This window comes from Methanoregula sp., assembly GCF_035543475.1.
Classification (GTDB): domain Archaea; phylum Halobacteriota; class Methanomicrobia; order Methanomicrobiales; family Methanospirillaceae; genus Methanoregula.
In genome coordinates this window covers 1-57,671 of sequence record NZ_DATKKA010000008.1, presented here as the reverse complement: position 1 = coordinate 57,671, position 57,671 = coordinate 1, and the positions used below count along the sequence as shown (strand labels likewise).

Annotated in this window: 56 protein-coding genes and 1 pseudogene (1 of these 57 running past the window's edge); 34 read left to right on the top strand and 23 right to left on the bottom strand. The window is 55.5% G+C overall.

Annotation, left to right across the window (positions count from 1 at the left end):
- Together VMS83_RS03705 and VMS83_RS03700 are read left to right on the top strand one after the other, a co-directional pair.
- Positions 1-739, top strand: partial view of a DNA-3-methyladenine glycosylase family protein gene (locus tag VMS83_RS03705; RefSeq protein WP_325409993.1) — the 3' portion only. 122 nt of this gene lie to the left of the window's left edge; only the last 739 of its 861 coding nucleotides appear in the window; its start codon lies off the left edge, out of view; the stop codon is at positions 737-739.
- Positions 740-803: 64 nt separating this feature from the next.
- Positions 804-1,757: a DMT family transporter gene (locus VMS83_RS03700; protein WP_325409991.1), complete on the top strand. Its 954-nt coding sequence runs from the start codon at positions 804-806 to the stop codon at positions 1,755-1,757.
- A 47-nt stretch (positions 1,758-1,804) separates the two neighbouring features.
- Here VMS83_RS03700 and VMS83_RS03695 read toward each other — a convergent pair whose 3' ends face one another.
- Positions 1,805-3,031 (bottom strand): adenosylhomocysteinase, encoded by a 1,227-nt coding sequence (locus VMS83_RS03695; protein ID WP_325409989.1) that lies wholly within the window; start codon positions 3,029-3,031, stop codon positions 1,805-1,807.
- Between the two features lie 145 nt (positions 3,032-3,176).
- On the opposite strand from VMS83_RS03695, the gene hisF reads away from it, so the two are divergent.
- The gene (hisF, locus tag VMS83_RS03690; RefSeq protein WP_325409987.1) at positions 3,177-3,983 is read left to right on the top strand and encodes an imidazole glycerol phosphate synthase subunit HisF; all 807 of its coding nucleotides are present in this window, start codon (positions 3,177-3,179) and stop codon (positions 3,981-3,983) included.
- Here the strand turns inward: hisF and pheT are convergent.
- Genes pheT through endA form a run of 4 tightly spaced genes read right to left on the bottom strand, consistent with a single transcriptional unit; the run spans position 3,952 to position 9,597 of the window.
- Positions 3,952-5,580, bottom strand: a complete 1,629-nt coding sequence (gene pheT, locus VMS83_RS03685; protein WP_325409985.1) for a phenylalanine--tRNA ligase subunit beta — start codon at positions 5,578-5,580, stop codon at positions 3,952-3,954. The two genes, hisF and pheT, sit on opposite strands and share 32 nt — an antisense overlap.
- A 1-nt stretch (position 5,581) precedes the next feature.
- Complete coding sequence (locus tag VMS83_RS03680; RefSeq protein ID WP_325409983.1) at positions 5,582-7,300, bottom strand: phenylalanine--tRNA ligase subunit alpha; 1,719 nt, start codon at positions 7,298-7,300, stop codon at positions 5,582-5,584.
- A gap of 6 nt (positions 7,301-7,306) precedes the next feature.
- A complete protein-coding gene (locus VMS83_RS03675) occupies positions 7,307-8,563 on the bottom strand; it encodes a tryptophan--tRNA ligase (RefSeq protein WP_325409980.1) in 1,257 nt (418 codons plus the stop codon).
- Between the two features lie 23 nt (positions 8,564-8,586).
- Complete coding sequence (gene endA / locus VMS83_RS03670) at positions 8,587-9,597, bottom strand: tRNA-intron lyase (RefSeq protein WP_325409978.1); 1,011 nt, start codon at positions 9,595-9,597, stop codon at positions 8,587-8,589.
- Positions 9,598-9,877: 280 nt separating this feature from the next.
- Between endA and VMS83_RS03665 the strand changes: the two genes are divergently transcribed.
- Genes VMS83_RS03665 through VMS83_RS03640 form a run of 6 tightly spaced genes read left to right on the top strand, consistent with a single transcriptional unit; the run spans position 9,878 to position 17,145 of the window.
- Positions 9,878-10,519: a 4Fe-4S single cluster domain-containing protein gene (locus VMS83_RS03665; RefSeq protein ID WP_325409976.1), complete on the top strand. Its 642-nt coding sequence runs from the start codon at positions 9,878-9,880 to the stop codon at positions 10,517-10,519.
- On the top strand, positions 10,482-10,922 hold the full coding sequence (locus VMS83_RS03660) for a DUF1257 domain-containing protein (RefSeq protein WP_325409974.1): 441 nt from the start codon (positions 10,482-10,484) through the stop codon (positions 10,920-10,922). The genes VMS83_RS03665 and VMS83_RS03660 overlap by 38 nt, the downstream gene beginning before the upstream one ends.
- 2 nt (positions 10,923-10,924) lie before the next feature.
- A complete protein-coding gene (locus VMS83_RS03655) occupies positions 10,925-12,484 on the top strand; it encodes an AAA family ATPase (protein ID WP_325409973.1) in 1,560 nt (519 codons plus the stop codon).
- 6 nt (positions 12,485-12,490) lie between these two features.
- Positions 12,491-15,295, top strand: a complete 2,805-nt coding sequence (locus tag VMS83_RS03650; RefSeq protein ID WP_325409971.1) for a WD40 repeat domain-containing protein — start codon at positions 12,491-12,493, stop codon at positions 15,293-15,295.
- 5 nt (positions 15,296-15,300) lie between these two features.
- The gene (locus VMS83_RS03645; protein ID WP_325409969.1) at positions 15,301-16,923 is read left to right on the top strand and encodes a hypothetical protein; all 1,623 of its coding nucleotides are present in this window, start codon (positions 15,301-15,303) and stop codon (positions 16,921-16,923) included.
- 18 nt (positions 16,924-16,941) lie between these two features.
- Positions 16,942-17,145 (top strand): DUF2997 domain-containing protein, encoded by a 204-nt coding sequence (locus tag VMS83_RS03640; RefSeq protein ID WP_325409967.1) that lies wholly within the window; start codon positions 16,942-16,944, stop codon positions 17,143-17,145.
- 4 nt (positions 17,146-17,149) lie between these two features.
- Here the strand turns inward: VMS83_RS03640 and VMS83_RS03635 are convergent, their stop codons facing one another.
- Positions 17,150-17,995 carry a deoxyribonuclease IV gene (locus tag VMS83_RS03635; protein WP_325409965.1) on the bottom strand — a complete coding sequence of 282 codons (846 nt, stop codon included), beginning with the start codon at positions 17,993-17,995 and terminating at the stop codon, positions 17,150-17,152.
- Positions 17,996-18,221: 226 nt separating this feature from the next.
- Between VMS83_RS03635 and VMS83_RS03630 the strand changes: the two genes are divergently transcribed.
- Both VMS83_RS03630 and VMS83_RS03625 read left to right on the top strand, forming a co-directional pair.
- Complete coding sequence (locus VMS83_RS03630; RefSeq protein ID WP_325409962.1) at positions 18,222-18,965, top strand: ribonuclease Z; 744 nt, start codon at positions 18,222-18,224, stop codon at positions 18,963-18,965.
- Positions 18,966-19,165: 200 nt separating this feature from the next.
- Positions 19,166-20,608, top strand: a complete 1,443-nt coding sequence (locus VMS83_RS03625; protein ID WP_325409959.1) for an amino acid permease — start codon at positions 19,166-19,168, stop codon at positions 20,606-20,608.
- A gap of 46 nt (positions 20,609-20,654) precedes the next feature.
- On the opposite strand, the gene VMS83_RS03620 is transcribed toward VMS83_RS03625, so the two are convergent.
- Positions 20,655-21,227, bottom strand: a complete 573-nt coding sequence (locus tag VMS83_RS03620) for a flavodoxin family protein (RefSeq protein WP_325409957.1) — start codon at positions 21,225-21,227, stop codon at positions 20,655-20,657.
- Between the two features lie 190 nt (positions 21,228-21,417).
- Between VMS83_RS03620 and VMS83_RS03615 the strand changes: the two genes are divergently transcribed.
- Together VMS83_RS03615 and VMS83_RS03610 are read left to right on the top strand one after the other, a co-directional pair.
- Positions 21,418-23,016: a DEAD/DEAH box helicase gene (locus tag VMS83_RS03615; RefSeq protein ID WP_325409955.1), complete on the top strand. Its 1,599-nt coding sequence runs from the start codon at positions 21,418-21,420 to the stop codon at positions 23,014-23,016.
- Positions 23,017-23,191: 175 nt separating this feature from the next.
- Entirely contained in the window at positions 23,192-23,692 is a 501-nt protein-coding gene (locus VMS83_RS03610) for a hypothetical protein (protein ID WP_325409953.1), read from the top strand.
- Positions 23,693-23,728: 36 nt separating this feature from the next.
- Here VMS83_RS03610 and VMS83_RS03605 read toward each other — a convergent pair whose 3' ends face one another.
- A complete protein-coding gene (locus tag VMS83_RS03605; RefSeq protein WP_325409951.1) occupies positions 23,729-24,196 on the bottom strand; it encodes a Holliday junction resolvase-like protein in 468 nt (155 codons plus the stop codon).
- Positions 24,197-24,499: 303 nt separating this feature from the next.
- Between VMS83_RS03605 and VMS83_RS03600 the strand changes: the two genes are divergently transcribed.
- From VMS83_RS03600 to VMS83_RS03590, 3 genes are all read left to right on the top strand, one after another.
- The gene (locus VMS83_RS03600) at positions 24,500-24,964 is read left to right on the top strand and encodes a hypothetical protein (RefSeq protein ID WP_325409949.1); all 465 of its coding nucleotides are present in this window, start codon (positions 24,500-24,502) and stop codon (positions 24,962-24,964) included.
- 231 nt (positions 24,965-25,195) lie between these two features.
- On the top strand, positions 25,196-25,480 hold the full coding sequence (locus tag VMS83_RS03595; RefSeq protein ID WP_325409947.1) for a hypothetical protein: 285 nt from the start codon (positions 25,196-25,198) through the stop codon (positions 25,478-25,480).
- Positions 25,481-25,781: 301 nt separating this feature from the next.
- Positions 25,782-26,510 carry a YkgJ family cysteine cluster protein gene (locus VMS83_RS03590; protein WP_325409945.1) on the top strand — a complete coding sequence of 243 codons (729 nt, stop codon included), beginning with the start codon at positions 25,782-25,784 and terminating at the stop codon, positions 26,508-26,510.
- Between the two features lie 77 nt (positions 26,511-26,587).
- Here the strand turns inward: VMS83_RS03590 and VMS83_RS03585 are convergent, their stop codons facing one another.
- From VMS83_RS03585 to VMS83_RS03565, 5 genes are all read right to left on the bottom strand, one after another.
- Positions 26,588-28,714 (bottom strand): SpoIIE family protein phosphatase, encoded by a 2,127-nt coding sequence (locus VMS83_RS03585; RefSeq protein WP_325409943.1) that lies wholly within the window; start codon positions 28,712-28,714, stop codon positions 26,588-26,590.
- A 153-nt stretch (positions 28,715-28,867) separates the two neighbouring features.
- Positions 28,868-29,722: a DUF6159 family protein gene (locus VMS83_RS03580; RefSeq protein WP_325409941.1), complete on the bottom strand. Its 855-nt coding sequence runs from the start codon at positions 29,720-29,722 to the stop codon at positions 28,868-28,870.
- 209 nt (positions 29,723-29,931) lie between these two features.
- Complete coding sequence (locus tag VMS83_RS03575) at positions 29,932-30,825, bottom strand: alpha/beta hydrolase (RefSeq protein WP_325409939.1); 894 nt, start codon at positions 30,823-30,825, stop codon at positions 29,932-29,934.
- Complete coding sequence (locus VMS83_RS03570; RefSeq protein ID WP_325409937.1) at positions 30,822-33,500, bottom strand: PAS domain S-box protein; 2,679 nt, start codon at positions 33,498-33,500, stop codon at positions 30,822-30,824. The genes VMS83_RS03575 and VMS83_RS03570 overlap by 4 nt, the downstream gene beginning before the upstream one ends.
- 240 nt (positions 33,501-33,740) lie before the next feature.
- Positions 33,741-34,562, bottom strand: coding sequence for an N-formylglutamate amidohydrolase (locus tag VMS83_RS03565; protein ID WP_325409935.1), 822 nt, complete (start codon positions 34,560-34,562; stop codon positions 33,741-33,743).
- A 644-nt stretch (positions 34,563-35,206) separates the two neighbouring features.
- On the opposite strand from VMS83_RS03565, the gene VMS83_RS03560 reads away from it, so the two are divergent.
- The 5 genes from VMS83_RS03560 (at position 35,207) to VMS83_RS03540 (ending at position 40,575) form a co-directional block, all read left to right on the top strand.
- A complete protein-coding gene (locus VMS83_RS03560; RefSeq protein WP_325409933.1) occupies positions 35,207-36,493 on the top strand; it encodes a PKD domain-containing protein in 1,287 nt (428 codons plus the stop codon).
- 203 nt (positions 36,494-36,696) lie between these two features.
- Positions 36,697-37,371 carry a vWA domain-containing protein gene (locus tag VMS83_RS03555; RefSeq protein ID WP_325409931.1) on the top strand — a complete coding sequence of 225 codons (675 nt, stop codon included), beginning with the start codon at positions 36,697-36,699 and terminating at the stop codon, positions 37,369-37,371.
- Complete coding sequence (locus tag VMS83_RS03550) at positions 37,368-38,132, top strand: PP2C family serine/threonine-protein phosphatase (RefSeq protein ID WP_325409929.1); 765 nt, start codon at positions 37,368-37,370, stop codon at positions 38,130-38,132. The genes VMS83_RS03555 and VMS83_RS03550 overlap by 4 nt, the downstream gene beginning before the upstream one ends.
- A 13-nt stretch (positions 38,133-38,145) precedes the next feature.
- On the top strand, positions 38,146-40,137 hold the full coding sequence (locus VMS83_RS03545; protein ID WP_325409927.1) for a hypothetical protein: 1,992 nt from the start codon (positions 38,146-38,148) through the stop codon (positions 40,135-40,137).
- Between the two features lie 105 nt (positions 40,138-40,242).
- Positions 40,243-40,575, top strand: coding sequence for a hypothetical protein (locus tag VMS83_RS03540; RefSeq protein WP_325409925.1), 333 nt, complete (start codon positions 40,243-40,245; stop codon positions 40,573-40,575).
- 148 nt (positions 40,576-40,723) lie between these two features.
- Here VMS83_RS03540 and VMS83_RS03535 read toward each other — a convergent pair whose 3' ends face one another.
- Both VMS83_RS03535 and VMS83_RS03530 read right to left on the bottom strand, forming a co-directional pair.
- Entirely contained in the window at positions 40,724-41,503 is a 780-nt protein-coding gene (locus VMS83_RS03535; protein ID WP_325409923.1) for an ABC transporter permease, read from the bottom strand.
- Entirely contained in the window at positions 41,490-42,446 is a 957-nt protein-coding gene (locus VMS83_RS03530; protein ID WP_325409921.1) for an ATP-binding cassette domain-containing protein, read from the bottom strand. Before VMS83_RS03530 ends, VMS83_RS03535 begins: the two co-directional genes overlap by 14 nt.
- A gap of 140 nt (positions 42,447-42,586) precedes the next feature.
- Between VMS83_RS03530 and VMS83_RS03525 the strand changes: the two genes are divergently transcribed.
- Positions 42,587-43,336 (top strand): hypothetical protein, encoded by a 750-nt coding sequence (locus tag VMS83_RS03525; protein ID WP_325409919.1) that lies wholly within the window; start codon positions 42,587-42,589, stop codon positions 43,334-43,336.
- 110 nt (positions 43,337-43,446) lie between these two features.
- On the opposite strand, the gene VMS83_RS03520 is transcribed toward VMS83_RS03525, so the two are convergent.
- A complete protein-coding gene (locus VMS83_RS03520; protein ID WP_325409917.1) occupies positions 43,447-43,695 on the bottom strand; it encodes a hypothetical protein in 249 nt (82 codons plus the stop codon).
- Positions 43,696-43,862: 167 nt separating this feature from the next.
- On the opposite strand from VMS83_RS03520, the gene VMS83_RS03515 reads away from it, so the two are divergent.
- Positions 43,863-44,396 carry a hypothetical protein gene (locus VMS83_RS03515; protein ID WP_325409915.1) on the top strand — a complete coding sequence of 178 codons (534 nt, stop codon included), beginning with the start codon at positions 43,863-43,865 and terminating at the stop codon, positions 44,394-44,396.
- Positions 44,397-44,429: 33 nt separating this feature from the next.
- Here VMS83_RS03515 and VMS83_RS03510 read toward each other — a convergent pair whose 3' ends face one another.
- From VMS83_RS03510 to VMS83_RS03490, 5 genes are all read right to left on the bottom strand, one after another.
- Complete coding sequence (locus VMS83_RS03510) at positions 44,430-45,239, bottom strand: acetyltransferase (RefSeq protein WP_325409913.1); 810 nt, start codon at positions 45,237-45,239, stop codon at positions 44,430-44,432.
- A gap of 56 nt (positions 45,240-45,295) precedes the next feature.
- A complete protein-coding gene (locus VMS83_RS03505) occupies positions 45,296-45,784 on the bottom strand; it encodes a cytidine deaminase (RefSeq protein ID WP_325409912.1) in 489 nt (162 codons plus the stop codon).
- 57 nt (positions 45,785-45,841) lie between these two features.
- The gene (locus VMS83_RS03500; protein WP_325409911.1) at positions 45,842-46,135 is read right to left on the bottom strand and encodes a DUF1294 domain-containing protein; all 294 of its coding nucleotides are present in this window, start codon (positions 46,133-46,135) and stop codon (positions 45,842-45,844) included.
- 89 nt (positions 46,136-46,224) lie between these two features.
- A complete protein-coding gene (locus VMS83_RS03495) occupies positions 46,225-46,785 on the bottom strand; it encodes a YeeE/YedE thiosulfate transporter family protein (protein ID WP_325409910.1) in 561 nt (186 codons plus the stop codon).
- 6 nt (positions 46,786-46,791) lie between these two features.
- The gene (locus tag VMS83_RS03490; RefSeq protein WP_325409909.1) at positions 46,792-47,316 is read right to left on the bottom strand and encodes a YeeE/YedE thiosulfate transporter family protein; all 525 of its coding nucleotides are present in this window, start codon (positions 47,314-47,316) and stop codon (positions 46,792-46,794) included.
- 162 nt (positions 47,317-47,478) lie between these two features.
- On the opposite strand from VMS83_RS03490, the gene VMS83_RS03485 reads away from it, so the two are divergent.
- The 5 genes from VMS83_RS03485 (at position 47,479) to VMS83_RS03465 (ending at position 50,855) form a co-directional block, all read left to right on the top strand.
- The gene (locus VMS83_RS03485; RefSeq protein ID WP_325409908.1) at positions 47,479-48,693 is read left to right on the top strand and encodes an Nre family DNA repair protein; all 1,215 of its coding nucleotides are present in this window, start codon (positions 47,479-47,481) and stop codon (positions 48,691-48,693) included.
- 27 nt (positions 48,694-48,720) lie between these two features.
- Positions 48,721-49,821 (top strand): DNA polymerase IV, encoded by a 1,101-nt coding sequence (gene dinB, locus VMS83_RS03480; protein WP_325409907.1) that lies wholly within the window; start codon positions 48,721-48,723, stop codon positions 49,819-49,821.
- A 67-nt stretch (positions 49,822-49,888) separates the two neighbouring features.
- Positions 49,889-50,254, top strand: a complete 366-nt coding sequence (eif1A, locus tag VMS83_RS03475; RefSeq protein ID WP_325410019.1) for a translation initiation factor eIF-1A — start codon at positions 49,889-49,891, stop codon at positions 50,252-50,254.
- A 106-nt stretch (positions 50,255-50,360) separates the two neighbouring features.
- The gene (locus VMS83_RS03470) at positions 50,361-50,540 is read left to right on the top strand and encodes a hypothetical protein (protein WP_325409906.1); all 180 of its coding nucleotides are present in this window, start codon (positions 50,361-50,363) and stop codon (positions 50,538-50,540) included.
- Between the two features lie 138 nt (positions 50,541-50,678).
- Positions 50,679-50,855 (top strand): CxxC-x17-CxxC domain-containing protein, encoded by a 177-nt coding sequence (locus tag VMS83_RS03465; RefSeq protein ID WP_325409905.1) that lies wholly within the window; start codon positions 50,679-50,681, stop codon positions 50,853-50,855.
- Positions 50,856-51,010: 155 nt separating this feature from the next.
- Here VMS83_RS03465 and VMS83_RS03460 read toward each other — a convergent pair whose 3' ends face one another.
- Entirely contained in the window at positions 51,011-51,496 is a 486-nt protein-coding gene (locus tag VMS83_RS03460) for a TspO/MBR family protein (RefSeq protein WP_325409904.1), read from the bottom strand.
- Between the two features lie 644 nt (positions 51,497-52,140).
- Positions 52,141-53,208, bottom strand: coding sequence for a hypothetical protein (locus VMS83_RS03455; protein WP_325409903.1), 1,068 nt, complete (start codon positions 53,206-53,208; stop codon positions 52,141-52,143).
- A 171-nt stretch (positions 53,209-53,379) separates the two neighbouring features.
- Between VMS83_RS03455 and VMS83_RS03450 the strand changes: the two genes are divergently transcribed.
- The 6 genes and pseudogenes from VMS83_RS03450 to VMS83_RS03425 all read left to right on the top strand — a co-directional run.
- The gene (locus tag VMS83_RS03450) at positions 53,380-53,607 is read left to right on the top strand and encodes a hypothetical protein (protein ID WP_325409902.1); all 228 of its coding nucleotides are present in this window, start codon (positions 53,380-53,382) and stop codon (positions 53,605-53,607) included.
- A gap of 148 nt (positions 53,608-53,755) precedes the next feature.
- The gene (locus VMS83_RS03445; protein ID WP_325409901.1) at positions 53,756-54,388 is read left to right on the top strand and encodes a LysE family translocator; all 633 of its coding nucleotides are present in this window, start codon (positions 53,756-53,758) and stop codon (positions 54,386-54,388) included.
- Between the two features lie 178 nt (positions 54,389-54,566).
- Positions 54,567-55,010, top strand: a complete 444-nt coding sequence (locus VMS83_RS03440; protein WP_325409900.1) for a MarR family transcriptional regulator — start codon at positions 54,567-54,569, stop codon at positions 55,008-55,010.
- 6 nt (positions 55,011-55,016) lie between these two features.
- Entirely contained in the window at positions 55,017-56,141 is a 1,125-nt protein-coding gene (locus VMS83_RS03435; RefSeq protein ID WP_325409899.1) for an ATP-binding cassette domain-containing protein, read from the top strand.
- A 5-nt stretch (positions 56,142-56,146) separates the two neighbouring features.
- A complete protein-coding gene (locus VMS83_RS03430; RefSeq protein WP_325410017.1) occupies positions 56,147-57,241 on the top strand; it encodes an ABC transporter permease in 1,095 nt (364 codons plus the stop codon).
- 196 nt (positions 57,242-57,437) lie between these two features.
- A pseudogene (locus VMS83_RS03425) lies at positions 57,438-57,671 on the top strand (hypothetical protein); the annotation flags it as partial.

Here is a 57,671-nt window from a genome sequence, read left to right as displayed (position 1 = left end):
GGTGATCCGTTGCCGGCAAAACGGTCTCACCCTCTCTTTTACCGGTGCAGGCGAACCTTTTATCCGGCACTATTTCTCTCTCGATCTCGACCTTCCGGCCATTCTCGAATCCATTGATCGTGACCCGTTCATCCACGAAGCGATCGAACAATGCCGGGGCCTGCGCCTTGTGCGGCAAGCTCCATGGGAGTGCCTCTGTTCGTATATCTGCGCCACCAATACCAACATCCCTGCAGTCCGGCGCCGGGTAGCGACCCTTGCAGAGCAGTTCGGGGAAAGGATCGAAGAGAAAGACACTCCCTCCTTCTCTTTTCCCGATCCAATCCGGATCGCATGCACCGGAACTGCATCTTCCCTGAGGGAATGCAGGCTCGGCTACCGGATGCCGTATGTGTTTAAATCAGCCTGCGATGCCGCTGCACAGACCACATGGACAGATGCCCTTGCCGTGCTGCCGTACGAAGAGGCCCGTCATGAGATGATGAAGTTTGCCGGTATCGGTCCCAAGGCCGCAGACTGCGTCCTGCTCTTTGCCTTCCAGAAATACGAGGCATTTCCGGTCGATGTCTGGATCCGCCGGATCATGCGGGAGCACTACCTCCCGGCACTCCCGCAGGATACAACCCTGACGGGAAAAGAGTACAATGCCATACGAACCTTTGCCCGGAAGCGTTTCGGTGCGTACTGCGGGATTGCGCAGGAATATATCTATGCGGCACGGGAAGGTTCAAAGAGATAGATCGTCCTATAGATCAGAAAACCCGGGACATTTCGCCCGTGCAACCTCCTGAACTCCTGATACCATGGTCTGCCTCCCCTTTCGTGCCATTCCAAAGCCGGTAATTGCGATTGCGGGTGCCACCCTCCTTTTTGGGACGGCAACACCGCTATTGAAAATCCTTGTCGACGGGATGGCACCCCTTGTTCTCCTTGCCCTCCTTGCCCTCGGATCCGGGGTCGGGCTCCTCTGCTGGCGGATAGCCGGTGGTTCCCGCCCCACGAACCTCCGGCCCCCTGTATCTCAGCGAGAGCGGTATCTCCTGGCAGGAACCGTAATCGTGGGTGGTTTCGTGGCACCCGTGACCCAGTGCTTTGCCCTCACCGTTACCCCGGCAGCGACCGCTGCTCTCCTCCTTAACTTCGAGATTGTTGCGACCGTAATGCTCGCATTCCGGGTCTTCCATGAACCCGCCGATAAAATGACCGGATTTTCCCTCCTCCTCATCTTTGCCGGCAGCATCCTTCTTGCATGGAGCGGTGAGAGCGCCCTTGGCATCTCGCTGGGAGCTTTCGGGATCATCCTTTCGGGATTTTTCTGGGGCATAGACAACAACTGCATGGCGCATATCACGGCCTACTCTCCGGACCTGATCGGGCTGTACAAGGTGATCTTTGGCGGAAGCATTGCGGCGGCCTTCGTGATCGTGCTCGGGGAGCCCCTGCCGGGAGTGAACCTGATCGCCCTTGCGCTCCTTACCGGGTTCTTCTCCTTCGGGTTCGGGCTCATCCTCTTTATCGTGGCCCTGCGTGACATGGGTGCGGCACGGGCAGGAGCGATCTATGCCGCAGCCCCGTTCATCGGCTGTATTGCCTCGCTCTTTATCTTTTCCGACACCCTAGGCAGCCAGTTCTGGCTTGCCCTTCCCCTCTTTACCGCGGGGGCGCTGCTCGTGATTCGGGAACAATGGAAACTGGGGTGTCCCTCCACTACGAATGGCCCGACAAAAAAAGATCTGCAGAAAAAAGAATCCCTCTAGGCCTGATGCTGGTAACAATCGCGAAAAAAATACTGATGTAAGGGAAATTACGTCCCGATATCCCAGCTGCACTGGTATTTTTTCTGGGCAGCACTCATCTCATCGATGGAGAGACCCAGCGATGCCAGCTTGAGCCGGGCAACCTGCTCATCGATCTCCTGCGGGACTTCGTACACGCCGCCCTTAAGGGACTCGCCGTGTTCTGCGATGTACCGCGTACAGAGCGCCTGGAGGGCAAAACTCAGGTCCATGACCTCAATGGGATGACCCATGCCTTTGGGGGTTGCGAGGTTCACGAGCCGGCCCTCGGCAAGCACGTGGACCGGTTTTCCCTTGAGGACATAGGTGATGATCCCGTCGCGCTCGATCGTCGAGTCTGCGTGTTTGGCAAGCCATGCAATATCGATCTCGACATTGAAATGGCCGGCATTTGCAAGGATTGCTCCGTTCTTGAGTTTCCCAAAGTGGTTCTTCCCGATTACACTGGTGTTCCCAGTGGTCGTGACAAAGATGTCACCGATCTCCGCAGCCTGGTCCATGGTCATGACATGGTACCCGTCCATGTGCGCCTCAAGGGCCCGGCGGGGGTCGATCTCGGTGACCACGACTTTTGCACCCAGGCCATGGGCCTTCTGGGCAAGGCCCCGGCCGCAGTAGCCGTAGCCGGCGACAACAAAGTATTTCCCGGCAATGAGCGTGTTCGTGGTGATCATGATCGAGGAGAGCGCACTCTCCCCGGTCCCGTGGACATTGTCAAAGAACCGCTTCATGGGAGTGTCGTTCACCGCAACGACGGGGAACTCCAGTTTCTTCTCGGCTGCCATTGCCCGGAGCCGGTGGATACCGGTCGTTGTCTCCTCGCAGCCGCCGATCACTTTCTTGAGCAGTTCACGGCGTTTGGTATGGAGGTAGTGGATGAGGTCCATCCCGTCGTCAATGGTAATCGACGGGGCAGCATCGAGCACCTGCTCGATGGCCGCATAGTACTCCTCGACTGTGCACCCGCGCTTTGCATAGCAGCGGACGTTTTTTACCTCGTTTAACCCCGCAGAGACATCGTCCTGCGTGGAAAGCGGGTTGCAGCCGGTGATGTAGACCTTTGCACCGCCCGCGGCAAGCGTCTGGACAAGGTTTGCCGTCTTGGCCTCGACATGGAGGGCCATGCCGATCGTCATGCCCTTGAAGGGCTTGTCCTTCTCAAACTGTTTTTTTATCGAGGCAAGTACGGGCATGTACTGTGCCGCCCAATCGATCTTCAGTTTTCCGGTACTCATGAAAACACCTGTGCGGTCCCGGCCTCGCGGCAGGTACCGCCCTATCACGTACCCTGTATATAATGCGACAATGGCACATAAACTTCCCCGCAAAATCCGAATGGCAGATAGGTAGATAGGGATCAGCGGAGAAACCGGAAATGACATGGTGCTCACGAGACGGATCATCCCCTGCCTTGACCTAAAGGACGGCCGGGTGGTAAAAGGGACAAATTTCCTTGGGCTCCGGGACGCCGGGGACCCGGTAGAACTTGCCGGGCGTTACAACGAGCAAGGAGCAGACGAGGTTGTCTTCCTCGATATCACCGCATCAAAAGAGAAACGGGGCATCATCATCGATCTTATCCAGCGGGCGGCGGACCAGCTCTTCCTCCCGTTGACGGTCGGGGGCGGCCTGCGAACACTCGACGATATCCAGCAGATCCTCCGGGCCGGCGCGGACAAGGTGAGCCTGAACACGAGTGCCGTTCATGACCCGTCGATTATCACCAAAGGCGCGGAATCGTTCGGGACGCAGTGCATCGTGGTTGCCATGGACGTGCGGCGGAACTTTACCCCGAACCCGGAGGCCGTGCCGGTGATATTGTGTGACGGCAGTACCTGCTGGTACGAGGTGGTCATTTACGGCGGCAGCAAGCCGACCGGGATCGATGCGGTGCGCTGGGCAAAGGAAGCCGAGGAACGGGGAGCCGGCGAGATCCTCTTAACCAGCATGGAGACCGACGGCACCAAGAACGGTTTCGATATCGCAGTCACGCGGGCGATCTCGGAAGTGGCCAACATCCCGGTGATCGCAAGCGGCGGGGTCGGGACGCTTGAACATTTTTACGACGGGTTTACCAAAGGGAAGGCTGATGCCTGCCTTGCGGCGAGCGTCTTTCATTACGGTGAGTTGAGTGTCCGCGATGTAAAAGAGTACCTTAAAGGGAAGGGTATCCCGGTACGGCTCTGAGATCGAGCTCGAATGCGGCCACCGGCTGTTCCAGTTCAAACGCGGTGAGCACGGCTGGATGGATCTCGCCAAACACCCCTGCTTTTTTCCCGCTGACAAGGATATCCGCCCGCCTTCCCTCGATGAAGGCGGCATCGTCCGACACTTCTGCGCTATAGGGAATCCCGAGCTCGCGGAGCACTGCGTCTGCGTGGGCGTAGGCTTCCGAGAAATCAGCGCCGGCATGGGTGCTGACAAACGCAAGACGCTGGGTGGTGCGGAGATCGGCGATCACATCGCCGGTGGCAAAGAGCCGCTGCGGGAGTTCCCGGTGCCGGTTGACCTGGAGCATCTCCAGAAGGAGCGGCAGGATATCGGTCCTGACCACGGTGTACTCCTCACTGATCGGGTGCATGAGATGGAGGGTGGCAGGGGCACCCGGGCGCTGCATCCGGTCGCAGAGCGCCCGTTCATTCGTCAGCGTGAAGGGCATCATCTCCAGGTACCCGAGTCCCGCAAGGATCGCCCGCGCCTGGCCGGCAATCCGGTTTGCCGGGTGCTCCCTTCCGATGGAGAAGGTGGGCGGCACCTCAACAGCAAAGTTCTCGTACCCGTAGGCAATCGCGACATCCTCGAAGAGATCCCAGTCGTGCATGATGTCCGCCCGGTAGCAGGGCACCTGCACCCGGACCTGATCCGGCCCGACCGGCTCTGCACCAAACCTCATCTTTTCCAGCAGTTCAGCCATCTGCGGTGCGGTCAGATCAACCCCGATGAGATCGGAACATTCCCGGACGCTGACCGTGCGCACTGCAGGAGCCAGCTCGGGGAAGGGAGCGCCATTGATCTCCACGCTTTCAATTGTGGCCCCGGCTTCTGCCATCGCGGTACAGATGATGTTTGCCGCCACATTGACCGCCCGCTGGTCGGTGCCGGTAACATCGAGGAGGATATTCTTTGTCGCGGTCGTCACCCGGGTCCGCTCGCCGTTGATGATCGGCGGGAACGAACAGACGTGATCCTCATCGTCAACGATCAGGGGGAAGAGCGGGAAGTCTTTTACGATCTTTGCATAGTCCCGCCCTTTCGGGTGCTTTTCGAGGATCTCATCAAGGGTGAGCTCTTCGGTAAAATCGAGCGGGACAAACTTCCTGACCCGCGGTGAGGCGACATAATGGAACGGCGGGATAACCGTATCGAGGTCGTGGATGCCGATGGCAACCTTGCTCCGCCCCCGTCCCACTGCCCAGTGCAGGGCTTCCTGGAGCGCCATCACCGAGAGGATGGACTCGTCATCGAAGGCAACATTCCGGATGACCGCAGAGGCAAGGCAGGGCCGGATCGCCGCGAGCTTCGAATCGATGGTGAAGCGAATCCCGGAAGGTTTCACCGCATAGCGTGGCAAGCCGGTCTCAATTCCCAGGAATCCCCGCATGGCCCTTGCCGCGCCTTCGACCGAGAAGAGATCGGGGCGGTTGGGGAAGAACTCAACGTCGGCGTGGTCCTCCTCCAGGCGTTCGACCTCGGATCCGATCATCGGGAGGCGTTTGAGGATCGTCTCCCGGTCGGCACCGGTCAGCCGTTCGAGGTACTTGTAGGAGAGGCTGATGATCGCCATATTACGCCTTCCTCCCCGCTGCGGCGGGGGCATGCACAGGGCTGTTCCGGATCCATTCAAGATCGCTCTGGTACAGCTGCCGCAGGTCCCTGAGGCCCAGCCGGAGCATGGCCACCCGGCTCACGCCAAGTCCCCACGCGAGCACCGGGCACTTCACACCCCACGGGTCGGTGACTTCCTGCCGGAAGACCCCTGCCCCGCCCATCTCCACCCAGCCAAGGCCGTCAACCCAGATCTCGGGCTCGACCGATGGTTCCGTGTACGGGAAGAACCCGGGCCGGAACCGGACATCGGAAAAGCCCATGCGCAAATAGAACTCTTTCAGGAAACCAAGCAGGTGCCGGAAGGTAACATCCTTGTCCATCACGATCCCTTCGAGCTGCTCGAACTCAGGGGTATGGGTGGGGTCGATCGCCTCGCGGCGGTACACCCTCCCGATGCAGAATGCCTTGACCGGCGGTTCCGGGTGGGCAGCGAGGTACTGGATCGAGAGGCTGGTTGTGTGGGTACGGAGCACGCACTGCTTTGCTTTTCCGGGGTTCCACTTCCCGCCCCAGCCGGTAGACGAGGTGTTGCCGCCATGCTCATGCATGTCGCGGAGACACTCCCATCCCTCGGGGAGTGGTGCTTCTTCTTTGAGATAGAAGGTGTCCTGCATCTCCCGGGCCGGATGGTCCTGGGGCTGGAAGAGGGCATCGAAGTTCCAGAACGCGCTCTGGACGATCTCCCCGTGCATCTCGGTAAAGCCCATCTCAAGAAGGATCTGGCGCATCTCGTCGATAAGCCGCTGGTACGGGTGGGACTTACCGGGATACACGGTCTTCGGGAGTTTCTTCACATCGTATCTGCGCAGGCTCGCGGTCTTCCATGCGCCGGAGAGGATCTGGTCCCGGGTAAGGGTGCCGATCTCTTCCCGGAGGTCAAGGCCCTGATTTACACGGAGAGTACCTTCAGGAGTGATTGAGAGGGAATAATAGACGGTTTCAGACTCCCGAACGATTCCCCGTTTGACAAATTCTTTAAAAATATCTTGGAAACGATCATGGCTAATTGGGTATGAATGCGTTCTCACCATCGTACCGCGCTGATTGACGGTGATATGACTTTGTTTTTTATTATTCTGAGTTGACGATACTAACTTGATAGTACCATCCTCGTCCTCGATTAATTCGTGTTTGATCTCTTTGGAATCGTTTAAAGAAAAATTGGATACATTTTTGTCTTTGATATTTTCCTTATCATCTTGGTCATAATCCTCTCCAATTTTTAAAGAAGGCTCAATGTGCAATTTGCCAGTTTCATCAAAAAGAAGAAGAACGTTATTTACTTTTTCTGTCGAAGCATTCGGCATTTTAATGACAGAAGTTCCTTCGACCTTTACGAGACCTTTCTTTCGTAACTGACCAAATCCAATCTTAAATGCATCCTTTTTCTTTTCTTGGAGATCCGCAAGCGTTGTACCTGTTTTGATTTCATTGAGAATCTGCGTCTCGGGAAGCTGTTTAGCTTTGCGGTATTTTATCCCCTCTTCCGTCAAAGAGGGAGTTTTCTCAACAATCCGCTCAACCTTCGAAAGTCCCTTGTCCTCAGCAAGATGCCCCCACTGCACCACCGCTTCCGGGGTTGCATCCAGAAGAGACGCAAGATGCTCCGCATCGGCCTTTTTCTCCTTTGCCAGCACAGCAAGCAGCCGTTTCTCGTTTAAGGTCAGTTCCGCCATCGCCACTCACACCTCGATCGTCTCTGCTGCTACGTCCATCTTCTCCCGGAAGTCCTTTAAAAACGCCACGACGCGCTCTGCGGTCTCCTTCTTGCACTGCCCGCAGGTGATCTCCCCCGATCTGCACTTCCGGTGAAGTTCCGCCAGTTTTGCATCGTCGGTAATCATATGGAACATGTTGAGCAGGTAGAGCGTGCACTTCTCCGGTTCGCCACCGAGCCGCCGCTGCTCCTCAAGCGTCATCCTGCCGCCGGTCAGGGCGCTCATCACTTTTTTTCGCACCGCCGCCTCAGGCTCATAGAACGAGATGAAACTCTCGGGAATGCTTGACGACATCTTCCCGCCGGTCAGGCCGGGCAGGAACACATGGTAGGTGGAGGAGGGGGTGTAAAACGCATAGCCCCCGCAGGCCCGCTCGATCTCCCGGACCTTTGCGCTCACGTCGGCACAGGCAGCGCCTTTGATGTCCACGTGACCTTCGTATTTCTTCGCGTGCGGAAATGCTTTCTTCACCGCCTCGAGCGCCGCATCGGGAGCATTCTTCGAGCGCACGCTGATATGCCCTTCGCGTTCCTCAACGGTAAACATCCGGAACTTGTGGGCGATCCCCCTTGTGAGCCGGATATGGGGATCCTGATCAATTCCCACGGGGACAAGTGTCGGCGCCGGTTCCCGCTCGACCTGAGGGTACAGGATATCGGCGACCTGGGTGATTACGCTGTCCGCGTGGGCAAGTGCTGTCTCCGGAGAAAAACCGTAGATCGCAGTGAGTTCAGAGAAGTTTACCTTGGTTGCCGCCTCGAAAGCGAGATCCTTGAGCCGTTCGTTTTTGCTCTGGAAATAAGTCTCCCCTTCAAAGCCCAGGGCGTACAGGCAGGAGAGGTATTCCTTCCCGTATTCCCTGCATTTCTCCCATGACAGGCCTCTCACCGCGTAGGCTTCCCGGTCAGCAATTGTCACGTACCCGTTTGCACCCTGCTGCACGTGCCAGACGATCTCCCGCATCAGCATCAGGTGCCCGAGGTGCGGGTGGCCGCTGGGCATGAACCCGGTCAAAAGATGGAACGGCGTATGGTTCCGGATTGCTCGTGCAATCGGGAGATAATCGCGCTGGCCGACCACGATCCCCCGGCGCATGAAGTACGGGACCTCGGGAAGTTCCGCGAGGACCGGTGCAATCGGGTCGATGCCGAACTCGGCAAACGTTTTCTCGACATCAAGCGTTGGGGTGCTCGACCACGGGTTGATCTGCGGCTCTGTCATGGTGGAAACGCTTCTTTTACGAATTATAACTTTATCCGCGCAAATTCGACGAACTGGATACCGGTAGTATGTACACAGCCAAACAACATCTTCTTTTTGACGCTGTGTGCCATCCTGACCGACCGTGAAATAACGCTCATGGGCATGACCGCTTCTTTTTCGATAGCATGCACCAGCAGATCGGAGTGCACGTTTTTACCACAGTAGACCCTGAAGTGGTGGCCGAACTTATACCCGGTCCGGGGCGTGAAATCATGCCGGCGCAGCTCTGTGTAGACCTTGTCCTTTGTGGCCAGTTCCAGGTCTGACTGCGAAGCCCAGGCGAAATATTCAGCGTTGCTGATGAGCACCCCGTCTTTTTTTGCCTGAAGAATCCCTCTCTCCATGAGATAGAGGAGTTCAACCGGCGCTAACATGAGCCGTTCGTCATCGAACCTTTTGCCGAACCCGGCTCGTTCAAGATCCGATTGCGGGGGCACCCGGATTATGGCGGATTTCCCCACGAGGAGTGCTTCTGCTTTTGCAACCTGTGGTGCAGGGACAGCAGCATCGGCAAGCTTCTGGATCTTGATCTCGTAATAGGTGAGCTCTTCTTCATCATCCACGACCGCGAGCACATACTGCTTGCGCATGTTCCTTGACGTGACCACCTCTTCGATCAGCCGGGCAAACCGGACCGGGTCCCGCTCCGAGAGCACCCGGACCAGGTAGAGCGATTCCCCGGTCCCGGGTTTTTCCCCGCGGCGGAATACGCGGAAATCATGGGGGCCGGTCTGGACCACGTACCCGCGTTCCCGCAGGTCACGGTACACAAGGAAGCTGCGCAGGAAATTGCTCTGTTCGGCAAACTCGGCAAGGAGTGTATCGAATGTATAGCCCGGAACTTCCAGTTTCTGGCGATGGACAAGGTAGAGGGCCTCCTGAGGCGCAAGGTGCAGCCCATCGCCTTCCGGGCGCCCGTACCCGCTCTGGTCGTAAAGTATCCGCCCGTCCTTTCCGGTCAGCACCGAGGTGCCGTCAAATATCGCCTTCACTGCAGGATCTATTGTTACCGAAGGGTTATAAGAAGCGCGGGGACGATGCCCCGCGCGCCACTCTTCGCCCCTTGGGGAATTCTTATGAATTACAAAATCCGGAACAATACCTATTAAAAGGCAAAAATCAAACTTGTAGAGTCAGATTGTATCTCATAAGTATGCTGATTGCACGTCCCCGAGAGTGATACTCATCCCGGGAAGATTTGGGTAATACTATTAGGTACATCGATCACCCTCACCGGAATCATTTCAGCAGCCAATATCTCAATGGCGAAAAATGATGGTGCCTCATACCAGCGACCACGGATGCCGACGCAAAAGCGGACTCAACCTTGCGGGTTTTCTCGCAAGGTCAGCCGTAAACGGCCCTGGCATCCGGGCCGTTATTTGGGTGCAGGGATGCCCGATCCGCTGCAAAGGGTGTTTCAACCCGGCGTTTTTGTCCTTTTCTCCTGCTATGGTGCTCTCGCCGGATGAAGTGGCCGACCGGATCTGTGCCCTGAAAGGTATTGATGGAGTCACATTCTCCGGTGGAGAACCCTTTGCACAGGCTGATGCCCTTTCGGTTGTCGGAGAACAGGTCCGGAACATGGGATATACCATTGTGACTTATACGGGATACACCTACGAGCACCTGCTCTCCGCCAGAGATCCTGCCTGGAACCGGCTCCTTGGCGTTACCGATCTCCTTATCGCCGGCCCGTACATCAGCGTCCTTTCCTGTTCTTCACCCTTCATCGGGTCATCCAACCAGCAGCTCATCTCCCTGACCGGGAGAATACGGCAGGATCCCTGTCACGGGCAGGCAGAAGGAGAGGTTATCGAATTTTCCATCGACCCATGCGGTACGACCACGATTACGGGATTTCCCAAGAACTACCGTGCAGGTCAGACCGCTGTCCGCTGCAGGGAGGGATGAGATCATTTCGCATTTCAGCCGTATCAGGACCACATTCCGGCACCGTGAAGTACTGATCCAGTGCATGCAGGATCTTGGGTATACTGTTGAGGTCAATACGACCATCAGGGGCTACCACGGGGAACACAATGTGGATATTGCTGCAAAAAAATCCACGGGATACGGCCTTGGTTTTGTCATGAACCCTGCAGGTACGTACGATCTCATCGGAGACTGGTGGGGGGTGTCGGGAAAAAGTGAGAGGAAGATCGCTCTCGAACTGAAACACCAGGCAGATACTCTCCAGAAAGAATACGCAAAAAAAATCGTGCTCGAACAAACCGCTGCGGACGGGTTTGACCTGGTCTCAGAGACAGAAGAGACTGACGGGACCGTACGGATTGTCGTCAGGAGGTGGAGGTAGCCGTGCACCGTGCGGAACCCGATTTCTCGCGCAGGCTGGATGTCTCGCTCCGGGCGCGGGTCACCCTGATCGTGGTAATCACACCGGAAGAAGAGCGGGTAGTGTCCCAGATCCAGGAGGTATGCGAGAGATGGGATCCTCCCCGGCAGTGCGTTGCGTGGGACAGCGTGGACGGCTTTTCTGTTATCGCCGGAAATAAAAATTTCATGAACCAGTCCAAGGATCCTCTTACGGCGCTCGATGATATTATCAAGACCAGCGAGGATGCGGTCATTGTTCTCAAGGACTTTCACGAGTACTGGAACAACCCGCAGGTAAAACGGCGGATCCGGAACTTCTCCCAGGCATTCCGGTACAACCGCCGCACAATCGTGATCCTGACCCCCGCCCCACGTGTACCGGATGAGATCCGTGACGAAGCCGTTATCGTGCATTTCCCGCCACCGACAGCTGCCGAGCTTTCCGCTGATCTCGACAAACTCCTTGGCACAAGCGGAATTTCCTGTTCGCTCTCTCCGGCAGGCCGCGAGAAGATCATCCAGGCCGCCCTTGGCATGACCCTGAACCAGGCACGCCGGGCCTTCTCGAAGGCGATCGTCACCCGGGGTTCCCTTGATGACCGGGATATCGATGCGATCATTGCTGACAAGAAAGATATCCTGAGTGCCTCGGATGCGCTGGAATTCTACAGTTATACCGAGGCCATGGAGAACGTCGGGGGTCTTGTGGTCCTTAAGGACTGGCTACGCCTGCGCGAACGTGCCTTCACCCAGGATGCGCGTGACTACGGGCTCCCGGCCCCCAAAGGCATCGCGTTAATCGGGATTCCAGGCACCGGGAAAAGCCTGACCGCCAAAATGATCGCCGATCTCTGGCACCTGCCCCTCCTCAGACTTGATGTGGGAGCACTCTTTGGCAGCCTTGTTGGTGAATCTGAAGAACGAACCCGTCGTGCGCTTTCGCTTGCCGAGACCATCAGCCCGTGCATCCTCTGGGTGGACGAGATCGAGAAAGCATTCGCCTTCGGCAGCGGGGACGCCGGGACAAGCCAGCGGGTCTTTGCCCACCTCCTCACCTGGATGCAGGACAAGACCGCCCCCTGTTTTGTGGTGGCGACCGCCAACAACATTGCCGCACTCCCGCCGGAACTATTGCGGAAAGGCCGTTTCGACGAGATCTTTTTCCTGGACCTGCCCACCTTCGAAGAGCGGCGCGAGATCTTTACCGTGCACCTCAAGAAGCGCAAGTGCCTCCCCATAGAGTTTGATCTCGATATTCTTGCCCGGAAAAGTGAGGGTTACGTGGGTGCCGAGATCGAGCAGACGATCATCGATGCGATGTACCGGGCATTCAGCGAGAACATGCGCCGGGTTACGACTGCGGATATCCTCCACTGCTTAAAAACGCAGGTCCCCCTCTCCGTTTCGCAGCGGGAGACGGTGGCTGAACTGAGGGGATGGCTAGGAGAAGGGCGTGCACAGTCAGCATCGCGGGCAGCTGCCGCCGGTCTACGGAACGACCGGGCGATCCTGCTGGAAACCTTCGAGACCGGAAGCCCGTGAGCCTCAATGCAGATTCCCTGTACCTTCCCGGTTCTCGGGCCCCTTTTTTTCCGGCGTACAACCGAAAGGATTGCCGCTGCGGTGTTGCAGGGGGACCTTCAGGCTGTCAGCGACCTTGCATCCATTGCCAGGACGGGAGTGGACGCAACTGCCCGGGCAATCGCGCTTCATGCATTGGGTTCCCTGCCCTCGCGGGACGCTATTGAAGTGTTCTGCAACGATGTACTACTCCATGGGGATGAACATCTGGAAAAGGTGGCCATTCACCAGGGATATATGCCCGTGGAACCAGGATCGCAGGCACTCTTTTTGTATATCTCCGGGCAGGAAGAAGCGCTGTGCCACTGCGATCCTGACCCCTCTCACCCAATCCTTGCCCGGGGATACAGAACGGCACCGGACCGGATCAAAGCCCGGGCGCTCCGAAGTTTTTCCGGTGCCCATATGGGCCGGATCCTCGCCCATGCATTGATAGGAACGGATCCGGAACAGGCTGCCATACGATGGTCGTACGGTGAATGGGAGGCTGTTATCTCCGGTCTCACCGATGAAGGAGCATGGGATCTCCTGTGGCAGCTGGTACCCTCAGCGCCCCCTTCATACGCTGTTGCCGCCCTCCGCAATATGAAGACAGCGGGCTGGAGACCAGCTGGAGATGATCGGAGGTCGTTTGAGGATCTCATCCGCATGATCCCGGAAGCATGGGTGTTTCCGATGCCGGAAAAACCCCTTGTCTCAATAAGGAACCAGGACTCTCTGTGCCTGAAACTGGTCTTCTCTCCTGACGGCACCCTTCTTGCCTCCGGAAACAGCGACGGCCGTGTCGAGATTTGGCAGTTATCATCGGGGCGGCCCATCACTTCCCTCACGGCACATACCGGGCCCATTGATTTTCTTGCAATCGTTTTGGATAATACGTACCTGGTTGCAGGTTCTGGCAACGGAATGCTCTCCTGCCGGGACATTTCATCGGGAAACACGATCTGGTCGTATGCAGACAAGAATCGTCATCTCTGCTGTATGGCGGTTACGGGAAACGGGGAGGCGATCCTTGCCGGAGATGATACCGGGAGAATGATCCGTCTTTCCTGCCGGACCGGAAAAGTTTTGCTGGATGTTCCCGGGCACCCCTCCCCGGTCACCGCAATCGCACCTTCCCCCGAAGGAAATTGTATTGCCGTAGGCCATATGGACGGAACCATCTCTTGCAGGGCCGGCACCGAGGGGAGGGAAATGTGGAGTGTACCAGGGACTGGCGACGGGGTGCGGGCTCTTGCATTCTCACAACAGGCCGATCAGATCCTTGTGGTCTATGAACGTTCTTTACCGGCACTGAGGGATGGGATCACCGGAAACATAGTACTGACTTATGCAGGACTTTCCGCGCATCCTGTCTGCCAGGATATGTCGGCAGAAAAATCGCTCCTCCTCATCGGGGGAAAGGATCACATTCTCCGGTTGTGGTGCGGACGGGAGAGGTATGCAGCAGCTGAAATCCCGTTATATAACCGCCTCCCGACGTGCTGCGCTCTCACACCAGACGGTACGCTCGCTGTCATCGGCTGCGATGAGGGAACCATAAACTTCATCAGTGTCCCGGAAGGACGCAGGATTGCAGAATTCCGGGGATATCGGCAGAGGGTCACGGCGTGTGCCATCTCTCCGGCCGGCAACCTTCTTGCATCCGCAGGAGGGGATGGTGAGGTCACCCTCCGAACTATACCCTCCGGTGAGATCTCCCGGACTCTTCGGAGGCCATCCGGTGCAGTCACAGCACTCTCCCATCTCTCCGGCCCGAACGACGCTGGCATTATTGCCGGGACTGCCGGGGGGATGATTCGCATTTTCGCCTGCAATGATGGCACGCCGGTCAGATCCCAGGATATGTACACACCGTCGGTGAGGGCCCTTGCAGCCAGCCCGGACGGGACCTGCCTTGCCTGCGCAGGAAGTGATGCAAGCCTTCGTATCTGGGACTTAAAAAATGGTGGGCTTGCTGCCACATGTGAAACTCCCGCCACCACCGCAAAGTGCCTTGCATTTTTACCGGATTCAGCCGGATTCGTTTCCTGCGGCTGGGACGGCATGATCAGGATCTGGGACACTGCCGGAGGAAAACAATCCGGAACGCTGGCCGGACATTCGAGTGTCATTACCTGCTGCTGCGTTGCCCCAAAGGGTGACCTTCTCGTTACCGGGAGTAATGACACAACCGTCCGGTTGTGGCTGCTGCCTGCCGGCAAGGCGGGTCCTGTCCTCCGTGAGGCAGATAAAGAAGTGAGCGCATGTGCGATCAGCCCCGACGGCAATCTCCTTGCTGCGGCAGGTATAGATCCTGTGATACGGATCTACCATCTGCCGGAGGGGATGCTGGCAGGGACAATTCCACAGATTCCCGGCAAGCCCACGGTTCTGGCTTTCAACGAAAACGGGGAGCTACTTGTTGCGGGGTACGATCACGGGCTCATCGTATTCTATTCTGTACATGAGCGAGTCCTGATCCGGACCTGGTCTGCCCACACAGGCGCCGTTACGGGCCTTGCTCCTGGAAAAGGAAACGATTGTATCGTTACAAGCGGGGCTGATGGGATGATCCACACATTCCGTCTCCCTTTCATGCGGCCCCTGTCGCAAACCACCCTGGACGATCTTGCACTGGCCCGGGAACAGGAACATGAGACGACAAATGATGCCCTGAAAGAACAATGGCAGTTTCTTTCCGCTCTGCTTTCTCTCCGGTTCCAGAATGAGATCGAACTCTGTCCGCTGTACCGTGATGCCGGCATATATGATATCCAGATTGTCGGGTGAGCAGCATGGAAAGGTTCGAACCATCCCACCAGCCAGTTGCCCGTCTTGGCGTCGATTTCGGAGCCGGTTCACTGGTCATTGCCCGTGGGGTAAGAGGTGGCAGCGGGTGCCATACTCTCGGTTTCCCCGGCTGGTCTCAGGAGATGACCCGCCCGGCAGCCGGGGAGCCTGTCCATAGTGTACCGGTGCTGGTTCATTACGATGAAGGGGGCGGTCGGATACTCGGAGACGAAGTGGTCCGCGCCGGTAAGTGCGGTCATCCTGCAACAGCGCGATGGATCCGGAAATACCTGCTGGAGGAAAGCCCGGTACGGATTCCGGTTACCCCGGAGAGCCATATCACGTTCCGCGACGCAGCAACAGATTTCCTGACAACCGTTCTCTCTCGTGCGTCACAGGTCTGTCCCGGGCAGTCTTCAGTAGTCTTTGCTCTTCCCCCGGAGAGCCCCGAATGGTATACCGCATGGCTCGGGAGCATTGCGCAGGCTGCCGGTATCAGGTACTGGCATACAGTTTCCGAACCCGCTGCTATTGTGGCTGGATACGGGCTGATCCCTGAAGGGGAGAAAGACTATCTTATTATTCGCTGGGATGAGACTGACCTTTCAGCGTCTTTTATCCGGTCCGACGATGCATCGGATGAGGGATCTGCCGGGGGCCTGATCGTCACCGGCACGGCATATGACAATACCGGATGCAGCGCGATGGACTTGTGGGTAGCACAGGACATACTTGACCGCAGTCCCGTAAAGTTCACCCGGGGAAAAGAGCAGCGGTTACGCGAGGAGATGGCCGGCAAAATAAAAGAGAGGTACGGACAGCTGGCAGCTGCCGGCGGGGTAACGATGGTGATTGGAGATCCGCTTTCCGGAACAACAACACCTGCCTGTGTCTCCCACGAAGACATCGGCAGGATCCTTCAGGAGCGTGGATTTGGATCGATCCTTGACAGTACGATCGATCGTGCACGGGCAGCAGCCCAGGCCCACGGGAGCGACGAGATGATACCTGCCGCCGTCATGATGGTCGGCCGGGGATGTGCATTTCCCGGAGTCCTGGATCTGATAAAAAAGCGGTATGGGGATCTGCCGGTCTATTCCGATCACCCGTTTGATGCCATTGCCCGGGGTGCTGCATTTTCTCTGCCCCCCGCAAACCGATCGGACCTGATCACACATGATTATGCACTCCGGTACTGGGAGCCGAAAACCCGGGAGCACCGTTACCGGTTCCTCGTTCGCAGCGGGGCACGTTACCCAAGCGCCGGCCAGGTCGCCCGGATCACCATCAGCGCTGCCTACGATGGCCAGACGCGTCTCGGGATACCCCTGTATGAGATCCGCACGCGCCCGGATGCACAGGTACCCTCCCTTGAACTTGTTTCTGACGCAACCGGGGGGATCCGCCTGGCCGGTCCCCCAGAAGATACCGGCACTGAAAACAGACCACTCCTGGCAAATGGCCGCGAACCGGTGCTGCTGCCTGCTGATCCGCCGGCGCTAAAAGGCGAACCGCGGTTCGAACTGACATTCAGGCTTGACGGCGAGAGAAAACTGCTGGTTACGGCCCGGGATCTTGTGACCGGCATACTTGTGAAGAAAGATACCCCGGTGCACCAGCTGAGCTGAGGAGAGGAGGAAATATCTATGGAAATGCAGGAAATGGAGATTATCATCAATAAGGAAGGGAAAGTTCTGGTGAAAGTGAACGGGGCACACGGTGCTTCATGTCTTGAGCTGACCAGGAACCTCGAAAACGCCGCGGGAGTTATTGAGGAGCGGACGCACTTGCCGGCGTACTACGAACCGCAGGTACAGGAAGAACAGGCAGCCCGCATCCGGAGATCCTAAAAAATCAGCGGGCAAGATCGCGTACAGCCCGGATATTGCCCCGGTCATCCCGCCGTTCATCCACCGGTGTCTCGCAGACAAGGGGCAGGCGTGAAAAGACCGGGTTGTGGAGGAGACACCGGAATCCTTCTTCACCAATGAACCCCATCCCGATGTGTTCATGCCGGTCGAGTCCACTCCCACGATCACCTTTTGTGTCATTGAGATGGATGATACGAAGCCGCGAAAGACCCACCTGCTCATCGAACTGTGCAAGGGTAGAGGCCATGCCCTCTTCAGTGCGCAATTCATAACCGGCGGCAAATGCGTGACAGGTGTCAAAACAGACGCCAATCCGCTTGTCCGCCGGAAGCCCTCGGATGATGGCACCTATATGCTCGAAACTGCTCCCAACGCTGTTCTTCTCCCCTGCGGTATTCTCAAGGAGCAGCATAGTCCCTGATTCCGAAGATTCGAGCGCAGCTGTCACTGCTTTGATGACGCGGGCCCTGCCCCCGGCAATGCCGTCCCCGAGGTGGTGGCCGAGGTGAGTCACAAGATAGGGGATACCGAGCCGACCGCACCGGTCGAGCTCTGCCGTGAGCGTCTGGACGGACTTTTCCCAGATCTCGGGCTTGGGCGAGGCAAGGTTCGGGAGATACGGCATATGGTCGACCGGGAGGAGCCCGGTGGTGGCAATCTTTTTTTTATAGAGGTCGCTGTCCTCATCAGAAAGGGGCTTAAATCCCCACCCCCGGGGGTTGCGGGAGAACATCTGGAAGACATCGCAGCCGGCATCCCGAGCCCGGTCAACCGCGAGGTCGAGCGAACCGGCAATGGAGACGTGCACGCCGACTTTTACCTGTACCATGAGTGATCCTGCTCCATATCGGCAATCATCGTACCTGATCAACATTGCAGCGCACCGGTAGATGGAGATTGTGATCGATCCCACAGAAACGGGAACCCGTGGGGGTTGATGGTGGCGCAGCGGTGATGTTACCCTGATGCGCAGCAAACATCGCGAATCCTGAACTCCCGGTTATTCACCTGCCAGATACTGTATCTTGATGAGGAAAGACGGACAAGTTCCGGGTATGCAGGTCACCTTCCTTGGGACGAACGGGTGGTATGATTCAGCAACAGGAAACACGGTCTCAGCCCTGATCTCGGCGCGGGACTTTGATATTATTCTCGACGCGGGGAACGGGATCGCCAAAGTTGACCAGTACCTTACGCAGGAGAAGCCGGTCTTTCTTTTCCTTTCCCATTTTCACCTCGATCATACGGAAGGGCTTCACGTACTTGTGAAGTTCCGTTTTAAAAAGGGCCTGACCATCTGCGGTGGGGCAGGGACAAGGACAAACCTCGCAGGCCTTCTCCGGGAGCCGTACACAGTCCCGCTTGAAGAGGTCCCCTTCCCGACAACGGTGACCGAGCTTGCGGAAGGTGCGACAGAGCTCCCCTTCCGGGTCACCTGCCTGCCCCTCGTCCACCCCGTTCCCTGCATGGGCTACCGGTTCGAGATTGACGGAAAGGTGGTTACCTATTGCACCGACACGGGTGTCTGCGATAACGCGGTAACCCTTGCACGCGATGCCGACCTCCTCATCACGGAATGCGGGTTAAAACCCGGAGAGAAGAGCCCCCTCTGGCCTCACATGAACCCGGAGGATGCGATTGGGGTTGCCCATCGGGCAGGAGCAAAACGGCTCGCGCTGATGCATTTCGGTGCGGAAGTCTACAAGACAATGGAGGAGCGCCGGGCATTAAAGGTACAATTTGAAAAGGACTGCCCGGGACTCGTTGTGTCTGAGGACGGGATGACGATAGAAGTGTGACGGGATACTTATGAGAATAAGATACAGTCTGAAAATCTGTAGGGCCGTAAATTCGGAACGACTTTTTGGAAATACCAGACAGCCTGTGTCAGGTCCGGACGGAGTCACGATCAGCGCGGAACCGGGCTCCTGAAAAACGATCCGCTTATCGCCGGCTCCGTATCCTCTATAAATCATGACACCGATCACTCAGGTGTAGTATGGATCTCTGGGCGCTCCTTACGAAGAACACACAGGCTTTCAGGACCAAGTCCATCGATAAACTCATGGAGTGTACCGGCGGAGAACAGGCACTGAGGAAAGTGCTTTCCCCGCTCGATCTCACCCTCATGGGGATCGGGGCCATCATCGGAACCGGCATCTTCGTTATTACCGGTGTAGTTGCTGCAAACTATTCCGGGCCGGCACTGGTAATCTCGTTCATCATTGCCGGCATAGTCTGCGCATTTGCCGCCCTTGCGTACGCAGAATTTGCCGCGATGGTACCGGTAGCCGGCAGCGCCTATACGTACAGCTATGCCTCCCTCGGTGAGATCTGGGCCTGGATCATCGGGTGGGACCTGATCCTCGAATATGCAGTCTCTATCGCCGCTGTAGCGGTCGGCTGGTCCGGATATATCACCAGCCTCGCGGCAAGTGCCGGGATCATCATTCCCGCCGCTCTGGCAAACCCCCCCGGAACCAATGGGGGGCTTTTCAATATCCCGGCAATGGGAATCATTCTGCTGGTCACGCTCCTGCTCATCATAGGAGTACGGGAAAGCGTCCGGGTCAACACCCTCATCGTTGCAATAAAACTGGGTGTGATCCTTCTTTTCCTGTACCTGGCCTTTGGCCACATCCAGCCGGCCAACTGGGTGCCCTTTATGCCGTTCGGCTGGAACGGAGTTATCACCGGTGCCGCCATTGTCTTTTTTGCCTACATTGGTTTTGATGCGGTCTCGACCGCTGCAGAAGAGGTCAAAAACCCGCAGCGGGATGTTCCCCTCGGCATTCTCACATCCCTTGCCATCGCTACGGTGCTGTATATCTCGGTCTCTGTAGTGCTTACCGGCATCGTTCCCTATACGCTCTTTGCCGGGACCAGTGCCCCGGTTGCCTTTGCTCTTGGACAGATCGGGATCTCGTGGGGGTCTGCCCTTGTCTCGGTCGGGGCGATCTGCGGAATCACATCAGTTATCATCGTCCTTCTGTACGGACAGACACGGATCTTCTTTGCCATGTCACGGGACGGGCTGCTGCCGGGAGTCTTCAGGCAGATCCATCCCGTGTACCGCACACCGGTCAAGGTTACTCTCCTTGTCGGCACGGTTACTGCTCTTCTTGCAGGGTTTCTCCCGCTCACCACCATCGCCGAACTGGTCAATATCGGCACGCTCGCTGCCTTTATTATCGTCTCCCTGGGAGTGATCGTGCTCCGGCACACGCAGCCGTCACTGCCCCGGCCATTCCGATGCCCGCTCGTTCCATTCGTCCCCATCATCTGTATCATTTCCTGCGGCCTGCTGATACTCGCTCTCCCGCTGGTGACGCACCTGCGTTTCGTGCTCTGGCTTGCCGCCGGCCTTGTGATCTATCTCCTCTACAGCCGGCACCACAGCAGGATTGATGAGGACACGAGTACTCTTGCATGCTGGAAATAGCAGGCAACAAAGACAACGGTCAGTATTTCACGAAAAAAGAATGTGGTTATTTTTTCAGTTTTTTCATGACCCATGCCATGTTCTCACCCAGTACCTTCATGGTGTTGAGCCCCTCATCGTCATTCTCCACATCACCGGGGGCAAGCCCGATACCCACATTCCAGTAACATGAACCCGGGACCACCATCTGGCTGATGAAGAAGAAATGATTTATCGTATCAAACGTGTGAATTGCACCGCCCCTGCGGACTGCCACAACCGCTGCCCCAACCTTGCGACGGAACATGCTGTCGTTTGCCATAGCAACAAAACCTGACCGGTCGATCAGGGCTTTCATCTCTGCTGTCACATCAGAGAAGTAAGTGGGTGAGGCAAGGATGATTCCGTCTGCCTCATCCATCTTTGCAATACATTCGTTGGCAAAATCAGCGATCACGCAGCGGCGGTTCTTCTTCTCCATGCATTTCATGCAGGCCGTGCACCCATGCATCTTCTTCCCTGACAGCTGAACCAGCTCAGTTTCTATCCCTGCTTTTTCAAGTTCCTTAAACAGCGCCCGCACAAGGATCGCAGTATTCCCGTCTTTGCGGGCACTTCCGTTGAATGCGATGACTTTCATGGATTTTATTCCTGTATTATCACCCTATGGCATCGCCACGCAATAATCATATCAGTAGACCGGAAGATACAAAAAAACGGGAGCATCCGCAAGGAAACAACACTGGCACGGAGAGTGCAGGGAGATACCCGGCAAATGCTATTTTCTGGGGTACCATCTTAAGAACCCACGCGCCAAATAGTCGTGCGATATGAATTCAAGGTTGCAGTTTTCCGATCTCTCGCTCTCAAAAGAGATCGCGAAAGCCATAGAAGATATGGGCTTTGAAGAGCCCACCCCTATTCAGGCACTCGCTATTCCCCTCATCCAGGCCGGCCGCGATGTGACCGCGCAGGCACAGACCGGTACCGGAAAGACGTCAGCATTTGGCATCCCCGTTATAGAAAATATCGACGCATCACAGCGTGTCGTACAGGCTATTGTCCTGTGCCCCACCCGGGAACTCGCCATACAGATCGCCGAGGAGTTCTCCCACCTTCTCGCCCACCTCCCAAAAATCTCCGTCCTACCGGTATACGGCGGCCAGCCCATTGAACGCCAGCTCAAGGCTCTTGCAAACGGGGTTCACATCGTGATTGGCACACCCGGGCGTGTAATGGACCACCTCAAGCGCCGCACCCTCTCTCTCGACAATGTCTCGATGGTAGTTCTCGACGAGGCTGACCAGATGCTTGACATGGGTTTCAGGGACGATATCGAGCTCATTTTAAAGCGTATACCCCAGAAGCGCCAGACGCTCCTCTTCTCCGCAACGCTCCCCAAGCCGATCATCGAGATCTCAAAACGGTTCCAGAACCGTCCCGAATTTGTCCGGGTCGAGTATCAGGAGGTCACGGTTCCTGCGATCGAACAGTCCTATATCGAGGTCAGGGATCGGGACAAGCTCGAATCACTCTGCCGGGTGATCGATGTCTTCGACCCACAGCTGGCGATCATCTTTTCCAACACCAAACGAGGGGCAGAAGACCTTGCCGGCCGTGTCCGGGCACGGGGCTATCGTGCCGAGGAGCTCCATGGCGATATGAAACAGTCCCAGCGTGACCGGGTTATGGGCGGATTCCGTAAAGGTACCCTTGATATCCTGATCGCAACGGACGTTGCCGCGCGCGGTATCGATGTCGAGGACGTGGATCTCGTGATTAATTATGATGTCCCGCAGGACGTCGATTACTACGTCCACCGTATCGGCAGGACCGGGCGGGCGGGAAAGAGTGGGCGGGCGATCACCTTTGTTACACCCCGGGACTTTACCAAGCTCCGCGAGATCCAGAAATACATAAAAGTCCAGATTCCCAGGAAACCCCTCCCGACCGCAGATGACGTTATGGAGTCAAAGACGCATGCCATCATAGATGTGGTTCGTACTACGGTGCAAAATGGCGGTATTGAGCCGTATGCACGGATCGTGCAACAGGAAAGCGAAGGGGATCTCACAACGCTTGAGATCGCTGCAGCGCTCTTAAAAATGCGCATGGAGCAGGGTGCTGACACCCACAAGGAGCGCACAGCCCCGGTGGATTTCGGTGACACCGGTGCAGAAGCCGGCATGGTAAGGTTCTTCATTGGCCTTGGCCGCGACCATAGCGTTGCTCCCAAGGATATTGTGGGCGCCATTGCCGGAGAGACAGGTATTCCGGGTAAATCCATTGGAGCGATAAGGATTCTTGACACCTACTCATTTGTCGAGGTCCCCCGTGACTGCGCTGAAGAGGTCTACACAATTATGAAAGAGCGCACGATCCGGGGCCAGCCCACCGGAATTGAACCTGCCCAGGGCAGGCGGGACTAAAAAACGATTTTTCAGATCTGCCAAACTATTCTTTTTTCCTGATGCAGACTCCGTATAATGAGATACTTATGTTGTCCATTACCGGAGCTTGGGTTACATAGAAAGAGAGATAATTTCCCGAGTATGGACTCCTTCACACGTAATACTCAATATCTTGCAGGTTGAATTCTGCTGTATGAACATGAAAATGATTATGGGCGGTATCGCCTTCCTTATCCTTCTCCTCTTTGTTGCCGGTTGTACCCAGCCTACGGCTCCCCAGGCAACCCCGGTTCCGACCACCGTGCCTCCTACAACTGTACCGGTTACAACAACCGCAGTACCCACTACCTTTGTTCCTGCCACTCCCGGACCCACTCAGACCTTATCGGCTAACTGGGCGGTCACGGTCCAGGTGCAAAGCAACGGACAATCTATCAACCCACAGGTGGTTTTTACCTTTAATGGCGGAATGGGTATGAACCTGATCCCTGAAATCGATGTCCAGGTCACGCGTTCCGATGGAACAGTAGAGACCGGAAAATTCACCCAGGGTGATAACATGCAGATGGGCCAGACCGTCAGTCTCCCGGGAACAACCGGGAACAACGACAGGGCAGAAGTCTGGGTGATCACGCCTCAGGGCGACCGGGTCAAGATCATCGACAAGTATGTCCCGTTCCGATCCTACAACTAACTTTTTTTTATCCTAGAATTGCGGACTTGCAGACATTCAGACTTCTGAAGAAGTATCCTCGATATGGAGGGTCTGCCACGCAACGGAGCGTTCCTCCACGGCTTTTTTGATCACCCGTTGGGTCCGGGTCAGGCTTGCTGATCCATGCTTCACATCCATGAAAACAATCCTGATCGCAGATCCATTTTCATCCGCTACGGCAGAGAGACCATCGAAGATAATATAATCAACGGGGGATCCGATGAACCGCGCATCTGCCGGAAGATATCCAAACGACGGTAACAGAGGAGCCATCTGTTCTGCGATCTTTCCTTTCAGGGTTGAACGGGAGCGGTTGACCGAGTCCTTCCGGATCTCCGCTACAGATTCTGCTTTCCAGCGCTCAAGCTCTGCCCGGTAGCGCTGTTCGATTGCGGAAATCTGTGCCCGTACAACGAGCCAGCCAAGGAAAAAACCGGCTGCCAGGCCCAGGATGAGATAGATGAGAGGATCCTCAGACGCCATACAAGATAGTGCCATGCCACCTTTTTATGCAGACTGGCAGGCAGGGTGAAAATGATCGCCGCCTGTTTTTTGCCGAACGGTTATTGTCCAAAAAAGCATTGTTCTCTCATAATGGCTCATGGAAGGCAGGAAAGGATCCTATGGAGCCCTACCCGATATAATGCCTGAGAGAGCCCATCTGCTCCCAACGGGATGAGCCACCCATTACCATGAAACGGGTTCTGCATATGACCAGTGTAAAAAGAGAACAGAGCGAACCACAATTCTTTTTTCCCGCATGGTAGACTTAGTGCGTGTATAGTTATGCAGAAAAACCCCACCAGGAAATACCAGGTAGTCGAGGAGGCAGAGATCGATCTCGTCCTCAGGTGCAGGGACAGCCGTGAATTTTACGAGCAGTATCTCAGGGTATTCCCGGATACAAAAAAGGGCCTCGACAGTATCAGCAAGATCTGGAAGCGCCGGAGTGAATTCGCAAAGAAGCGACAGCTGACCCTTCCGCAGGCAGAGGGCGGCACCGCGCAATCCCAGGAGATCCAGGCGCTGATTCTCGATCAGACAAAGATCATGATGGAACTCGCATCTCTTGCCAAGGAGAACCTTGAGGTAAACCGGCAAATCCTCCAGACACTTGCTCACCAGAACCGGATTCTCACCGGCCAGCACGAGGAAAAGGCAAAAGAGCCGGCACACCCGGCACATCCCCCGAAACCAGCAGTCCAGAAAAAAGCGCCAGAGAAGCAGACACCTATAATGGTTGGTTCGTAAGGCAATACATTTTTTTTAATACTGTTTACTTGATTCCGCGCATACCATTTTTTGCTTCCGTCCCACATAAAAAATCCTTATATTTTTCGTTTTTACGGAGATTTTTCTGCGGAATTTCCCCGGATTTCCCCCAGCATCTTTTGATTTCTGTTAAATTTTATCGACAGAAAGGTACCGATCCCTGAAGAGAACCCCATTCATATATATAGATCCAGACAAAACTTTTTGTATATGCCACGAGGACGGCCAAAAGGTTCCAGAAACCTGAGTGCGTATGAACGCGGAAAAGTGAAAAGAATACGCGAGATTATGTCGGAGAAGGGAATTGCCGATTTTGACCGGCTCCGGGATCAGCAGATCCTCACTAATATCTATGTCAACACTGAGGGAGAGATCTTCATAAAATACGGACTGGACACAAATTTTACGGACCAGACTGTTTCACGGAACCGGAATAGCGAGAAGATTCTGGCAAAACTGGAAAAAAACCTCGCCCTGTTACGTACTGTCCTCTGAAAAGGATAATCAAAATTTTTTATAAGAAAAATTCATTGTACATGACCTGTTAATTTATCCGGCATCTGAGTCGTTTCACCCTGTTTTATCTCGCGGTTGATTTATCGGCTGAATATACCGTTTCACGAGCTGTTTTCCAGGGATATCCCAGAAAAGGGGGTGAAAATGTGGCGACGGAATACCAATAGATGCATTTCCTTCCCGCGGGAAAGAGATAACACCGGCTCTGAATATTTTTGTCGGTACCGGGATGGTGCACAAGAACCATATCCCACGCCATCTAATTTCTTCATCACTCCTGGTGGTCTCCGTTTCTCTTATCCCGATTCCCTACCGTATCGCAGCGCTCACTGCAGAAAAGCATGCCCTCTTTGAGTATCCGGCAGACCGTCTTGCCGATATAATCCATGAGATAGGATTCCGGTGCACATCCTGTGCAAAGTGCTGTACCCGTGCATTCAATGGCCATGTCTTCCTGCTTGACCATGATGTGGAGATCGTCAAATCGATCGATCCTGACGCACTAGAACCTGCGCCGGGGCCCGAATTCTGCGATCAGGAAGGCACTTTTTATGTCTCCGGGTATGCGCTGAAGGTAAAAGAGGATGGGGAAGGATCCTGCTGGTTCCTTGAAAACGGCCGGTGCAGGATATATAACCAGAGATTTGCCATCTGCAGGATCTACCCGTATATGCTGCACCGGGAACCTGATGAACGTGGATCTGTGGACTGGCGCCAGATCTCCGGTCTGGACAAGCACGGGGAATATAATACAGCGATATCAGAAGACGAGTGTATAACCCTGGCGCGTCAGACCATGGAATACGAGCACGCATTTCTCGATCACCAGATCGCATTCCTCGAATGTGTCCAGGAGTGGTTCACCCGGCACCGGCTCCGGCATGTCCAGAAGATCTATGATGAGCGAATGCGGCTGTATAAGAGAGGCATTCCCATTACCGTGATGGTATACACGGGCGGGCGTTTCGAAAAGTGCCAGATTGAGGAGGCGCCATCCCCTCATAAATAGAATAAATTCCCGCCGGAATTACTATCCCACAACGCAAACCTAAAAAAAGTTCTCAGCGTCAGGATGGCGACCCTTTTCTAAAGCGCACGGATCACCATAAGAGTGATATCATCGTGCTGCGGGTGGTCTCCTGCAAACCCGGTAATGGCAGCAAGAATCTTTTCAAGAATATCTGCAGCGGGAAGATTGCGATTCTCCATGATCACGGAGAGGAGGCGCTCTTCACCGAATTCCTCTTCCCGGTCGTTAATCGCCTCAGTCACTCCATCCGTGAAGAGTACGAGCACGTCACCCGGCCGCAGATCGACCTGTGCCGACTGGAGAACAACCTCATCTGTCATCCCCAGCGCTATACCCTGCGCCTTGAGAAGGACCACATCTGACGAGGTGCCTTTCAGAAGCAGGGGAGGATTGTGACCGGCATTCACGTACTCGAGTGTCATCGCCCGGGAATCAAGGATTGCATAGAAGAGCGTGACAAACATACTCGTCTTTGAATCCTCACAGATCAGCTGGTTCGCATGGCCGATGGCCACGGCCGGATCGGCGTTTGCAAGTGTGCTGGCCCGGATGAGCGTGCGTGAAAGTGCCATGAAGAGTGCCGCCGGTACACCTTTGCCGGAGACATCAGCGATCACCAGTCCCCACTGCTCCTTTCCGAGAGGAATGAAATCATAGAAGTCGCCACCAACCTCCAGGGCCGGAATATTCTTTGCTGCAATCTCAATGCCGGCAATTTTCGGTGCAGTTTCCGGGAGAAAACTCTGCTGGATCCCTTTTGCGATCTCAAGTTCCTTTGCAAAGCGTTCCTTTTCGGCGGTCGTACGCTGGAGTTCATCCAAGTGTTCCTTGAGATCCCCGGCCATCGCATTGAAGGAATGTGCAAGATCCTCGAACTCATCCCCTGTCCTGATTTCCACCCGATAGTCGAGGTTCCCGGCGCCAATTGCCTCAGATCCGCGTTTGAGGGCCTGAACCGGACGGGTGATTACCTGGGAAAAGAGGATGGAGAGCGCGGTAACCATCAAAAACAGCAGAATAAAGAGCACAATAAAGAGGCCCTTTGCCGTGTTCATTGTCTGGTTCAGATGGGCACCGCTCTCACCGGTTGCATTGACGATCTGTGCCCGCGTTTGCTCGGCCGGCGCAATCACATCACTGACCGGCACAACAAGAGCAACACTCCAGTTAACGCTCTTCACGGGAGCGTATGCGACAAATTTTTCACCATCACCAAATGGCACCCGGGCTATCCCGCTCTCACCGGCAATCATATGCTGTGCCACCGCAGCAAGGGCAGTATTGTTGCTTAACAGGAGGTTTTCCGTCCCGAATGATTCATCCCATCCCTTATCTCCGGCAGCCAGACCGGGACGCGCGATAACGTTGCCATAATTGTCAATGAGCATGGCGTACCCTGTATCCCCGATCTGGGTGGCAATGATCTGCGTGTTGACGGTCGAGAGGGTGACATCGGCGGCAACAACCCATGTTGAGTTCCCCCCATTGCTTGGGACCAGCCGGGAACAGGTGATCATCAGGCCTTTACCGGATGCATCGACATAAGGCTCAGACCATGAAAGCGTCCGGGTCTGCAGGGCACGGGAGTACCAGTCGCGGCTCCGGGGATCATAGGTGGCGGCAATACCGGATACCCATGGATGGACGTACAGGATGCCGCTCCCCGTTCCGACATACATCTGCGTGATACGGGGATCTGATGCAAGCATCGGGGTCATTACATCATCCAGAGAGGCAAGAGAATACAGTTCGTTCTGGACACCGGCCCGGGTAACTCCGGGTGCAAGGAGATATACCGAGGATATGCTGGGATCCTGCGGTATGTCAGACTGGGAATAAAGGGGACGAGGTTCGGCGGGGCGGGGCTGGATGGTTGCTGCATACCCGGCAAGCGTATCCATCTCCCCCCCAACCTGGGAGAAGACCACGTTGCTGATATCGGCCTGATCGGTGGCAAGACGCAGAAGTGAGGCCTCTGCATTCGCTTCAAGAGCGGTTGTACTCTCGGAGACTGCCTGGCTGCCGAGCTGTCCGCTGCTTGCAAGAGCATAGGATCCCATGTCGCTCATCGTGGAAAAAGCAGAGTACCCGACAATCCCGAGCGCGACCATGGAAAGGGACAGAAAAACGAGCAGGATTTTTGTTCTGACAGTCATCTTCTGCCACGGTCTGGGTATGCTCATTATGACCGTGTTTGTCACAGGAACGGGAAAAGGGTTGTTATTTTACCCGGATTTCCCGTCCACCAGTAAAAACAGGTTAAATGGCCTACCCGCCAATTTCGCCGGGACGGCAGGAAATAAAGATACCGTCCTGAAAAATCAGAAAATGGGTGTTCAGATATTTCCCGGGCCAAACTGTTGTCGTCCCGAGGGAGTAAATGCATTTTCCACAACCCCCGGCGGGAGGATGCCCGGGGCTGAGCCGGTCTTTGCATAGGTATACAGGGCAACGGTGAATATTGCCTGCATCGCAGACGAGATGATGGCAAGGACTGCAATCAGCACGACGAAGAGCACGAGCGCAATCCAAAAGAGCATCGTGTTTCCGATAAAGAGCGACCCCAGGACAAGAAGCAGGCCGATAAAACCGATAGCCGCAAAGACAAGCGAGATCGAGATCGTCCCGACAACGCTCTCTCCCCAGGTCTTCCTGAAGAGAGCAAGGGACTCCTTCATCGCATCAACCACGCCCTTGTCTTCAAACGCAAGCACAGGTACGACGAACAGGGTCACCAGGCTCCAGACGCCCCCGACGACTGCAGCGGCAATTTCTCCGAGGAATCCGGCGCGATCTTCAATCATATGCAGGATCAGGCCAACTGTTGCCGCGATGACTGCCCAGGCAAGGATGGAACCAAGGTGGCCTGCTGCCGCAGTGAGTCCCTCCCTGACAGACATATCCTTTCCGTTCATCTTTGCGTGAACACAGGTGATTAAGCCGACGTTAAAGAAGATCACGACGAAGTAGCTGACCAGGTAGAAGATGAAAAGTAAGATGATACCTCCCACGGTATTGGTGGAGAAAGAGAACCACCCGTTGGAGAAGAATATGAGCGGGATAAACGTTGCAATCACAAGGAGCGTAACGAGACCCGAGATGATGGGAAAGGCAAGGAGTTTCTTGTCCTCCATCAGGATCCGCCAGCTCGCCTTGACCAGTTCGAAACTACGAGTAATCCTTTCTATCATGATCCTGTGTTTGCCGTCTTACGGGATGAATGTATTTTTCCTTCTATGATCACAACTTCAGTTCTCTGACGACAAAAAAGGGAATAACATCTTCACGGTCATCCGGCGGTACCGGATCGCGCACAGCCGGGAGAGAACTACAAACCCCGATAAAACGAGTCAGAGAAGAGAGGGGGTTCCGGGATCAGATTTGCCCGGCAGCAGATGCCTTATCGCTCAAACGTTTCCCGCGCAAAAATCCCGACACGGGCCAGAGCATCGCGGGCCTCGGGCACCTGCTTACCGAAGATCTGCCAGAAATGGAACATCCCTTCCCAGATCTCGAACCTGACCTGAACCCCGGCCCACTTTGCTTTCCCTGCAAAGGCAGAAATGTCATCGTACATGAGTTCACCGGATCCTGCCTGGATATACAGCCGCGGGAGCCCGGACAGGTTGGCATGAACCGGAGAGGCACGGGGGTCTTCTGGATCGCTGTAGGCAAGATACTGAGTGCGTATCGCAGCAAGCCGGGCCAGCGTAAGCCAGTCGCTCTCCCTGCCTTTTTTCGCTATATCCCTCCCGGATGAGAGATCAACTACCGGGGACAAGCAGACAGCGGCCGGGGGCATCAGGAGATGCTGTTCCCGCAGCGAGAGCAGAAGGTCGATTACGAGGGTACCCCCAGCCGATATCCCCACCGGGATAATCCGGTGTGGGGGATAACCGTGTTTGGCAAGAAACCGGTAGGCTTCGAGTGCATCCTCTGCCGCTGCCGGGAACGGATGCTCCGGGGCCAGCCGGTAATCGACAGAAAAGACCCGGGACCGGGTAGCACGGGCAAGCTCAGCACAGAATCCCAGATGGTCAGCGGTTGATCCTACCGAGAAAAAGCCGCCATGGAAGAAGAGAAGAGTCCGGTCCGGCACCCCCCCGGCCACTGAGCACCAAACGCCCCGCAGGTCCTCACGGATCGCCACCGCTTCTGTTTCAGGACGTTCATCGGACTGGAATTCGGTCAAAAATTCCGAAAATTCCTGCCGTGCCAGTCCCACCGGCCTGTTGGGATCAGGAACATACGATTTGAGGATGTCCAGGAACTCCTGCGGCGTTTCACGGATCATGATGTGTGGTTATGGTGCGTGAGGGAGATAAAGTCTGGGGCGTTATACGACCCGGGGCAAGGATCCGGCTCAGGCGTGACATCCCTGTACATTCCTTTTGGTACGTGCATCTCGAAGCGTGCACCTTTTCCCGCCCGGCCGGTTTCGCAGATGGTGATTCCCGTGATTGACAGGATTTCCCGGGCAAGACACAGGTTATGGCAGAGCCCGGAAGATTCCCCGAGTCCTTTTACGAAGATCCGCTCTTTGTCACCCTGCGCGATCCCGATACCGTTGTCCTCGATGATCACGACAAGGCCCTCGGAATTCTCGTTTATACTGCAGCGAATCTCCGTAAGGGTCGCACCATGGCGGAATGCGTTATCCACCAGGGAATGAAAGACCCGATCAATGAGGGGGTCAGCAAATATCTCCCACTCCTCAGGCGGGGAAAAGACAGAGCCGCCAGGAACATTCCGTTGCCGGCAGACCTTCCGGAACAGGTGATCAACGCATATCCACGCAGGAGCTGATGAGCCAAGGTTCTGGTAGACCTGCGTGAATTCCACCTGAGCGGATATAGCGGCAACTGTTTCGCTGATCTTCGTTGCATACAGGGAAAGATATGGCTCTCCCGGGCAGTTCCGGAAAAGGTCGAGATATCCTGTCAGTACGGTCAGTTTGTTCCTGATATCGTGGCGGGTGAGATCCGTGAGCAGGCTGAGTTTGCGGTTGGCAACCGTCAGGGCCTGTTCAATGTTTCGCTGTTCCGTAAGATCCCGTGCAACAGCATAGATCTGTTTCCTGCCCGACATGAATGCCCGCCATTCAAGCCAGCGACAGGTACCGTCAGGATACCTGACCCGGTTGATAAAAGTGGCTGCCTTTCCGCCTTGTCGCAAATGCCGAAGGACGCTCCGGGTAGCTGCGTGATCGTCAGGATGAATAATGGTATAGAGAAAACCTGATTCTTCGCTCCGGGAATCGCAACCGAGCAAGGCCTTGCCGGCCGGATTAAGCCGGAGGATCCTGCTTTCGGTATCAAGAATGCAGAGGAGATCGGGGCCATGGGTAAAAAACCGGTCGAGTTCCCCGGCCTTCTTCCGGAGTGCTTCCTGAATCGCCTGCAGGTCGGTTATATCATGATAAATTCCAATCCTTAGCCGCCGGTTGTCCATATTCAGGACCTTCGTACTCACGATGACGGGTATAGGGTTCCCGTCACGGTCCACGATCACGTCCTCCGCTATCTCCGAATCTTCTTCGTTTGTACGCCGGTTCTGGAGATTCTCCTGACCACCTTTCTCCGGAGAATAGAGCGTGGATTCCTGCAGAGTGAGAATTTCGGGAAGCGTCCGTTTCAGCATTCCAAGAGCTTTCTGGTTTGCATCTATGATCGTCCCGGTCTGCGTATCAGCAACAACGATTGCATCTCCGGCCCGTTCCAGCAAAGAGCCGTACCAGGGCTTGCAGGAACGGTGACCGTCATCATAACAATCATTGCCGGCAACCTCCCGTCCGACACCATAGAATCCGGAAAACAATCCATCCCGGGAATGGACAGGTATGCCGGTAAGTTCCAGCGTCACATTCCTGCCATCCCGATGGAGCACAGAAAGACGGAAGGATCGAAACTCCTCTTTTTTTGCCATAATCCCGGCGAGTTCTGATGCAGCTGCCCGGCATCGATCTGATGGATAGATAATATCGGCAAAGGACTTTCCGTTCAGCTCCTGATGGCTGTAGCCGAGGATATTCTGGACCGGTGGATTTGAACTGGAGATCCGCCCGTCAGGTGTACACTCCCAGATCCAGTCTTCGGTTTCTGCAGAGAGCATCTGGTACCGCTGCCCGATCTCCCTCATTGCGTGATCGCTCTCTTTTAGTTCCTCAAACTGCTTATGCAGACCATCTTCTGTCAGCATCAGCTGCCGGACTGCATTTTTGAGCTCCCCTTCCGAGCGCCGCCTTTCGCTGATATCCCGGATAAAGGCAAATATCTGTGATTCCGACCCCTTTTCATTGTAGTTGAGCACCAGTTCAACCGGGAGGACGGCCCCGTCTTTTTTTATCAGGATCTCTTCGATAATGGCACATTTCTGGGTAAGAAGCCGGCTCCACCCGGAAGACAGGGAAAAAAAGGACAGCCCCGGTCGGATATCAGTAACGGAAAGGCCGGAAAATTCCTCCCGGGTATACCCGAGCAGGGTGCAGATGGCGTCATTGTAATACGTGATCTCGCCATTTATCCGCATCCAGAGGATACCTTCAGAAGTATGATCCACGGAATACTTCATCAGCCGAAGTTCGGTTTCTGCCTTTCTCCGCCGTACGATCTGGCGGACCAGATGAGAGAGCTCCGTGAACTGGGCCCGGGGATCACCTCCTTTCTGGACGTATGAATCAGCGCCGCTGTTAATCGCTTCGATCACTACCTCCTCCCGGCCCCGGCCGGTAAACAGGATAAACGGCATATCAGGGTGTTCGCTGCGGATTGTCCGAAGAAAAGCAATCCCGTCAATGTCAGGCATCTGGTAGTCGGATATGATGGCGTCAAACTTGGTATCGGCAATACGGGTGAGTCCTTCCTCAGCCGACGCAACCGTAACAACAGTAATATCACCCTCCCGCTCAAGGAAGACCCGGCACACATCCAGCAGTGCCGGCTCGTCATCGACATAGAGCAGGGAGATCATTAACGATTGTTCTCACCTGATCCCATTTAAGTATATACCCTCATCTACCCGGATTCTTGGGTTTTTCCCCTTTTTAAGGAATATACTCGGAATTTATAATAAAATTGCATATAATCCGGATATATGTACGCGGGATTGTGGTGCCCATAGAAGGGAGGACGACCATCGCTTATGCAAAACCAACCCATACCCGAAAAAATTCGCAGACTGGAAAAAGCTTCCCCGTTATTGACTCCCGGATCACGAGAAATATACCTCTTGTCCCTCTTTGGGAAGGTCATCCCAGAACCGGGTCAGGATCTGCCAGATTTTTGTGCGTAATCCGGGGATACGCTCTTCCCTGACAACAGACCGTTGAATATGGCAGGAATTGTCCTCGTAGAGGATCCGGTTGATCTCAATCTGGATCCACGGGATACCTTTTCGCCAGTAATGGGCATTTGAGATAAACCCACCGGAAAAGGGTACGTTGATTGCCACATCCCCTGCCCCGCTGAATTCTTTACGAAATGCATCTGCAAGCCCGAGGATCCATTCCGGCGGACATGTAGTGAGGCTCCCGGGCTTTGCCTGGCCAGTCTCATCACCATAATTTCCCAGGCAGATCAGCGGCCGTTTCTTGCCAGCATCATTCTGTTCTGGCGATCCGTACGGGAGCATCGAATGGCAATCGAACGCGAGGCTAATATCATGAGAATCGATGAGCTCATCGATCCGCTGGTGGTAGGGAAAATACCATTTCATCATCAGCTGGTGGATGAGCTTCAGGTCCGGCAGTTGCCCGTTACGATATACCGGTCTGCCATCGATCGTCCGGGTCTTGATGATTCCATCCGGGTCCTTGGGGGGAAGAGGTAAGGGGGGGCGGTTGAGATCGATAACCATCCGGGAAATTTCAGTATCGATCACGGCAGATGCTGACTGGCCGAAGGCAAAGAGATGCCGGGTCGCGGGATCACAGTACCACAGGAGGTCCTGATTCGGAAGCACAAACCGGCCCGCAACCTCCGAGGGAATCCTTATACCACCATGAGGGATCGATATAAGAAACGGGTATTTCATTGTCGGACTCTCTCCAGAAGAACATGGGCCGGGCGTTTTTGTTAATCTTTGTATAAAGGACACAGAGTGAAAAACACACGGGGGACGGGAATTCACAAAATGACGTTGGGATTTATAAAAACCTCAGGGTCTGGTGATCCGGGACTCCTTTTGACACTATTTAAAAAAAACCATCGATTCGGGCACTATAGATAAAACAGGGTAATATTTGCCCCAATCTCCAGTGGAAATAAAGGGGTATAAAAGGATGATCAATTTGCCGGATTGGCATAATATTCGAAATAAAAATATAATTGGTAAAAATCAGCCCATATTGAGGAGAATAACCAGCGGCTGACATTACGATCGGCCTGTAGCTTTTTTTACATAAAGGATCGTGCGATACAATCCTGCCCTACCTCAACAACAGAGTGTATATAGTACAAAATGTTATTTATAAATTACAAAAAGGTGCGATAACTAAACCTGATTTCTCGTAAAGATTTATCCAGAGAACTTTCCGATTTGCAACAGTCTCCGGTTTATGTTAGCGCATACAGGAACACAAACATGACCCGCGTAATCGAAGACCACAGGATGGATACCGGATCCGGCAGGGATGCCCGGTGAACACCCGTTTCATTTTCCTCATCGGGTGTATACTCATGGTATGCATCGTTAGTACTGTCATCCCGTGTGCAGCCGATAACACCACCATAACGGCAACAACTGCGGTACCGACAACCACGGTTACCACTGCATCTCCAACAACAACAGCCACTACAGCAACTCCTACAACTACTGCTACAACCGCGGTACCGACAACCACGGTTACTACTGCTTCTCCAACAACAACAGCCACCACAGCAACCCCTACAACTACTGCGACAACCACGGTTACTACTGCTTCTCCAACAACAACAGCCACTACAGCAACTCCTACAACTACTGCTACAACTGCCACACCACTTGTTGCGACATTCACGGCTTCACCCACGTCAGGTACCGCACCCCTTACCGTCCAGTTCACCGATACATCTACGGGATCTCCTACATCCTGGGACTGGAATTTCGGCGATGGTGATTCGAGCACGAACAAGAACCCCTCATATACCTACAATTCTGCAGGAACCTACACAGTATCGCTCACGATCGGAGACGGAGGTGTCCTTCCCAGTGCTACCAGTACACAAACCACTTCTATAACGGTAAATGCCGGGACTACCACCACGTCTTCGGCACTCCCGGTTGCATTGTTTTTGGCATCACCAACTTCAGGCACGGCCCCCCTGACGGTCCAGTTTACCGACGAGTCCACCGGATCGCCTACATCCTGGGACTGGGACTTTGGGGACGGGGATACAAATTCCACCGAGAATCCCTCATATACCTACACGACCGCAGGAACCTACACGGTGTCCCTGACCGCGACAAACACAGCAGGGAGCAATACCAGCGCAACAACCCAGAATATCACTGTAACTTCTTCGATCCCGAATGCCGCCTTTACGGCTTCGCCAGTTGCAGGCACCACACCCCTTACCGTCCAGTTCACCGATGAGTCCACCGGATCTCCCACGTCCTGGAACTGGACTTTTGGAGATGGGAGTACAGGAACGGCCCAGAACCCCTCCCATGTATACACGACTGTGGGATCCTATACCGTCACACTCTCTGCCACAAACAGTGACGGGACCAGCTCGAACAGCGCTACGCAGACCATAACGGTGGACTCGGCTGCGATGGCGACACCATCTCCGACGTATACCGCAGAACCCACGTATGCGGTTGCCGCTGCACAAGGCACTACTTCATCCGTTGATTCCTGGCTTGCAAAACAAAACGCCATTGCCACGGCAACTCCGACTCACAAGTCACCCGGGTATGACCTGATATCCGCCTTTATCGGTTGCGGGGTTATCGCCGGCATTTCCCTGTGCCGAAAGAAATAACCCCCCGGTCTTTTTTGACCTCGCCATACTTTTTCGTGGCAGAATGTCTACAAAGACGGATTACCTGCCGGATGGTTTCGATCCCGGGACATGGTCTGCCGCGGCAACCCGTATTTTCTGACGTGAAAAATCCAGGAATTATGCAACCTCAACAAAGATATACGCTTGACCGTTGATATGGTAAGTACGTACGGAGAGCCCTGATGAGTGACGACACCATGTACGACCAGCAACCGCTGGGACCTGTTACTTTTGCAGAGAATCCCGAACCACGGTGTCCCTGCCTTCTGTTGCTGGACACTTCCGGTTCCATGGCAGGAAAGCCCATCGCCGAACTCAATGCCGGCCTGCGAGCCTTCTATGAGGAACTCCAGGGCGACTCCCTTGCAGTCAAACGCGTTGAGGTCGCATTGGTCTCGTTTGGGCCGGTCCGGGTCATTTCCGAGTTTAACACCGCCGATTTTTTCCTTGATCCTACGCTCGAAGCCGAAGGCGATACACCACTTGGGGAGGCGATCATGAGAGGGATCGAGATGGTGAGGAAGCGGAAAGAGGAGTACCGGGCAAACGGGATCTTCTTCTACCGGCCCTGGATATTCCTGATCACGGATGGTTCCCCGACAGACGAATGGCAGCGTGCTGCAGCGGCAGTCCGGGAGGGTGAAAGCTCCAAGTCCTTTGCCTTCTTTGCGGTCGGTGTCCAGAACGCGGATATGTCAGTACTCCGCCAGATTACGGTCCGGCAGCCGCTCAAGCTCCAGGGCCTCAAGTTCCGGGAATTCTTCCAGTGGCTCTCCAATTCCATGAAATCAGCCTCCCGGAGCAATCCCAGCGACCGGATCCTGCTCTCTCCACCGTCAGGGTGGAGCGAGATATGATCTGGAAACACCTCTCCTTATCGGTTACGGGAAAATCCCATAGCGACCGGAACGAGCCGGGCCAGGACTATTGTCGTACCGGGGCCGTCAGGTTCGCGGACCGGGATTTTTTTATCGGGCTTGCTGCCGATGGGGCTGGCAGTACCATCCGGGGAGGTATTGGAGCGGAGATCGCCTGCGAAACTTTGTACCTTCAGGTGCTTTCTCTGATCCGTACAGGGAGAACCCTGTCCTCGGTTACGGATGATGATGCCAGGGCATGGATCGCCGCTTCACGGGAGGCTATCCTCATCCGTGCACAGGACGATGGTCAGCGACTGAAGGATTATGCCTGCACGCTGATCGGTAGTGTCCTTTCTGAGGATCATGCGATATTTTTCCAGATCGGCGATGGTTGTATCGTTACTGGGAACGATGACGGGTACCATACTGTTTTCTGGCCGGAACAGGGGGAGTACGCAAATACGACATTCTTTGTCTCTGATGATGACTTCCTGGATCACATCAGGATCGATCGCAGGGAAAGGCCGCCAGGCGAAATTGCGCTTTTCACGGATGGTCTCCAGAATCTTGTCCTCTCGTTTTCCACCCGGACCGTGCACGAGGGATTCTTCCGTCCCCTATTTACTGTACTCAGGAAAAATCCCGAGAAAGGAGGGTTGGACCTCACCGCACAGCTGCATACCCTGCTCACCCGTGATGATGTGACTGCCCGAAGTGACGATGACAAGACACTGATCCTTGCCGTAAACATCCCGTGAGCGCAAAACCACCATGAGCCCGTCGCCGTACTACCAGCTCTTCGACAGCAGAGGCATCCCGGTCAGCCCGGGGAAAAAAGTGGGGAGCGGAGGGGAGGGTGATGTCTACGAGATCGCACCCCACCGTAACGACTTACTTGCCAAGATCTACCACAAGCCCCTCAGCGCAGAGCGACAGGAGAAACTCCGGGTAATGGTGAGCGGCTGCAACGAGGAATTAAAGGAGTTTGCCGCATGGCCTCTCGATCTGCTCCATAACGGCAGGAACGGCCCGGTCTGCGGGTTTGTCATGCAGCGGATCACCGACTGCGAACCGATCCACCGGGTGTACGGCCCGTCGCACCGGAAGGAGGCATTCCCGAATGCGGACTGGAAGTTTCTGGTGCGGACGGCAAAAAACCTCGCAGCAGCGTTCTACATTATCCACAAGTACGGCTATGTGGTTGGGGATGTCAACGAGGGAAACATCCTGGTCACCAAGAAGGCCTGCGTCCGGCTGATCGATTGTGACTCGTTCCAGGTGAAGGCCCGGGACAAAACTTATTTCTGCGAGGTAGGCGTTGCCCAGTTCACGCCGCCCGAGCTCCAGAAATCAAAGGATTTTAAGCTGCTGCGTACCCCGAACCATGACAACTTCGGTCTCGCCATCCTGATCTTCCTGCTGCTCTTTATGGGCAGGCACCCGTTCTCGGGGGTATACAAGGGAAACGACGATATGCCCATCGAACGGGCGATTGCAGAGCACCGGTTTGCGTTTGGCAGGAGTGCTGCGCTCAGGGCGATGGCTCCCCCGCCAAACTCTGTCGGGCTCTCGGCGGTCCCCGGCGAGATCGCCGGCCTCTTTGAGCAGGCATTTGCCGAATCGGGGATCCAGTCATGGGGACGGCCAAGTGCAAACGACTGGTGGAACCTGCTTGACGCCCTGGAAAAAAGGATCAGGAAATGCCCGACCGAATCCATGCATACCTATTATGCCGGCCTTGCTGCCTGCCCGTGGTGCAGCCTTGAGAACAGCTCCGGCATCCTCCTGTTCCTGAGTGCAGACACCATTTCACGGATCGATATTGGTTCAGAGTGGCAGAAGGTCCTCGCGATAAAACCACCGGGAGCGGCCCCCGATATCAGCCCGCGGAAATACCAATGTTTCCCTGCACCCTTCTCACCTGAGGTTGCGCGGGCGGTGCGGCTGGGAAGATTCCGGCAGGGTGCCCAGGCTCTGCTCCTTGCCGCAAGTGCTGTCCTCGTGCTTGCCCTGCTTGCCACAGGAGAGGGTTTCTCTCATCCCGCGGATGCGATCAGCCTGGTCCCGGTAGGGATCGCAGGACTCCTGTTTGTGCTCCCGGGAAGGGACAGGGCAGAGAAGAAACGGCGGAAAAAGGCCTTTGAGGATGCCCGGTACAGCTGGAGGCTCTGGGAGAAAAAGTGGAAGGCAGAAGCCGGGGATGCGGAATTTATTGCCCAGTTCAACGTCCTCACACAAGCCAAACGAAGATACGAGACCATCGAGCAGGAATACAAAAATGCGATCGCTGCACTGGGGCATACCTCACGAGAACGTCAGCAGAAGAAATTCCTGGAGAGCTGCCATATCGATACCTGTCCTTCGACCCGGCTTAACGAGAACCGCAGGGCTGCGCTCCGGTCTTTCGGTATCGAGACCGCAGCGGATATTGATCCATCAAGGATTATGACTATCCCGGGTTTTGATACCGCACTGACAAGCGAACTGGTGAACTGGAGAATGCAGCAGGAAAAAAGGTTTGTCTTTGACGAGGAAAAGCGTGTCCCGGCCTCCGATGTCCAGAAATTGATCCATACATTCCAACCGAAGATCCGGCCTGTGGAGCGGGAAATTTTAACCGGTATCGAACGACTGTATGGGATCCAGCAGAAGATCCTTAAAAACCGGGCCAGGTTCCAGCCGGTCATCGAGAAGAACGCACGGGACCTTGCGCAGGCCCATGCAAACCTCTCGGCAGTCATGCTCACGGGAACATGGCTCTGAACCACCATCATCAGAAAACATGATATACGTCCGACTGCAGCCTCCGGGATGGTCTTTGGGTTCCTGAGATACAGATAAAAAATCGCTGGTACAATAGGTTAAGCGATGAAATACACGCCACGGCATGTGAAAAAATTCTTTGAGGAAGGAAAGATCGACCCGGAACTGTGGAAGATCCATTTTCCTCATCTCCTCCCCTCCCATGTTCCCGAGTGCAGCGAATGCGAGGATAAAAAGAACGATCTCTGCCAGGGAGGGAAGAACCCGGTAGACTGCTTCCTTGGCATCTATGCCGAAGAGGAGGCCAAAAAAGCAGCCGATGATGCCGGCCACAAATCCCGCAAGGAGAAGGTGCGGAAATTTTTCCCTGATGCCAAAGGAAAGAGAGCAAAAACCCCGGCGGGGGCAAACATCACCTTCGACCAGTCGAAGATGTGAGTAACCCTTCGAATATATCTCCAGTGCATGCTTCCATTCTTTTAAGAGACTGTGTCTTTATCGTATCACAATTATCCGAGATCAAAAAAGGGGGAGTATGGACCGGATCTCTCCCGGACTTTTTTACCCATCTCATTATTTTCTCTTATTATTCATTGAATTTCTTGTACAGCCGGTTTGCCACGAACTGGAAGAGCAGGATAAAGACAAAGAGAGCAATGACATCCCATACCGGGGAGTACAGCGATGTCCCGGTATATGCATAGGAAATCATATCGTTGCCATAGGTCAGCGGGGAGAAGAGGGCAATTGCCTGGCCGATCTGCGGGATCTCCGAGATGGGAATAAACACCCCGGAGATAAAGATGAGGGGCAGCCGGAATGTGTTGAGCATTGACATCACCTCACCGACATTCTCGGTGGGATATGCGGCAAACAGGGTGCCGAGGGTGGCAAAACAGAACGCGGTCAGCGCCATCGCAACAATAAGGACGGGAATATGCTTGATCGGGGTGCCGAACACGACAACCCCGATCAGGAGGGGAAGACAGGCTATCCCCAGACTGTAAAGAAAACCGCTCATGCTCTCCCCGAAGACCAGCGAATGGAGCGAGATGGGAGCGGAGAGGAGCCGGTCGAAGGTTTTTACGCGGCGTTCGATGGGGATCGAGACCGGCTCGATCGAGGAGGCCGAGAAGAGTAGGGTGATCGCAATCAGGCCCGGGATCAGGGTGCCGGGCGGGGCGTTCTTCCCGATGGCAAAGGCAAGGAACATGAAGAGGGGGAAGAGGATACCCGAGACAATGATATTGGGCTTGATATAGTAGGTGATCATGTCCTTGCGCGAGATCGCCCATGCAGCGGAGAGCTCGTGATGGAGCCGCTCAAACCACACGCCGTCCGGTGTTTTCTCTTCAGTCGATGGCATGGACCACCCCTCCGGTCCGCTGCAGTCCGGTCAATTTGATGAAAACATCCTCTAGGCTGGGGCCCAAGGTAGAGATGCTGATCACCCGGAGGCCCTGCAACCGGGCATACTCCATTACTGCCTCTATTACGGTTGCAGGATCCTCGGTATAGAGCCGGAACTTGTCCCCTTCCTTGATGGCATCATTGACCATGGAGAGACGGCGGAGTTCCTCGAGCTGATGGATAACGGTACAGTCGAACGAGACCACGATCGATTGCACGCTCTGGATCGTTTTTTTCAGCCGCTCAGGCGCATCGATCGCTGCAATCGTACCCCGGTTGACAATCGCCACCCGGTCACACATCATATTGGCCTCCTCGATGTTGTGGGTTGTCAGGAACACGGTAACGCCCTCACCGATAAGGTCCGTGATCACATCGCGGATGATCAGGTTGCTCTGGACATCCAGACCGGATGTCGGTTCGTCAAGGAAGAGGAGCCGGGGGCTGTTGACCAGGCCCATAGCAATGGTCAGCCGCCGCTTCATGCCCTTGGAAAAACCCCGCGCTTTGTCGTTGCGCCGCCCGTACAGATCGAATGTGGTGAGCAGGTCTTTTGCCTTCTTCTCACGCACGTCCCGGCGCACGTGGTAGAGCTCCGCGGAAAAGATCATGTTCTGCCACGCGGTCAGGTCATCGTAGACATTGGAGGTTTCCGAGACAATCCCCATGGACTGCCGGGCCGCAATCGTCTCCTTCCCGATATCGTGACCGAAGATGGAGGCAGTCCCGGAGGTGGGGTAGGAGATCCCGGTCAGGATCCGGATCGTGGTGGTCTTCCCTGCGCCGTTTGGACCTAAAAAACCAAACGTTTCCCCCACGTCGACCGAGAAACTGATATCGTTAAGTGCGGTGAGAGTGCCGAATCTTTTGGTGAGGTGCGAGACCTCGATGGCATGCATACAATTCCAGATTGGTGCATGTAACGTTTAAAGATCATCTTCCGGCTTCCCGGCAAAACGAAAAACCGGCCGGGCACGATAGCGCTGAGTTTATCCCTCTCTACGGTGAACGCCATCTTATCAGAAAACACGAGGTCTGTATGTCTGCAAAGTCTGGCATCCGTCTGTTTATCCTGTGTACCTGTATTCTGGTGCTCCTGTGCGTTCCTGTCGCTGCAGACTATGTTATCTCGGATCTCTCCGGGCCCCCGATCGTCCGCGGTCACCAGTTCACGGTCGATATCACAGGAAACCCCAAGACTGCCTATTATCTCTGGCTGACCGGAACCTGGTCGCTCTCGGGAGGGGCTTACGATCAGCCGCCGTTCATCATCGCCAACCAATGGAACGTGCAGCAGGATCCCGATGGCGGGCCATACACGATCGGGTCTTACAAATATAACAACGGGAACGGGAGGACCATACTCAATGACGTGGCACCATCGTCATCACTCCTGCCCAACACAAGTTATTACGCTCTCGTGACAACCGATGATTCAGGACAGGCCGTCGTTGCGTTCGGGACATCGGTGAACACCGCCCTGCGCCCCTATTCCGTGCGTGTCGAGAACCCGACATCGGTCAACAATAATACGCTTATCGTGCAGCGCGGGGACACCGCGGTGACCGGAGGATCGGTATCGATCGACACCATCGCCATCCGGCCTCCGCGGCCAACCGTTATCACTCAGCAGGTCCCTTCGCAGAGCACGGCTCCCCCGGAGGCAGAAACAACACCGGTAACAATCGTCCCTCCCGCGGCCACAACTACGACTGCCGCAGCGCCACTGGAACCTGCAGTCATCATTCTCTCCCTCTGTGCGGCGCTCTGGGTACTGCGGTACCGGTAAATCCCCCCACTTACCGGGAACAGGTATCATACCCATTTTTCCGGACTCCCGGGTCAGGAGATGGAACCGGAGCTGGACAAAAAAGCAGCAAATCCCGGCCCGTATGATGGTCAGCGGGGACTTTTTCGGGGCCGGGTTGGATCTTCCTTCTTTGCGATCTTTCCGGGCCGGGGCCGGTCTTCATGGATGCCGTGATCCAGATTCAGGTCCTTATTCTCCGGGCCGGAGTGGGGATGGTGTCGGGGCGGGAGCGCTGCCTTTTTCTGGGCCTGGTGAGCGGGGTGGACAGCAGGAGTGACCGCGGGGTGGTGATCATGATCTTTCTTGTGGCGGATCTTATCCGGGCTTGCGGGTGACATAGCCAAGGGTTCATTGCAGGGGATTATAAATCCATTCCCCCGCATCGTTATGATCCGACGCCTCCATCCTGTACCAAAATCCTTCTTATTCTATCCCGACATACCGTTCATCATATCAGGTGACAGGCCCTGTCACCGCGGACCACCAACCCCCGTTACTCCCATCTATGTCGCAGGAAAAGACCCCCAGTCGGAATGGTACCGCACCCTCCCCTGATGCACATCCTGCAGACCGCATCCAGGCCTTCTTTGTCCGGCCTTTTTTTCTGACCCTGACCATTGGTCTTCCGTTCTGTACCTTCAAGGCGATCTTCGGTTTTGCCGCAATCCAGGCCGGAACCCCGTCGGATCCTCTCCTCACCTCCTTTGGATGGCTGGTGGTCGGATGGGCTGCCATCGATTTTGTCATGAACACCCTCCGGGCGTCAGGTGATCTCCTGCACATCCCCACACCGCTGGAGTACTGCACGCTTGCCGAGATCGGGCGGTTTTTGCACCGCCCGCTGGTCTTTCTTGCCATTGATACCCTGCTCTCCTTTACGATCATCTGTCTCATGCTCTGGTCAGGCTGGATCACCAGGCTCTCACCGCCCGAATCTGTCCTGTGGTACGCAGCAACCACGCTCAACCTGATCAGCATCTCGCTGGTCTCCCTTTATAATGAGGCAAAAAGCGCCGGCCTGATGGAAGAATCCCCTTAAGCAGGTCACTGCCCGAAGAGGAGTGTCCGACCACTACGGTGTTACCGGACCCTCGCACAGGTACTCCATAACCCGGTCCACCACCTCGGGAGCCCGGGGCAGCTGGAGGTGACAGTACTGGCTGGGATCCTTTTCAAGGTCCGAAGGATGTGCAGGCAGAATATCCAGTGACGCACCGGGAAGAACAGAATCCGCGTGCGGCACGATGCCGTCACCGGCAAAGGTCATCGCCCACCGGCCATCCGGCTGCAGCTCAAAGGTTTTCCCGTCAAAGCAGGGGAAAAACGAGGGTATACCGGCCGGATTCTCCGCGCAGAGAAGCCGGTACAAGATATCGGGGCGGGTACCGGCAGCACGCAGGGCTGCCATCGTTGCACTCCCCGGGCGGCAGGCCTGGACGATGACATCGGCTGCGGGATCAAAGTTCCGGGGAACAAAGGTGCCGATCAATCTGCCGGTAATTTCCGGCCCGATCACCGGGTCGCAGAAGAGTTCGGCAAGAGAGGACCCGTTGTTGGGCGGACCGATCGCGATGAGCTGGCGCACCCGTTCGTGCCGGGCCTGACCGTCAGTGACTTCGAGGAGGCAGCGGGTAATGCAGGATCCGATAGAATGGCAGACCATATCGATACTACCGGTATATTCCACCTCATTTCGCCGTGCGGCGATAAAATCCCCAAGGGCCCCCGCAATCTCTTCCATGGTGGCACCATCAAGAGAAGTATAATCGAAGATCCATGCAGGAGTGCCCGTCTCGTGGAGCCGGGGAACCAGTCTGTTCCAGATGCCGGGATGGCTCTTCCAGCCATGGACCAGTACCACGGGAATGGTGCGGGGGGACATGTGCAGGAATTGATGGGAGTTACGGGAGCATAGTTCTTGCGAGCCAAAAAAGAAGATTATGACGGAGTATCGTCCCCAAGAGATTCCCGGCTCCGCATCTGGTACAGCACCATGGGGTCCATCTCCTTGTACTCTGCAGGGGTTGTCCGCATGATGACGCGGGTGATCCCGCTGTTGACGATCATCTTGGAGCACAAAAAGCACGGCCAGATCTGGGTGAGCTCTCCGGTGGTGACATCGAAACCGGCAAGGTAGAGGGTACAACCCCGGGCCAGTTTTCCTGCCTGAAGCATCGCGTTCATTTCGGCATGCACGCTCCTGCACCTCTCGTAGTTCGAACCCGAGGGGATATTGTGCTCCTTTCTCCAGCAGTAGTTGAGCTCCGTGCAGTCCATCTGCTTACGCGGAGCCCCGGTGTAACCGGTGGAGACGATTGTATTGAATTCGTCCACGATGATCGCGCCAAAGTTACGCCGCAGGCAGGTGCCCTGGTTGGCACACCGCTGGGCGAGGTCAAGGAAATACTGGTGCCTGTTGGTTCGCATTCAAAGAAAATATGACCAGACCCGGTAATAAAGCAGGAGGGTTCCGGCAACGATCCTTTACCCCAGAGCGGGAACGGGCACCCCTGCCAGGTACAGGATGGCAGCGAGGTGGGCTGCAAGAAAGACGGGCACAAGATAAAATTTCAGCTTCCGGGTCTTGTGCCGGAAGAAGAGCATCGCCCCGCATGCACCAAACGGGGCCACAAGCGCAGCACCGAGAAGAGTGGATTCAGGAATCCGCCACCTGCCGGTCCGGGCGGCGCGCTTATCATAGCCATACAAGCAAAAAACCCCGGCATTTACGAGTGCATACAAAACAACGAGAGCAGGAGCCAGAGATGACAGGATCATAGCAGGGTGTCTTTTTTCATGCGATTATTCAGGGAGCGAGCATGCAGGGCAAAGCTGCGGGGAAAAAAGGGAGTCCTTATCTACCCCGTTTACAACCCGATGCCGGCCAGCAGGAGGAGGATGCCCACCATGCAGGCTTCGACAATGACAATCACTACCCACCGGTTCAGGTGCAGGAGTTCCGGGAGCGTCTGAGCCGAAAACGGCCCCTGGCAGAGGATGGGCTTAATCCTGGGGTACAGGTTCGCAAAAAGGCCTGAGCCCACAAGCAGGCCGAGGATCCCGCCGATGAGCGCATCAAGGGCCCCGGTCCCCGCTGCCCCGATTACCGTCCCCGGACAGAGACCGAGCAGTGCAAACCCGATCCCGAATATAATCCCGCCGATGAGGTTTGATCCCCATGAACCGGGGTAGACGTGCAGTTCCGCGTATCCATACCGGACGAGGAGGTGGACACCAATCATTGCGACAATGACCGCGGAGAGCATCACTTTTACCACGGTAAAGTTTTCCAGGAGGAGCTGCCCGATGATTACATCATAGCTGGTCACCCCGCCTTTCTGGAGGAAGAATCCAAAGAGGATACCGACAAGAAGCCCAAAGATGAGCTGGGCCCGCCCGTCATGGTGGATCCGGGTGCACAGGGGCATGACGAATCACACCCCTGCCGCATGGAAGAGTACAGACGCGGTGATGATGCCCCCGATAAAGAAGCAGGCAGCAGAGATGATGCTTGCAAGCGAGAGCTGGCTTGTGCCGCTGATGCCGTGGCCGCTCGTGCAGCCGCCCGCCCAGCGTGCTCCGAGGGCGAGGATAATACCCCCAAGAAACGCGACAAGGACCCGGAGGATCGCATTATTGCCAAAAGCGGCCGCCCAGAGCAGGGGCACCCATGAAAGGTGGAACTGGCCGGAGAGTGCGGCAGAGAGAAACGCACCGATGAAGATCCCGGGCAGGAGCATCAGCACCCCGTCAAACCGTGGGGGGATCTCTCGGTAAAATTCTTTTTTTTCTTCAACCGCCGGATCTGCAGCCTTCTCGATAAGTCCCCAGACCTTCATATAGGCAGACGAAGACCCGAGAGGGCGGTTACACAGGAAAAACGACAGGCAGACCACAACGCCTATACCGGCGCCTGCTGCATAAGGCGACCAGGTGGGCAGGAAGAGCGCATCAAACATACAGCAAACCTCGGATCCCGATAACCGGGGATTATCCATCTAGATATCGCGTACCCGGCGGAGATAAAGGTTTGTCCGCTCCTATCGGCAGGAGGGTGGAGTTCACTTTCATTCCGCGTCCCGAAGGGCTTTAATATCCCGGTACGAACCTCCTTTTCATCTATGATCCTCGGGAAAGGGGCCTACCTCAGGCAGCTGACCGCCGCCACGAGTCAGATGAAATCGGTAGCGGTGGGAAAGGAACTGGCCGGCAGTACCCCACCCTCGGTTTTTATCGGGAGCTACAACTACCCGGACATCTTTGCCGGCCCGATGATTGCTCCTGTCCACGGTGATACCGGCATCATGGACCGGCCCGAGGAGTGGATCACGGGCAGGTGCTCGCAGGAGGAGATTATCGGGTACCGGATGAATCTTGTCCGGGGAAAAAGGCTCAACAATGCGTTTGACCTCGACAACCAGTTTGTCGGAAAACTCCAGGAGATCGTTCTCTCGGAAAATTCCCTTGAGAGCGAGGCCTCATTTGAGACAGCCCCGGCCGGTCTCTCGTTTTCAGAGGAGCACACCCCGTTTGGGCCAAGCGCCCCGCTCGAACGCTTCGAGATCGAGGCCCAGCGCTGGGATCATTCCCTCGAGAAGGTCTATTACGATACCGATCTCCTCTCAAAGGACGCTGTCCTCGATCTCCACCGGCAGGGGATGGCATTCTCCACGATCCAGAAGGCATTTTCTGCAGGGACGATGGGTCATGCCGGGAACCGGCACTTCGTTCCCACCCGGTGGTCAATTACTGCCTGCGACACGATGATCGGCGACCACCTGCTCGCAAATGTCAGGAAATGCCCTGCCATAGATACCGTACGGTTGTACGAGTTCGCGAGCCTGAACAACCGGTACGCGGTGATTCTCCTCCCGACAGCGTGGCAGTATGAATGGACCGAGGCCTTTTTGCATGTCCTCGGGAACGAGGAGTATGTCTTCTCCGATTTCGAGGGGTTCAGGAAAAAGACCGGCTATTCGCCGCTTGGGGGCTGCTACTATTCCTGCAAGATGGCGGTGCTCGAAGAGCTTGCAAAAGAACAGAGGCAGGCAGGAGTGATTGTGCTGCGCGAAGCATTGCCCGGATATGTCCCGATGGGGGTCTTCAACGTCCGGGAGAACGTCAGGAGCGCGATGAAAGAGCGGCCCACAGAGTTCGAAGATCTCAAAGGGGCGCTTGGCCAGGTCTCGGAGCGTTTCACCCTGCCCATGCAGCGCTTTATCACTGAGACAACGCTCCTCAAAGACTGTCTCCGGCAGCGCCAGTGCACATTAAGCGACTTTGCTGCCCCAAAAACCGATCCCGTGCGAACGGGAGAAGCAGCAGGGGCAGTCTAGAGTTTCTGCCGTGGAAAGGAGGCCAACATGGACATGCAGACAGGAACAGCACACCAGCGAATCATCCTGCATGCTGATATGGACTGCTTCTATGCCGCCGTTGAGATGCACGACCGGCCGGAGATCGCGGGAAAGCCGGTGATTGTCGGTGCCGACCCACAGGGCGGGGGCGGGCGAGGCGTGGTCTCGACCTGTTCGTACGAGGCCCGCGCCTTCGGGGTCCGGTCCGCGATGCCGATCTCGCAGGCGTACCTGCTCTGCCCGGATGCGGTCTACCTCCGCCCCGACATGGGCCGGTATGCGGCGGTCTCCACAGAGATCATGAGGATCCTCAAAGAGACCGGCTACCGTGTCCAACAGGTGAGCATAGACGAGGCGTTCCTTGACATCAGCCCGGCCGGAGACTTTGATGCGGCCCGGAACCTTGCCCAGCGGCTCAAGCAGGAGATCCATGAGCGGGTAGGGATCAGCTGCTCACTCGGGGTCGCCCCATCCAAGATTGTTGCAAAGATCGCCTCCGGGTACCGGAAACCCGACGGCCTGACCGTGGTTACACCCGATGAGGTCCGGGATTTCCTTGCCCCGCTTCCGGTCCGGAAGATCCCGGGGATCGGGGGAAAGACCGGAACGCACCTTGAAGCCCTCGGGATTATATCCATCGGCGAGCTCGCCACGTGTGATATCCAGATCCTTGTGGGGGCGTTCGGGCGATCTGCAGGCCTGCTCCGCGAGGCGGCCCTTGGCCATGATGATAGCGAAGTCATCGAGCGCGATGGGGTCAAATCCATCTCGAAAGAAACCACCTTTGTGCACGACACCGACAACCCGGACGAGATCGCTGCCACCATGGATCTCCTCGTCCGCGAACTGGCGCAGACACTCATTGACGAGGGCCTGCAGTTTAAGACTGTCACGGTCCGGGTCAGGTACGGAGGGTTTGTCTCAAAGACAAAGGCAACGTCCCTTCTCCACTACCACAACGACGAGGCCACTATCCGTACCTCTGCCGGCGAGCTGCTCCGCGAGCTCTGGGACGGAACAACGATCCGACGGCTCGGCCTGCGTCTTTCGGGACTCAGGAAACCCGGGGCCGGCCAGCAGAGACTGCTCGGCCCGGAACCCCGGTGAGCGGGCCGCGTGCAAGGTCTGGACCGGTGCACGGATGGATACGTTAATTATTCGTAACGACATTTAAATATGCGGAGTTGGTGGCATCACCGATAATACCAGGAAAAAAAACGGCTCCGCGAGCGAGGAGGGGCCCGAAGAGTTTAATCCTGACGGTACACCTGTTGTCCGGGTCAGGCTGCCCAAGAAATGGAACAACGAGATGTTTGGCTCCGCCGATCTGATGATGGGGGCAAACCATATCCGGGTACGCTGCTTTGACGGGGTTACCCGTATGGGCCGGATCAAAGGGAAGATCAAGAAGCGTGTCTGGATCCGGGAAGGGGATACCCTGATCATCGTCCCGTGGAGTTTCCAGGACGACAAGTGCGATATCATCTACCGGTACCTTCCGCCCCAGGTGGACTGGCTGCGGAAGAACCGGTACCTGTAAATCCGACACACTCTTTTTTCTTATTCCCGCAGGTTGCTTATTCGATCGTGCCCGTTACTGCAAACCATTGCTTCATCGTGTCGCACAACAAAGTAAACCTGTATCCATGCATGACAACGCTGAGAAAATCCGGTTGATCCGCGAACGACTGACCCGCATCGGTATCGGGGAGCGGAGTATGAGTGATGAGATGATCCTCGCATCGTACAGCATCAGCAGTACCAGGCAGCTCTGCCGTGCCGAGAAGCACCAGCCACCCGTTCCTGATGGCAGAACCGGGGAATAACGGGCAGACTCTGGCCAGGGCAAACCCCTTTTTGCATGCTCTTTTGGCCGGGCTGCGGAGAGGATGTGCTCATCCAGAAGTAATTAAACTTGGACATCATCCAATCTTACACAGTTGTTTTAACTGTATGGGAACATCATGTACGGATCATCCAATTTTGGCGGTCGGGGTCCCCGCGATTTCGGCCAACGTGAAATGACAAAAGCTACCTGTGCAGACTGCGGAAAAGAATGCGAAGTGCCGTTCAAGCCCACCGAGGGCCGGCCCGTATACTGCCGGGACTGCCTGCCGAAGCACCGGAAGCCCCGGTTCTAAGGGTTAAAACCGGTTTCTTATTTCCCTTTTTTAGAGTATCCGTGGTGCTTTTGCCCGGATTGCGTGGGTATATTGTCCATGTCCGGCAGCCGGTATTCCGCACGGCCCGGATAACGTACCATAAAAATGGTCCGGCTATCCTGTGGCAGGTCTTTTCAGTTGATCATCCAGATGCCGGCATTTAAGGTCGCGGCAAAGCAGCACCACGCAAGGTAGGGAACAAGCAGCCACGCGGCCGGTGCAGAGATGCGCCGGAAGACAAGCGCTGTTGCCGCAATAAGGATAATAAGAAGCAGGAGCACGGCAAGCGCCGCAGCAATGGCATGCATACCAAAGAAGACCAGCGACCAGCCGAAGTTGAGGGCAAGCTGGGCGGCGAAGAGGAGGAGGCCCTGACGGGCAAGGGGCGTTCCGGTCCCTTCCTGAATGACAAGAAAGAGGGCGCTTCCCATGAGGATGTACAGGATCGTCCAGGCCGGGGCAAAAACCCATGCCGGCGGGGTAAATGTGGGTTTCGTAAGCCCGGCATACCAGCCGTTGATACTGCCGGAGGTAAAGACGGAACCGGCAAACCCGACGATAAGGGGAAGGGTAATGCAGGCAATAAAGAGGAGGGCAGTGCGGGACCGGGATGTATCCATGGGTGTACCGGTGCGTGCCATGGACATGAAGGTGACGGTGGGGGCAGGGGACGGGCGATATACCCTGGCACCCCCATTTACAGGATTGTTCCGTGTCGTGCAGCCGATCCTGATATCGAAACAATCGGGAACCCTCATATGTCGTGTCGCTTTTTTTCGAAAATCTCCAGCTCCCAACCCGCTCATTAAAAAAAAAATCTTCAGCAGCTGATTGACAGATTTTCCGGAATCTTCAGATCCAGACCCGAACTTTTTTTAAAATCCTCAGTTGCTGAGTCGCTTTTTTTCCGGAATCCTCAGCTCCAGACCCGAACTTTTTTTAAAATCTTCCGCTGCAGAGCCACACTTTTTCCGGAATCCGTAGCTGCCGATTTGATCTTTTTTGACCGGTACGGCTACGGGATCACACTTCTCCGTCGGAGAATGTGATGATTATAAGTGGGTTGCCCATCTCCGGCCCGGAAACGATGCCGATCTTTTTTTGAAATCCCCAGCTGATAAGCCACATATTTTCCGGAATCCTCAGCTCGCGATTCGCACATTTTTGAAAATTTTCAGCAGATGAGTGACAGATTTTCCGGAATCTTTAGCTCCTGGCCCGTTCTTTTTTTAAAATCCTCAGCTGCCGGGCCACTCTTTTTTCGTTATCCTGCAAACACACGTTCCCAGAGCATCACCACGATCTCGAAGGCGATGAGCAGGATCACCACCCACTCAAGGAAGTTCGAGTGCTGGATCCTCACCTCATCGGAAAGCATCGAGTAGTTCTCGCGGATCACATCGATCTTCCGGCTCACGCTCTCGCTCCACTGGCTGCTCCGCAGGATCTTGAGGGCGGAGGCATAGACCCGGGCATAATAGACGTCCTCGGTCACCTTGATCAGGTTATCGACCTTCTCGATCGTCTCCGAGATCTCCGCGGACGTCTTCATCTGGTGTTTCATGATGGCATGGTACTGGCGGCTCCGGGAAAACCAGGACAACCGGTCCGCATGCTCGATATCATCGTACATCCGCGCCATCTCACGGGTGAGTTCCCGGTCATAATACCGGAGTTCGAGCACCTGCACGTTCGCAAACTCGATGAGATCGATAAGATCTGTCGGGCTCTCGGGGCCGCACAGCAGGGCTGAGTCCCACGAGATCACGGCAAGATCCTCGTTTGAGTAACTCAGGGAGTTCTTTATGATATCCTCCCGTATCTGGGGAGACACGCAGACCCGGTCCCCCAGCAGCAGCGGCACCGGATCGATGGTGTCGTCCCGCCTATCAGTCACGTAGATAGTATAATCCTCGTAAAAGTCCGGGTCGATCGCAAAATTCTTGATATGCGGCTTGATGATCTCCCCCAGAGTATTGAGATACTGGAGAAAGAAATCCGAGAGCCCTTCCTGCCCGGCGAACCGGAACGCAAGCTCCTCGAGTCCCCGGTGATCTGCTGGTTCATCATCATAGATGAAACAGAGGCTGATCACCCCGATATCGTAGACCCGGGCAACTGCTGAGAACTCGTACGAGCGCCCTTCCCGTTCCACCGTGACCGGCAGCATGCGGATCAGGAGCGGTGACGACTCAATCATAATGGACTTGGGCTTGACCCGGACAAAACTGGTACGGGCGGTAAAATAATTCCGGGCCAGGGACTTTTCCAGCCAGTCGATGTCGATCTCCCGACCGATATCATAGATGCGGTAAAACCGGAGTGAAATCATACTTTACGCCTCCGTATGAAAGATTCGCGATATGGCAGTACCATTGTTCCCGGAGCACGATAAAACCATGTACCGATCCTGTCAGACGGATCCGGGGCCAGGGAGGTGAAGGAAGAGCACCGTGCACACACGTGCGCGTGGAGATTTATATCCCGGCAGCACAAACCAACGATGGAGATAGTGGGAATGTATACTGATTTTTTGTCCGTGGGCATGGTTACGGTCGTCGGGCTCATGGCAGGTACGGCAATCGGCCTGTTTGTCGGGTACCTCGCAAAGCTGCAGAAGGCCCGCTGGACTGATATGACCGGCCGCGAGAAATCACTGAATATCGCACTGGTTGTGGTGTGTTCCGTGATCTGTATCGCCGTGCTTGGATGGCAATTCCTCCTGAATTAATCCCGGTAGATTCCCGGTTCCTCTTTTTACCGGCTCCAAAGAACCGCCCTGCGAGGGATTGCCTTCCATAAAGTGACAGATTGATGATACCGGACATGCAACAGGTAACGGTACATGCGGTGAGAGAGAGACCGCACGAGGCAGGCACGTGGAGACCGGATCGTTCATCAACGGTATCATCATCGGTATTGCCTTAGCCGCACCGGTAGGGCCTATCGCGTTCGTATGCATCCAGCGGTCGCTTGCTTACGGGCGCCTGCACGGGATCACCTCCGGTCTCGGCATTGCAACGGCGGATGCCTTTTACGCCGCGGTGACAGCATTCGGCCTTGCACTTATCTCGGATTTCCTGCTCGCCCGCCAGTGGTTCTTCCGTCTCTTCGGAGGGGCAGCCCTGATTGCGGTAGGGATCCGGATCATGCTTGCCGGGCCGCCTGCTGCAACTCCCGCCCCGGAAAAAGAGTCCTATGTCGCTGACTACTCCACGATGCTTGCCCTGACGCTTGCAAACCCGCTCACCATTGTCTTTTTTACCCTCATTATCCCGAGCTTCGGCGTGGTGCTCAGCGGGAATACCGGCATTACCCCTGCGCTCTTTGTTACCGGTGTCTTCCTGGGGGAGATGGGGTGGTGGATCTTCCTGTGCGGGACGCTGGGATCCATGCGGGATTACCTGACCCGCGAACGCCTCCACCTGATCAACCGCCTCGCCGGCCTGGTGATCACCGCGTTTGGGGCGGTACTGATCGCATCCCTGTTTGTGACCAGTGAAGTAGTTTAAGGGAAAACCAGCGTGCATTTCCCGCGTGGACTTCTGTTCCCTGTACTCCGGGGATATGACCCATGCCGCTTTTCGGGAGTTGCAGCAAAAAGGGTATTCGCTCTGGATCGTTCACTGATACAATAGTTCACTTATTTAACTATTAAACTGAAAAACTAGTTCAGGGAGTTGAACCCAGATGGCTGAAGATATACGGGATCGCGCTGCTGATGCACTTCTCGCACTCATACCCCTTTACTACAAGAACGTGATCCGGCACCGGCCCTCAATCACCGGTATCCAGGTAGCCCAGCTCCATACGCTTGGCGTGCTGATGAAGGCAAAATCCCTGACCATGTCAGAGATAGGTAATCGCCTCTACATCTCGCGCCCCTATATGACACGGCTGGCTGACCTGATGATAGCAGACGGCCTGGTGGAGCGTCGCCCGGATCCTGCCGATCGCCGGGTGATTAACCTTGCGATTACGGAGAAAGGGAAAAAATATCTCCGGCAATCGCTCACCTGGTACAAGAATGACCTCAAAGAGAATCTGTCCGGCCTGAACGATGAGGACGTCGGAAATCTGTGCACGGCACTGGAAGATACTTACCAGATACTCTTAAAACTCCAGACGGGGTGAGCCATTGTGGAACTTTTCGAACGCATAACACGAACCTCACCGGATTCCCCGGGGGATACTGATGCTCCACAGGGGGCCAGCGGCAGTACCGGTGGCGCCCGGCCGGCAGAACAGAATGGATGGGACAACGCTGACGACTCGGCGATCATCCGGATCGACCACCTCTCCAAGGTCTTTGCCAGCAAGACCAAGACCGTGATAGCTGTCAACGATGTTTCTTTCGAGGTAAAACGCGGGGAGATCTTTGGCCTTCTCGGAGCAAACGGAGCCGGGAAGAGCACGCTCATCAGGATTCTCACGACCCTGCTTTCCCCGACATCGGGCCAGGCATTTGTCAACAACTACGACATCACTGAAGACCCGGAGAAGATCCGGGAGATCATCGGGGTCTGTGCACAGAACTATACCAGCGATTCTGAGCTGACTGCATACGATAACCTCGAATTCTACGGGAAACTCGAAAATGTCCCGGACAGCATTCTCCCGGACCGGATCTGGGAACTGTTAAAGATGGCCGGCCTCGCCGACCGTGCCTATATGCCGGTGGGCACGTTCTCCGGGGGTATGAAACGCAAACTCGAGATCGTACGGGCCTTCATCCACCGCCCGCTCATCCTGTTCCTCGACGAGCCCACCATCGGCCTTGACCCTGAAGCCCGCCGTGAGGTCTGGCAGCAGATCATGATGCTCAACCGCGAGCATACAACGATCATCCTCACCACCCACTACATGGATGAAGCGGAAAAACTCTGTGGGAGGATCGCCTTTGTAGAGCGGGGCAAACTAATCGCGCTCGATACCCTGGAAAATCTCCGGAAACTGATCCCGGCGGGGGATCTTATTGAGATCGGTATCGATCACATGGATGCCCCCGTTGAGGAGAACCTCCGCAGCGTTCCTCTTGTCAACGCGGTATCGGTTGTCGAGCATAAGGTCACCATCTCGGCAACAAACGGCAGCCAGGCAATCCCCTCCATCCTTGCAATATTCGATAAATTCCAGATTCCCATCAGCTCCCTTTCCATCCGTTCCCCTTCGCTCGAGGACATCTTCATCTACCTCACCGGCAAGGGCCTGGACAACGGAAACGGGGAGGGAAATGATACGCCCGGTCCGGGCAGGAGACGGTAGCCGTGATGCGGGGGCCCCTTGCAATCTTTAAACGGGATTTCAAAAAGTTCCTGAGTAACCCGTTCATCATCATGATGACGCTTTTTATGCCCATCATGTACCTGATCGTCTTCGGGAGCGCGATGGGTGGGACCATCAGCCACATCCCGGTCGGCGTAGTCCAGGAAGTCCCGCCCTACAATGACACTCCGCTTTTCACGAGTGCGGCGTACCAGCTCAACCACATCAGTCAGGGCAGCGAGAACAATGCAGAAAAACAGCTGGATGTCATCATTTACGCGGATGAAGCCCAGGCCAAACAGGATCTGGAGAATGGGAAGATTTCTGCTGTCATCGTTTTTCCGTCATCCGTCTCAAACGATAACGCCGTCCGGCTCTACGTGGACAGTTCGGATTCCATCACCCCCCCTCTTGTCGAAGAAGCGGTGACCCAGGTCATGCTGGGTCTTGGGGCAAAAAACCCGATCATCGTCGATAAAATTTATGGTGACATCACCTATCTCCAGTTCTTTGGCGTGGGTGTCATCATGATGGCTATCTTCACCTCCACCATGTTCGGCGGTGGGATCGCGCTCATCAAGGACCGGGAGAACGGTATCCATGAGGGGTACCTGGTCACCCCGGTAAAACGATCAAGCATCGTCATGGGGATCATCTCGAGCGGAACCGTGAGGGCATTTATCGCCGGGTTTACCATATTCTGGATCGATCTGCTGATAACCGGCATCGCCCTCCAGAGTTTTCAGGATTTCCTGCTCGTCCTCCTGGTTATCCTTATCGCCTGCATGGGGGTGACAAGCCTTGTGGTCTCCTTTGCATCCCGTTTCTCCTCGCAGCAGGAATACTCCTCGGTCATCGCGTTCTTTAACCTCATGCTTTTTATGACATCAGGAGCTTTCTACCCGGTCATCGGGATGCCGGGCTGGTTGCGCTGGATTACGGTCATCAACCCGGAGTATTACGGGATCCATGCACTGAGGAGTATCATCCTGAGGAACCAGGGGCTCAACGTGATTGGGATCGATCTTATCGCTTTGTTAATCTTCTCTTCGGTCATGATCATCCTCGGCATTGTCACCTTCAGGAGGACGCTGGAATGAGCGAACCTCTGGCGGTGTGCGGGTGTGGGCATGAGGAAGGCTGTCTTCCCCGGATGTCACAAAAACAAGGAAGACGGGATGTGAAAATCGGGGGGAACAAAGCTACCTGCGTTCAGGAGATGAGGACAGGAGGGGGATATATATGATAGGGATTTCAACCGGTACTAAAATTCAGACATCTTTTTCGAGGATCGGCATGAATGGAATAAACCAAACACTACCCACCGCAGCAAGGGACACCTCCGGGACCGGGCAAGGGCGGCATGTGCACCGGGCAAATCTGTTGTGGCTGCTCAGTCTAGCCCTGTTCATTGTGGCGCTGGCGATAATTTCGCCGGCGAGTGCGGGGACGCAGGTCATGGCGGGGAGCCCTGCGTTATCAGCGCACATAGCGGGTACGAACGAGTTTTCGCCCGGGGACGACGTGTAT

Coding starts and splice junctions, on each gene's coding strand:
- VMS83_RS03610 (WP_325409953.1), top strand. CDS start 23,192: ATGAACATGAAAATGATTATGGGCGGTATCGCCTTCCTTATCCTTCTC.
- VMS83_RS03430 (WP_325410017.1), top strand. CDS start 56,147: ATGCGGGGGCCCCTTGCAATCTTTAAACGGGATTTCAAAAAGTTCCTG.
- VMS83_RS03645 (WP_325409969.1), top strand. CDS start 15,301: ATGGAAAGGTTCGAACCATCCCACCAGCCAGTTGCCCGTCTTGGCGTC.
- VMS83_RS03695 (WP_325409989.1), bottom strand. CDS start 3,031: ATGAGTACCGGAAAACTGAAGATCGATTGGGCGGCACAGTACATGCCC.
- VMS83_RS03490 (WP_325409909.1), bottom strand. CDS start 47,316: ATGTTTGATGCGCTCTTCCTGCCCACCTGGTCGCCTTATGCAGCAGGC.
- VMS83_RS03615 (WP_325409955.1), top strand. CDS start 21,418: ATGAATTCAAGGTTGCAGTTTTCCGATCTCTCGCTCTCAAAAGAGATC.
- VMS83_RS03550 (WP_325409929.1), top strand. CDS start 37,368: ATGATCTGGAAACACCTCTCCTTATCGGTTACGGGAAAATCCCATAGC.
- VMS83_RS03465 (WP_325409905.1), top strand. CDS start 50,679: ATGTACGGATCATCCAATTTTGGCGGTCGGGGTCCCCGCGATTTCGGC.
- VMS83_RS03585 (WP_325409943.1), bottom strand. CDS start 28,714: ATGAGCATACCCAGACCGTGGCAGAAGATGACTGTCAGAACAAAAATC.
- dinB (WP_325409907.1), top strand. CDS start 48,721: ATGGACATGCAGACAGGAACAGCACACCAGCGAATCATCCTGCATGCT.
- VMS83_RS03525 (WP_325409919.1), top strand. CDS start 42,587: ATGTCTGCAAAGTCTGGCATCCGTCTGTTTATCCTGTGTACCTGTATT.
- VMS83_RS03545 (WP_325409927.1), top strand. CDS start 38,146: ATGAGCCCGTCGCCGTACTACCAGCTCTTCGACAGCAGAGGCATCCCG.
- VMS83_RS03575 (WP_325409939.1), bottom strand. CDS start 30,825: ATGATCCGTGAAACGCCGCAGGAGTTCCTGGACATCCTCAAATCGTAT.
- VMS83_RS03560 (WP_325409933.1), top strand. CDS start 35,207: ATGGTATGCATCGTTAGTACTGTCATCCCGTGTGCAGCCGATAACACC.
- VMS83_RS03630 (WP_325409962.1), top strand. CDS start 18,222: ATGCAGGTCACCTTCCTTGGGACGAACGGGTGGTATGATTCAGCAACA.
- VMS83_RS03485 (WP_325409908.1), top strand. CDS start 47,479: ATGATCCTCGGGAAAGGGGCCTACCTCAGGCAGCTGACCGCCGCCACG.
- VMS83_RS03570 (WP_325409937.1), bottom strand. CDS start 33,500: ATGATCTCCCTGCTCTATGTCGATGACGAGCCGGCACTGCTGGATGTG.
- VMS83_RS03565 (WP_325409935.1), bottom strand. CDS start 34,562: ATGAAATACCCGTTTCTTATATCGATCCCTCATGGTGGTATAAGGATT.
- VMS83_RS03620 (WP_325409957.1), bottom strand. CDS start 21,227: ATGAAAGTCATCGCATTCAACGGAAGTGCCCGCAAAGACGGGAATACT.
- VMS83_RS03450 (WP_325409902.1), top strand. CDS start 53,380: ATGGAGATAGTGGGAATGTATACTGATTTTTTGTCCGTGGGCATGGTT.
- VMS83_RS03495 (WP_325409910.1), bottom strand. CDS start 46,785: ATGCCCCTGTGCACCCGGATCCACCATGACGGGCGGGCCCAGCTCATC.
- VMS83_RS03540 (WP_325409925.1), top strand. CDS start 40,243: ATGAAATACACGCCACGGCATGTGAAAAAATTCTTTGAGGAAGGAAAG.
- VMS83_RS03530 (WP_325409921.1), bottom strand. CDS start 42,446: ATGCATGCCATCGAGGTCTCGCACCTCACCAAAAGATTCGGCACTCTC.
- VMS83_RS03555 (WP_325409931.1), top strand. CDS start 36,697: ATGAGTGACGACACCATGTACGACCAGCAACCGCTGGGACCTGTTACT.
- VMS83_RS03505 (WP_325409912.1), bottom strand. CDS start 45,784: ATGCGAACCAACAGGCACCAGTATTTCCTTGACCTCGCCCAGCGGTGT.
- VMS83_RS03665 (WP_325409976.1), top strand. CDS start 9,878: ATGATGGTGCCTCATACCAGCGACCACGGATGCCGACGCAAAAGCGGA.
- VMS83_RS03460 (WP_325409904.1), bottom strand. CDS start 51,496: ATGGATACATCCCGGTCCCGCACTGCCCTCCTCTTTATTGCCTGCATT.
- VMS83_RS03580 (WP_325409941.1), bottom strand. CDS start 29,722: ATGATAGAAAGGATTACTCGTAGTTTCGAACTGGTCAAGGCGAGCTGG.
- VMS83_RS03455 (WP_325409903.1), bottom strand. CDS start 53,208: ATGATTTCACTCCGGTTTTACCGCATCTATGATATCGGTCGGGAGATC.
- VMS83_RS03680 (WP_325409983.1), bottom strand. CDS start 7,300: ATGGCGGAACTGACCTTAAACGAGAAACGGCTGCTTGCTGTGCTGGCA.
- VMS83_RS03500 (WP_325409911.1), bottom strand. CDS start 46,135: ATGATCCTGTCATCTCTGGCTCCTGCTCTCGTTGTTTTGTATGCACTC.
- hisF (WP_325409987.1), top strand. CDS start 3,177: ATGGTGCTCACGAGACGGATCATCCCCTGCCTTGACCTAAAGGACGGC.
- VMS83_RS03470 (WP_325409906.1), top strand. CDS start 50,361: ATGCATGACAACGCTGAGAAAATCCGGTTGATCCGCGAACGACTGACC.
- VMS83_RS03515 (WP_325409915.1), top strand. CDS start 43,863: ATGTCGCAGGAAAAGACCCCCAGTCGGAATGGTACCGCACCCTCCCCT.
- VMS83_RS03675 (WP_325409980.1), bottom strand. CDS start 8,563: ATGACAGAGCCGCAGATCAACCCGTGGTCGAGCACCCCAACGCTTGAT.
- VMS83_RS03605 (WP_325409951.1), bottom strand. CDS start 24,196: ATGGCGTCTGAGGATCCTCTCATCTATCTCATCCTGGGCCTGGCAGCC.
- VMS83_RS03700 (WP_325409991.1), top strand. CDS start 804: ATGGTCTGCCTCCCCTTTCGTGCCATTCCAAAGCCGGTAATTGCGATT.
- VMS83_RS03640 (WP_325409967.1), top strand. CDS start 16,942: ATGGAAATGCAGGAAATGGAGATTATCATCAATAAGGAAGGGAAAGTT.
- VMS83_RS03595 (WP_325409947.1), top strand. CDS start 25,196: ATGCCACGAGGACGGCCAAAAGGTTCCAGAAACCTGAGTGCGTATGAA.
- pheT (WP_325409985.1), bottom strand. CDS start 5,580: ATGGCGATCATCAGCCTCTCCTACAAGTACCTCGAACGGCTGACCGGT.
- VMS83_RS03510 (WP_325409913.1), bottom strand. CDS start 45,239: ATGTCCCCCCGCACCATTCCCGTGGTACTGGTCCATGGCTGGAAGAGC.
- VMS83_RS03440 (WP_325409900.1), top strand. CDS start 54,567: ATGGCTGAAGATATACGGGATCGCGCTGCTGATGCACTTCTCGCACTC.
- VMS83_RS03520 (WP_325409917.1), bottom strand. CDS start 43,695: ATGTCACCCGCAAGCCCGGATAAGATCCGCCACAAGAAAGATCATGAT.
- VMS83_RS03600 (WP_325409949.1), top strand. CDS start 24,500: ATGCAGAAAAACCCCACCAGGAAATACCAGGTAGTCGAGGAGGCAGAG.
- VMS83_RS03635 (WP_325409965.1), bottom strand. CDS start 17,995: ATGGTACAGGTAAAAGTCGGCGTGCACGTCTCCATTGCCGGTTCGCTC.
- VMS83_RS03625 (WP_325409959.1), top strand. CDS start 19,166: ATGGATCTCTGGGCGCTCCTTACGAAGAACACACAGGCTTTCAGGACC.
- VMS83_RS03535 (WP_325409923.1), bottom strand. CDS start 41,503: ATGCCATCGACTGAAGAGAAAACACCGGACGGCGTGTGGTTTGAGCGG.
- VMS83_RS03650 (WP_325409971.1), top strand. CDS start 12,491: ATGCAGATTCCCTGTACCTTCCCGGTTCTCGGGCCCCTTTTTTTCCGG.